General features: G+C 36.5%; 38 protein-coding genes and 2 pseudogenes (1 of these 40 only partly in view). 33 read left to right on the forward strand and 7 right to left on the reverse strand.

The annotated features are described in order from the left end of the window. From HMPREF9186_RS01270 to HMPREF9186_RS01295, 6 genes are all read left to right on the forward strand, one after another. A protein-coding gene (locus tag HMPREF9186_RS01270) for an L-threonylcarbamoyladenylate synthase (RefSeq protein ID WP_009731022.1) crosses the window boundary here: on the forward strand, positions 1 to 92 show its 3' end. Its footprint begins 523 nt before the window's first position; the window shows 92 of its 615 coding nt (coding positions 524-615); the start codon falls outside the window, past its left edge; the stop codon is at positions 90 to 92. A 35-nt stretch (positions 93 to 127) separates the two neighbouring features. Beyond that, positions 128 to 1384: a serine hydroxymethyltransferase gene (glyA, locus tag HMPREF9186_RS01275; protein ID WP_009731023.1), complete on the forward strand. Its 1257-nt coding sequence runs from the start codon at positions 128 to 130 to the stop codon at positions 1382 to 1384. Positions 1385 to 1392: 8 nt separating this feature from the next. Next, the gene (locus HMPREF9186_RS01280) at positions 1393 to 2367 is read left to right on the forward strand and encodes a nucleoid-associated protein (RefSeq protein WP_009731024.1); all 975 of its coding nucleotides are present in this window, start codon (positions 1393 to 1395) and stop codon (positions 2365 to 2367) included. Next, positions 2367 to 2969 carry a lysozyme family protein gene (locus HMPREF9186_RS01285; RefSeq protein ID WP_009731025.1) on the forward strand — a complete coding sequence of 201 codons (603 nt, stop codon included), beginning with the start codon at positions 2367 to 2369 and terminating at the stop codon, positions 2967 to 2969. The genes HMPREF9186_RS01280 and HMPREF9186_RS01285 overlap by 1 nt, the downstream gene beginning before the upstream one ends. A gap of 357 nt (positions 2970 to 3326) precedes the next feature. Then, positions 3327 to 4121 (forward strand): alpha/beta hydrolase, encoded by a 795-nt coding sequence (locus HMPREF9186_RS01290; RefSeq protein WP_442852218.1) that lies wholly within the window; start codon positions 3327 to 3329, stop codon positions 4119 to 4121. Between the two features lie 168 nt (positions 4122 to 4289). Next, entirely contained in the window at positions 4290 to 5300 is a 1011-nt protein-coding gene (locus HMPREF9186_RS01295; protein ID WP_009731027.1) for a DUF1002 domain-containing protein, read from the forward strand. A 172-nt stretch (positions 5301 to 5472) separates the two neighbouring features. On the opposite strand, the pseudogene HMPREF9186_RS01300 reads toward HMPREF9186_RS01295, so the two are convergent. Further along, positions 5473 to 5985: pseudogene (locus HMPREF9186_RS01300) on the reverse strand (GMP synthase (glutamine-hydrolyzing)); the annotation flags it as partial. Between HMPREF9186_RS01300 and HMPREF9186_RS01305 the strand changes: the two are divergent. Further along, a pseudogene (locus HMPREF9186_RS01305) lies at positions 5970 to 6608 on the forward strand (LPXTG cell wall anchor domain-containing protein); the annotation flags it as partial. The pseudogenes HMPREF9186_RS01300 and HMPREF9186_RS01305 sit on opposite strands and share 16 nt — an antisense overlap. A gap of 140 nt (positions 6609 to 6748) precedes the next feature. Here HMPREF9186_RS01305 and HMPREF9186_RS01310 read toward each other — a convergent pair. Both HMPREF9186_RS01310 and guaA read right to left on the reverse strand, forming a co-directional pair. Beyond that, positions 6749 to 6958 (reverse strand): hypothetical protein, encoded by a 210-nt coding sequence (locus HMPREF9186_RS01310; RefSeq protein WP_006148878.1) that lies wholly within the window; start codon positions 6956 to 6958, stop codon positions 6749 to 6751. A gap of 203 nt (positions 6959 to 7161) precedes the next feature. Then, a complete protein-coding gene (gene guaA / locus HMPREF9186_RS01315) occupies positions 7162 to 8727 on the reverse strand; it encodes a glutamine-hydrolyzing GMP synthase (protein ID WP_009731030.1) in 1566 nt (521 codons plus the stop codon). Positions 8728 to 8855: 128 nt separating this feature from the next. Between guaA and HMPREF9186_RS01320 the strand changes: the two genes are divergently transcribed. From HMPREF9186_RS01320 to msr(D), 21 genes are all read left to right on the forward strand, one after another. Next, on the forward strand, positions 8856 to 9554 hold the full coding sequence (locus tag HMPREF9186_RS01320; protein ID WP_009731031.1) for a GntR family transcriptional regulator: 699 nt from the start codon (positions 8856 to 8858) through the stop codon (positions 9552 to 9554). A gap of 234 nt (positions 9555 to 9788) precedes the next feature. Beyond that, positions 9789 to 11066 (forward strand): glycosyltransferase, encoded by a 1278-nt coding sequence (locus tag HMPREF9186_RS01325; RefSeq protein WP_009731032.1) that lies wholly within the window; start codon positions 9789 to 9791, stop codon positions 11064 to 11066. Continuing rightward, entirely contained in the window at positions 11063 to 12040 is a 978-nt protein-coding gene (locus HMPREF9186_RS01330; RefSeq protein ID WP_009731033.1) for an NAD-dependent epimerase/dehydratase family protein, read from the forward strand. Before HMPREF9186_RS01325 ends, HMPREF9186_RS01330 begins: the two co-directional genes overlap by 4 nt. Then, complete coding sequence (locus HMPREF9186_RS01335) at positions 12015 to 12842, forward strand: MBL fold metallo-hydrolase (RefSeq protein ID WP_009731034.1); 828 nt, start codon at positions 12015 to 12017, stop codon at positions 12840 to 12842. Before HMPREF9186_RS01330 ends, HMPREF9186_RS01335 begins: the two co-directional genes overlap by 26 nt. Continuing rightward, a complete protein-coding gene (locus tag HMPREF9186_RS01340) occupies positions 12808 to 14073 on the forward strand; it encodes a F390 synthetase-related protein (RefSeq protein ID WP_009731035.1) in 1266 nt (421 codons plus the stop codon). Before HMPREF9186_RS01335 ends, HMPREF9186_RS01340 begins: the two co-directional genes overlap by 35 nt. Positions 14074 to 14085: 12 nt before the next feature. Continuing rightward, entirely contained in the window at positions 14086 to 15030 is a 945-nt protein-coding gene (locus HMPREF9186_RS01345) for a 3-oxoacyl-[acyl-carrier-protein] synthase III C-terminal domain-containing protein (protein ID WP_009731036.1), read from the forward strand. 79 nt (positions 15031 to 15109) lie between these two features. Beyond that, positions 15110 to 15442 carry a putative DNA-binding protein gene (locus HMPREF9186_RS01350; RefSeq protein WP_037613861.1) on the forward strand — a complete coding sequence of 111 codons (333 nt, stop codon included), beginning with the start codon at positions 15110 to 15112 and terminating at the stop codon, positions 15440 to 15442. 33 nt (positions 15443 to 15475) lie between these two features. Beyond that, a complete protein-coding gene (gene ffh, locus HMPREF9186_RS01355) occupies positions 15476 to 17047 on the forward strand; it encodes a signal recognition particle protein (protein WP_009731038.1) in 1572 nt (523 codons plus the stop codon). A gap of 66 nt (positions 17048 to 17113) precedes the next feature. Continuing rightward, a complete protein-coding gene (locus tag HMPREF9186_RS01360) occupies positions 17114 to 17881 on the forward strand; it encodes an alpha/beta hydrolase (protein ID WP_009731039.1) in 768 nt (255 codons plus the stop codon). A 105-nt stretch (positions 17882 to 17986) separates the two neighbouring features. Then, positions 17987 to 18970 (forward strand): acetylxylan esterase, encoded by a 984-nt coding sequence (locus tag HMPREF9186_RS01365; RefSeq protein WP_009731040.1) that lies wholly within the window; start codon positions 17987 to 17989, stop codon positions 18968 to 18970. A gap of 520 nt (positions 18971 to 19490) precedes the next feature. Next, positions 19491 to 20498: a DUF5677 domain-containing protein gene (locus HMPREF9186_RS01370; protein WP_000763879.1), complete on the forward strand. Its 1008-nt coding sequence runs from the start codon at positions 19491 to 19493 to the stop codon at positions 20496 to 20498. 526 nt (positions 20499 to 21024) lie between these two features. Further along, the gene (locus HMPREF9186_RS01375; RefSeq protein WP_000933618.1) at positions 21025 to 21711 is read left to right on the forward strand and encodes a DUF3800 domain-containing protein; all 687 of its coding nucleotides are present in this window, start codon (positions 21025 to 21027) and stop codon (positions 21709 to 21711) included. Beyond that, a complete protein-coding gene (locus tag HMPREF9186_RS01380; protein ID WP_000097857.1) occupies positions 21701 to 22222 on the forward strand; it encodes a hypothetical protein in 522 nt (173 codons plus the stop codon). Before HMPREF9186_RS01375 ends, HMPREF9186_RS01380 begins: the two co-directional genes overlap by 11 nt. 204 nt (positions 22223 to 22426) lie before the next feature. Next, complete coding sequence (locus HMPREF9186_RS11530; protein ID WP_006151551.1) at positions 22427 to 22567, forward strand: hypothetical protein; 141 nt, start codon at positions 22427 to 22429, stop codon at positions 22565 to 22567. A gap of 661 nt (positions 22568 to 23228) precedes the next feature. Continuing rightward, positions 23229 to 23858, forward strand: coding sequence for a TetR/AcrR family transcriptional regulator (locus HMPREF9186_RS01385; RefSeq protein WP_000113543.1), 630 nt, complete (start codon positions 23229 to 23231; stop codon positions 23856 to 23858). 278 nt (positions 23859 to 24136) lie between these two features. Then, the gene (locus tag HMPREF9186_RS01390; RefSeq protein WP_000949747.1) at positions 24137 to 24877 is read left to right on the forward strand and encodes an ABC transporter permease; all 741 of its coding nucleotides are present in this window, start codon (positions 24137 to 24139) and stop codon (positions 24875 to 24877) included. A gap of 135 nt (positions 24878 to 25012) precedes the next feature. After that, positions 25013 to 25750: an ABC transporter ATP-binding protein gene (locus HMPREF9186_RS01395; protein ID WP_001244586.1), complete on the forward strand. Its 738-nt coding sequence runs from the start codon at positions 25013 to 25015 to the stop codon at positions 25748 to 25750. Positions 25751 to 25752: 2 nt separating this feature from the next. Further along, positions 25753 to 27435, forward strand: a complete 1683-nt coding sequence (locus HMPREF9186_RS01400) for an ABC transporter ATP-binding protein (protein ID WP_009731041.1) — start codon at positions 25753 to 25755, stop codon at positions 27433 to 27435. Between the two features lie 628 nt (positions 27436 to 28063). Beyond that, positions 28064 to 28234, forward strand: a complete 171-nt coding sequence (locus HMPREF9186_RS01405) for a hypothetical protein (RefSeq protein WP_000873143.1) — start codon at positions 28064 to 28066, stop codon at positions 28232 to 28234. Between the two features lie 385 nt (positions 28235 to 28619). Then, the gene (gene mef(A) / locus HMPREF9186_RS01410) at positions 28620 to 29837 is read left to right on the forward strand and encodes a macrolide efflux MFS transporter Mef(A) (protein WP_000417519.1); all 1218 of its coding nucleotides are present in this window, start codon (positions 28620 to 28622) and stop codon (positions 29835 to 29837) included. 119 nt (positions 29838 to 29956) lie between these two features. Beyond that, entirely contained in the window at positions 29957 to 31420 is a 1464-nt protein-coding gene (gene msr(D), locus HMPREF9186_RS01415; protein WP_009730792.1) for an ABC-F type ribosomal protection protein Msr(D), read from the forward strand. 117 nt (positions 31421 to 31537) lie between these two features. Here the strand turns inward: msr(D) and HMPREF9186_RS01420 are convergent, their stop codons facing one another. From HMPREF9186_RS01420 to HMPREF9186_RS01435, 4 genes are read right to left on the reverse strand one after another with little or no spacing between them, the layout of a single operon-like run. Continuing rightward, a complete protein-coding gene (locus HMPREF9186_RS01420; RefSeq protein ID WP_001072467.1) occupies positions 31538 to 31837 on the reverse strand; it encodes a DUF5960 family protein in 300 nt (99 codons plus the stop codon). Further along, entirely contained in the window at positions 31824 to 32192 is a 369-nt protein-coding gene (locus HMPREF9186_RS01425) for a hypothetical protein (RefSeq protein ID WP_000567222.1), read from the reverse strand. Before HMPREF9186_RS01425 ends, HMPREF9186_RS01420 begins: the two co-directional genes overlap by 14 nt. Before the next feature lie 12 nt (positions 32193 to 32204). After that, positions 32205 to 32540 carry a DinB/UmuC family translesion DNA polymerase gene (locus tag HMPREF9186_RS01430; protein WP_000806926.1) on the reverse strand — a complete coding sequence of 112 codons (336 nt, stop codon included), beginning with the start codon at positions 32538 to 32540 and terminating at the stop codon, positions 32205 to 32207. Next, entirely contained in the window at positions 32537 to 32782 is a 246-nt protein-coding gene (locus HMPREF9186_RS01435) for a hypothetical protein (protein ID WP_001813542.1), read from the reverse strand. Before HMPREF9186_RS01435 ends, HMPREF9186_RS01430 begins: the two co-directional genes overlap by 4 nt. 901 nt (positions 32783 to 33683) lie before the next feature. Here HMPREF9186_RS01435 and HMPREF9186_RS01445 point away from each other — a divergent pair. From HMPREF9186_RS01445 to HMPREF9186_RS01465, 5 genes are read left to right on the forward strand one after another with little or no spacing between them, the layout of a single operon-like run. After that, the gene (locus HMPREF9186_RS01445) at positions 33684 to 34952 is read left to right on the forward strand and encodes a site-specific integrase (RefSeq protein WP_009731042.1); all 1269 of its coding nucleotides are present in this window, start codon (positions 33684 to 33686) and stop codon (positions 34950 to 34952) included. Between the two features lie 3 nt (positions 34953 to 34955). Then, a complete protein-coding gene (locus HMPREF9186_RS01450) occupies positions 34956 to 36806 on the forward strand; it encodes a hypothetical protein (RefSeq protein WP_009731043.1) in 1851 nt (616 codons plus the stop codon). Further along, positions 36803 to 38473, forward strand: coding sequence for a hypothetical protein (locus HMPREF9186_RS01455; protein ID WP_009731044.1), 1671 nt, complete (start codon positions 36803 to 36805; stop codon positions 38471 to 38473). The genes HMPREF9186_RS01450 and HMPREF9186_RS01455 overlap by 4 nt, the downstream gene beginning before the upstream one ends. Further along, the gene (locus tag HMPREF9186_RS01460; RefSeq protein WP_009731045.1) at positions 38466 to 39179 is read left to right on the forward strand and encodes a hypothetical protein; all 714 of its coding nucleotides are present in this window, start codon (positions 38466 to 38468) and stop codon (positions 39177 to 39179) included. Before HMPREF9186_RS01455 ends, HMPREF9186_RS01460 begins: the two co-directional genes overlap by 8 nt. 8 nt (positions 39180 to 39187) lie before the next feature. Beyond that, positions 39188 to 41035, forward strand: a complete 1848-nt coding sequence (locus tag HMPREF9186_RS01465; protein ID WP_009731046.1) for a zinc-ribbon domain-containing protein — start codon at positions 39188 to 39190, stop codon at positions 41033 to 41035. The last annotated feature ends 274 nt before the right edge of the window (positions 41036 to 41309 follow it).

The following is a 41309-nucleotide window of genomic DNA, read 5'->3' on the forward strand; positions in this document are numbered from 1 at the left end:
GGATTTTACGACAAGGTTCTATTACGAAAGCTGACTTGCTTGCACAAGTGCCCGAGCTTTCTTTTGAGGAAGATGACCTTCCTCTGTCATAATGTATATAAAAAATTATTTAATAAGGAGTAGACCTATGATTTTTGATAAAGAAGATTACAAAGCCTATGATGCAGACCTATGGAATGCTATTTCCAAAGAAGAGGAACGCCAACAAAATAATATCGAGTTGATTGCTTCTGAAAATGTCGTCTCTAAGGCGGTTATGGCAGCGCAAGGGTCTATTCTGACCAATAAATATGCAGAAGGTTATCCAGGTCGCCGTTACTACGGCGGGACTGATGTCGTAGACATCGTCGAAAGCCTGGCCATCGAACGCGCTAAGGAAATTTTTGGGGCTAAGTTTGCCAATGTTCAACCCCACTCAGGTAGTCAGGCCAATTGTGCTGCCTATATGGCTTTGATTGAGCCTGGAGACACTGTTATGGGAATGGATCTGGCTGCAGGTGGGCATTTGACTCACGGAGCTTCTGTAAGCTTCTCAGGGCAAACTTATAACTTTGTATCTTATAGCGTAGATCCTGAAACAGAGCTCTTAGATTTTAACGCTATCTTAAAACAAGCCCAAGAAGTCAAGCCCAAACTCATCGTTGCTGGTGCCTCAGCCTACTCTCACATCATTGATTTCTCTAAATTCCGTGAGATTGCAGATGCAGTAGGAGCTAAACTCATGGTCGATATGGCCCATATCGCTGGCTTGGTGGCGGCAGGTCTTCATCCAAGCCCAGTTCCTTATGCCCATATCACGACCACGACCACACACAAGACCCTTCGCGGACCTCGTGGAGGTTTGATCTTGACCAATGATGAAGAATTGGCCAAGAAGATCAATTCAGCCATCTTCCCTGGTATCCAAGGTGGACCATTGGAGCATGTCGTTGCAGCCAAAGCCGTTGCTTTCAAAGAAGCTCTTGACCCTGCTTTTAAAGACTATGCAGCTAACGTGATTAAAAACAGCCAGGCTATGGCTGATGTCTTCTTGAAAGATCCAGATTTCCGTGTCATTTCAGGCGGAACTGAGAACCACCTTTTCCTTGTCGATGTAACGAAAGTCGTTGAAAATGGTAAAGTAGCGCAAAACTTACTGGACGAGGTCAACATTACCCTCAACAAGAACTCTATTCCTTATGAAACCTTGTCACCATTCAAGACCAGTGGAATTCGAATTGGGGCAGCAGCCATCACCGCTCGTGGTTTTGGAGTAGAGGAGAGCCGTACTGTTGCTGAACTGATGATCAAAACCTTGAAAAACGCAGATAACCCAGCTGTATTAGAAGAAGTTCGTGGCCAAGTCAAAGCCTTGACGGATGCCTTCCCACTTTACGAGGACTAAACCTTCTTATGGACATTTACGTAAAAAAGGCTATCATTCATCAATTTAGCCCAGATGATACCGACCTTTATTTGGCGGACAAATTCCTCAATATCACACCTAAAATTGAGGAATACTTGCGAAAAAAGATTGAGCGGGTCTATTCCGATGATGCCAAGACCGGTATTTTCGAAGAGGATAACCCTTTTCTTGAGCTAATTTCGGATGATTTACTAGACACTTCAGTTGCAGTAGCGAATCGCTGGAAAGAAGAATTTATCGTCTCTGAGAATCAAAAGACCAACGATTTGGTATTCATCCAATTCTCAAAAGAAGGGGTAGACCATTTTGCCTTCTTGCGGATCACCTTACGGGAGACTTTGACCCATCTAGGGGGAGAAGTCGATAATCCCATCAAACTGACACAAAATAATCTACCTGGTTTTGGAACAGGTGCCGATGAAGCCTTAGTTATCAATCTTCAAAGCCGTAAGTACCACCTGATTGAAAAACGAATCAAGTATAACGGGACCTTCTTGAACTATTTTTCCGAGAATCTCTTGCAAGCACAACCCAAGATTTCTCCTAAAAAATCGATCAAAGCCCTAGAAAAAACGGCCCAACGAATTGCGGAGAGCTTTAACACAGATGATTTCCAATTTCAATCAAAAGTTAAATCAGCTATATTCAACCATATTGAGGAAGAAAATAAACTCTCTCCAGAGAAATTAGCGGATGATCTCTTTGATGACAACCTGACGGCTCGTCTCAGTTTTATTGACCAAGTCAAAGAAGCGATCCCTGAACCTGTAACTTTTGAAGAAATTGATTCAACCCGCCAGTTGAAGAAGTTTGAAAATCAAAAATTGTCATTGTCAAATGGAATCGAACTAATTGTTCCGAATAGCGTCTATGAAGATGCAGAATCTGTTGAATTTATTTTAAATGATAACGGGACCTATTCCATCCTGATCAAGAATATTGAGGATATACAGAGTAAATAATGATTAAACGCATAGTGAAGATCTTCTTTTTCATCTTACTGATATTTGGTGGCTACAAAGCGATTCAGATCCACCATGATGTCAAACAAGTCATGCAGTACCGTACTCTGGTGAGAGAAGTCCTTGCCGAGGAGGATACCACAGCCAATGAAAACCTCATTCTGGCTATGATCTATACTGAAACCAAAGGAAGAGAGGACGATGTCATGCAGGCAAGTGAGAGTGCCAGTGGGGAAACCAATACCATTAGTGATAATAAGGCCAGTATTCGCCAAGGCATTCAGACCCTCTCCGACGAATTAAAAGAAGCTAAGAAAAAAGGGGTCGATAGCTGGACTGCGGTTCAAGCCTATAATTTCGGAAAAGACTACATTGATTATGTCGCTAAAAACGGTGGCACCAACTCGCTAGAGTTGGCACGCGCTTATTCGCGGGATGTGGTAGCTCCGAGTCTTGGCAATGTAACCGGAGAAACTTATCTTTACCTCCACCCTATCTCTCTTTTAAACGGGATGGAACTCTACATTAATGGGGGGAACATTTATTATTCTCGTTTAGTACAGACCAATATGACAATTATGAAGCTATTTTCATGGTTTTAATCAATCAATTCAGAGAGAGTGGGACAGAAATCGGTCATTCGTTAGAATTCGATTTCGTCGTCCCACCTCCGCACAGTTGAGTAGGGCTGTAACAGCTGATGAAATCAGCGTAGTAGAGCCCACTCAACCACTGCGTCTTGCTCGACAATCCAAAAACAATTAAGAGGCTAGGACTTTTGTCCCAGCCTCTCTTATAATCTATAAATCTTTTTGTGTATTTTGGCTCTTTCATTCTCAATATTTTGAAATCATTGAATAGCTATGATAAAATACTAGTTAGTTTTAAAGTATCTTGAGGAGTTACAATTGAACAAAAAATCATTCTACGGGCTGCTTTTGGGGTTGATTCTCCTATGTATCGCTTTTTGGGGGAAGTCTCAACAAAAAACGCAGCTGGACAACACGAATTACCTACAAAATACTCGTCCTACCTTATTTTTTCATGGTTATGGATCGAGTGCCAATGCAGAAAAACACATGACAGATGCGGCAAAAAAAGCAGGGGTGACACAAACCGTTATCATTGCAAACGTGGCTGAAGATGGGCAGGTAAGGCTGACAGGGACCATTCCAAAAAGTGCAGTTAATCCAATTATCAAAGTGGAATACCAAAACAATCGCACGCCCGATCCAAAAGTCATCAGCAATTATGCCTATCAGGTAGTCAAAAAGCTTCAAGATACCTACCATTTTAAAGAGATGAACGTCGTCGCTCATTCTATGGGAAATATGTCCGTCTTATATTATCTTCTGGAACATGGAAATGATGAGAATTTACCAAAAATTATCAAGCAGGTCGCTATTGCAAACCATGTTGCTGGACTCGAAGGGATGAATTTACCCCAGGGGTTGACTCTAGATACGCAAACTGGTAAACCCTCCGCAATGAATGAGCAGTACCAGCATCTTTTAGCTCTTCGGGAAGTCTATCCTGAAAATCAAATCGATGTGCTGAATATCTATGGTGATATCGGTGGAGAGACGGATGGATCGGTTCTCAATGTTTCTTCGAAAGCCCTTCGCTACCTAGTAGTAGAGCGCGCAAAAAGCTACCGTGAAGAAAAGATTGATGGCAAAGGTGCTCAGCACAGCCAACTTCATGAAAATCCAATAGTAGATAAGTTGTTGTTCCAGTTTCTTTGGGGAAAATAAAAATGTCATGCATTCTTAAAAGAAATGTAAGCTTCTTTTAAGAAAGAAACGATATAATAAACATTGAAGTGAATAACTTTTTTATTGACTTCTTTTTTTCATCTCTAGTCAGGTGAAATAGTCAATAAAATATACTCAGCGTGGATATGAGATAGAAAGAAGAGAGAAATGAAATTAAGAAAAATTGCTTTATTTGTAGCGTCGACAGTTGCCCTCTTTAGTGGAATTCCACATGTTTCTGCAGATAGCAATGTCCAGAAAGTCATTGATGAAACTTATGTCAAACCAGACTATGTTTTGGGTTATTCTCTAGACCAAATGCAAATTGAGCAAACCTTGAATTTGCTGAACTACGATAGTTCAAAAGACAAAGAAGAGTGGAAGACCATGACACCAGAGGTTTACTCTTCGATTATGAACGTTGCGAACGATGATAGTCTAGAACTCTATTCCTCCGTTAAAATTCAAAAGTTAGGCAAAAATAAGCCACTAGAAGTGAATATCGTGACACCTCAAAACATCACCAAGGTTACTGCAGATATGTATCGGAATGCGGCTGTTACACTTGGATTAGAGCATGCTCAAATTACTGTAGCTTCACCCATTCAGGTAACTGGGGAAAGTGCTTTGGCTGGTATTTATTACTCATTGGAAAAAAATGGTGCCAAGGTTTCTCAAGAAAGCAAAGATCTGGCTCAAGAAGAATTAACGACCTTGGCTGGGATCAATGAAGAGAATGCTGGCAAGAAAAACTTCGATGCAGATAAGTTAAACGTCGCATTGACTGACATTAAAACAGCAGTAGCCAATGCCAAACAGAACAATCAGGATTTGAGTAAGGATGATATCCGGAAAATCGTCGAAGAAACCCTGAAAAACTACAAGTTAGATACGACTGTGACAGGCGACCAGATTAATTTGATTGTCAATTTCGCAGTGAATCTTTCAAAGAGTAGTGTTATCAGTAGTAAAAGTTTTACCAAGACATTAACGGATTTGAAAAATAGTATCGTAGACAAGGCGGGCGATACCTTTAACAATATCAACATCAATTTTGATACAGATTCTATTTTAAAAGACAGTGGTAATTTCTTTACAAATGTGTGGAATGCCATTGCCGGATTCTTCGGAGCTATCTGGGATATGATTGTCAAATTCTTTAGTAGTTTGGTTGGATAAGTAGAAATAGGAAAGCACTCCTGACAAGACATCAGAGTGCTTTTTGTGTGTGATTTCCCATTTTTAGAACTGCTAAATTCTTATTTAAAGCTCGTGAATCAAGGTCCCCCGGACCTTTAACTCGCTCTATTGTTTTAAAGCTCGTGAAAAAAAGGTCCCCCGGACCTTTTTTTTATTCCCACTCAACAGTTGCAGGTGGTTTACTTGTGATATCGTAGACGATGCGGTTAACGTGGTCAACTTCGTTTACGATACGGACTGAGATTTTTTGGAGAACTTCCCATGGGATTTTGGCAAAGTCAGCTGTCATTCCATCGATAGAAGTGATGGCACGGATGGCAATGGTATAGTCGTAAGTACGACCATCGCCCATAACCCCTACGGAACGAACGCCAGTGTTAACAGTGAAGTATTGCCAGATATCACGGTCAAGACCAGCTTTGGCGATTTCTTCACGGAGGATAGCATCTGATTCGCGGACTGTTTCAAGTTTTTCTTCAGTGATTTCTCCCATGACACGGATGGCAAGTCCTGGACCTGGGAATGGTTGGCGCCATACGATGTGATCTGGCATGCCAAGTTCTGTTCCGAGGGCACGAACTTCATCCTTGTAAAGAGTGTTGAGCGGTTCGATGAGTTCAAACTGCATATCTTTTGGAAGACCACCCACGTTGTGGTGAGACTTATTTTACAACAAATCCAGTTGAACTTGAAAAAGCTTTAGAAAAAATTAAGATTGCACATGGGGGAGATTCTCCTGAAACAGCAACTCCTGCTCTCACAAAGATTGTTTCTACTTATGACTGGTCTAAGTCACCAAAAAATAAAAAGTTTGTGGTGTTGTTAACAGATGCTAGGATGAAAGAAGATCCGTCAATTCCATCTATCGCTGAGACATTAACAACTCTGAAAAAAGCTGGTATTGATAGAATCGTAGCGACAACCTTGTATAATCAACGAAACTATAAAGATTTTGTGTCTGAGGGACGTTTAATGGATATTGATCGTAACTTGGCTGACTCTTTAACTAAGGATGCAGCTTCATGGATTGTGGAAACAGTCAGTGAGGGACGTCAGTACAAGGTAACAAAAGACAGCTACCAATTCTACTTGGAACGTCGTACAACTGTGCCAGTTTTGGAGCAGAAAGAAACTCCTAAACCAGCACCTACTGCTTACAAACCAGAACCGGCTAAACTTCCTGAAACAGGAAGCAATGATTCTAGTAATCAAACTCTTTTGGGTCTAGGTATTATGCTCGCAGGTTTTGGATTGGCTACAAGCGCTAGAAAATCAAAAGAACAGTAAGATAAATTAATAAAAACAAAACACCTGAAGTAGAGCTATATTGGCTTTTATCAGGTGTTTTTTTCTTATAATATGAGAGCTGTTAGAATTAGACTAAAGTAGGTGTGGTTCAAATATTCTGATGGGATTTTTATGTTTCTTTACGATGATTTCCAGAAAAATTTCCTATAAATTTTAGCAATCGTTAAAACGATAACGTAAACGATACCCAAGATGGTTAAAACAAATTTTCCAGGACTCACTTCTGATCCGATAATAAAGATATGAAAGAGAGGAGCGAGGCCAATGCACACGTATATCAGATAAGTAACAAGGTTTAATTCACCAAATCCTGCAAAAAAATCTTTCATTTAAATTCTCCTACAATATATTTTTAATGTCAGTATACTATAAATAAAAGAAAAGAACAAAAGATAAATCAATAAAAATAAAAGACCTGAATTAGAGTTATATAGGCTTTTATCAGGTGTTTTTTGATTATGAGTTTTGGTACTAACATGGAAATAAAAACGCTGAAATCATTGATTTCAAGCGTTTTTTTGAATAACTTACTCTACTCCCACTCAACAGTTGCAGGTGGTTTACTTGTGATATCGTAGACAATACGGTTAACGTGGTCAACTTCGTTTACGATACGGACTGAGATTTTTTGGAGAACTTCCCATGGAATCTTCGCAAAGTCAGCGGTCATTCCATCGATAGAAGTGATAGCACGGATGGCAATGGTATAGTCGTAAGTACGGCCGTCACCCATAACACCTACAGAACGAACGCCTGTGTTAACAGTGAAGTATTGCCAGATATCGCGGTCAAGACCAGCTTTGGCGATTTCTTCACGGAGGATAGCGTCTGATTCACGAACAGTTTCAAGTTTTTCTTCAGTGATTTCTCCCATGACACGGATGGCAAGTCCTGGACCTGGGAATGGTTGGCGCCATACGATGTGGTCTGGCATGCCAAGCTCAGTACCGAGAGCACGAACTTCATCCTTGTAAAGAGTGTTGAACGGCTCGATCAGTTCAAACTGCATATCTTCTGGAAGACCACCCACGTTGTGGTGAGATTTGATGGTTTGAGCAGTATCCGTACCTGACTCGATAACGTCTGTATAGAGTGTTCCTTGAGCCAAGAATTTCACGTCTGTTAGTTTGCTTGCTTCGTCGTCAAAGACATAAACAAACTCGTTACCGATAATCTTACGTTTTTGTTCAGGGTCAGATACACCAGCCAGTTTATCAAGGAAACGTTTAGCAGCATCTGCTTTGACGATATTCAAACCAAACTTACCACCAAGCATCTCCATGACTTGGTCAGCTTCCCCTTTACGAAGAAGACCGTGGTCTACAAAGATACAAATCAATTGATCGCCGATGGCTTTTTGGAGAAGAACACCAACTACAGAAGAGTCAACACCTCCAGAAAGTCCGAGGAGTACACGTTTGTCTCCAACTTTTTCGCGGATTTGTTTGATTTGCATCTCGATGAAGTTATCCATAGTCCAGTCACCTTTGGCACCACAGATATTCAAGGCAAAGTTACGAAGGATATCATAGCCGTGAACAGAGTGACGAACCTCAGGGTGGAATTGGATTCCGTAGATTTTTTTATCAGGATTTTCAATCGACGCAAATGGACAGTCAGCAGAAGTACCAGTGCGGATAAAGTCGGCCGGAATTTCTGTAACAGCATCTCCATGGCTCATCAAGACCAATTGTTTGTCTGGTGTGCCTGCGAAGAGAGCAGAAGACTCCGTCAAGCCAAGCTCAGATTGACCATACTCACGGTTACCAGCGTCCCCTGCGGGTACAACCTTTCCTCCAAGCTTGTGAGTCAATAGCTGCATTCCATAACAGATCCCAAGAATTGGAATTCCAAGTTCAAAAATTTCAGGATCAATATCGAAAGACCCTTCTTCATACACTGAGTTTGGTCCGCCTGAAAGAACGATCCCAACTGGATTGATTTCACGAACTTCAGCTGCAGTAATTTTGTGGCTCTTCAATTCCGAAAAGACACCAATCTCACGAATACGACGTGAAATAAGCTGATTGTACTGGCTACCGTAGTCAAGCACGATGATCTTTTCAACATCATGCAAATCAGTTGATAGGTTTGTCATCTTATCCCCTTCTTATAGAAATTTACTTTCCTCTATTCTAACACAAATGCCTTGTCTTTACCAATCTCTGATTGAAGAATTAGGAATTTTACGCTACAATAGAGGTAACACAGAGAAAGAGCAATGTTATGATTCCAGCTTACATTCAAATCCATGATCAGATTAAATCTGAGATTGATCAAAAAATATGGAAAATTGGAGAACGGCTTCCCAGTGAACGTGATCTAGCTGAAAAATTCCAGGTGAGTCGGATGACTCTTAGGCAGGCCATTACCCTTCTGGTTGAAGAAGGAGTACTTGAAAGACGGGTAGGAAGTGGTACCTTTATCACTAGCACGCGCGTCCAAGAAAAAATGCGAGGCACAACCAGTTTTACTGAGATTATGAAATCTCAAGGTAAGGAACCTTCTAGTCAAGTGATTTCTTACCGTAAAACCATTCCTAGCCTCCAAGAAGTGGATAAATTAGGCATCGATAAGACAGACACCATCATTCGGATGGAACGGGTCCGATATGCCGATGGGATTCCTGTCGTTTATGAAGTGGCTTCCATTCCAGAGAAATTTATTAAGAATTTCAATCGCGAAGAGGTGACCAGTCATTTCTTCCAAACTCTGGAAGAACATGGTTATAAGATTGGAAAATCGCATCAGACTATCTATGCGCGATTAGCTAAAGATAAGATTGCTGACTATTTGCAGATTTCAAAAGGACAGGCTATTTTAGGATTGACACAGGTTTCCTATTTTGAAGACGGGACTGCTTTTGAGTATGTGAAAAGCCAGTATGTAGGCGAACGTTTCGAATTTTATTTGGAAAACAATTAAGCGAACAATGAACAGAAATAGAAAACTCTTCAAATGTCCGACGCAGATTCTCCGGGCATTTGGGAGCTTTTTTAGTGAGAACTCGTTCTTTCTAAGTAGTGATAGTATGGTCAAAATAAAAGATTTAAAAAAAATTTAAAAAAATTTTATTTTTTCTTCAATTTTTGATTTTTTTTACGAATTAATAGATAGAAGCTAGTTTTAGATCTAAAAAAAGATATAAGGCAGGAAAAAATGAAAAAAATTAAAATTGATGTGGTAGCTGTTCCCTTGAGTGGGCATCTGTACCCAACTTTAAATCTCGTCAAACCCTTATTGGATGATCCAAGCATGGAAATCCGGGTTTTCACAGGTCCTCAGAAAAAAGCGGTCACAGAAAGTCTCGGCTTCACGGTCGTTCCGATTCTAGAGGACAAAGTAGAAGAGTTTGAACGTGCGGCTAATAACGATAAAAAACACAATCTATTTTCAGCTTATCGTCAATTGTCCAAGAGTCTCGATTTGATTAATCATGTATCGGATCAATTGTTAGAGGAGTGGCGTGTCAATCGTCCAGATATTGTCATTGCTGATTTTATCACTCTATCAGCTGGCTTTGTGGCAGAACAGTTGGAAATCCCTTGGATTACCACCATGGCAACCCAATTTGCAATCGAAACTCCTTATGGTCCTCCTTGTTTCTTTGGAGGAATGGGCCTTGCTCGTTCCAAAAAGGAAGAGAGAATCCAGCGATTCTGTCGAAAACTCACGCGCGTGGCGAAATACTGTGGAGCATTCCTTCTACGTAATCGCTTAAAACGCTACAATTTTAAGGTATACAATCAAAATGGAGTGGAGACGATCTATTCTCCTTATGCGATCTTTGGAATTGGGATGATGGAGCTGGAGTTGAAAACACATTTCCCTCATCAATATGCTTGGCTTGGTCCTTTGGGGACTTCTCTTGAAAAATCAGAAGATTATCCTTTGGATCTCAGCCTTTATGAAGACAAAAAGAAGGTTCTCGTGACTTGTGGGACTCAGTTGCCGTGGGCAAAAGAAAATTTGCTCCAGCAAACCAAGCAGTTAGCCAAAGAGCATCCAGAATGCCACTTCTTTGTCACCCTAGGAGATGGAGCAAAAGAATTTTCTGAAGAAGAAGTGGCCTCAAATGTGACTCTCGTAACTTATCTCCCTTACAAAGAATACATACCACAAATAGACTATGTGATTCACCATGGAGGGGCTGGAATCTTTTATCAGTGCATCGAATTTAAGAAACCAGCCTTGATCTTGCCACATGATTATGACCAATTTGACTATGCCATTCGAGGAGTAGAAGCAGGGATTGCTTTTCAAGCTCATCGAAATCGCACTGAAGAAATTCAAGCAGGTTTTAACGCACTTTTAGAAAAAGAATCTTGGGAAGAGTTAGCGAGACTTAACAAACTATCAAAAACCTACAAACCGTTGGATACCTTAGAGTTTGAAATTCAACGATTATTAAGACGTGGAACGGATGGGAAACTATGAAAATTCTTGTAACAGGTGCGACTGGCTTCCTTGGAAAATATGTGATTGAGGAGTTATTGGATCACGACTATTCTATTGTAGCCTTTGGCCGAAACGAAAAAGTTGGGAAGGCTCTGGAAAGTGAGCGCGTCCAATTTGTTAAAGGAGATTTGAGCTCTATTGAGGAACTAAGTCAAGCATTTCAGGAAATTGATGCTGTTATTCATGCAGGAGCCTTGTCCACTGCTTGGGGACCTTGGAAGGCTTTCTATCAGGCAAATGTAGTTGGTACTCAAAATGTCCTTGACTTGTGCCGTGAATATGCAGTAAAACGCTTGGTTTATGTGTCTTCTCCCAGCATTTACGCAGCTGGAAAAGACCAATTCGATATCAAGGAAAGTGATGCTCCAAAAGAAAACCACCTCAATAATTACATCAGAAGCAAATTGGCTTCTGAAAAACTATTTCCTGACTATCCAGATGTGCCAAGTATTATCTTGCGTCCGAGAGGATTATTTGGTGTGGGAGATACCAGTATCTTGCCTCGGGTTTTACGCCTCAGTCGAAAAATTGGAATTCCGTTGATTCGAGGGGGAGAGCAGCTCATGGATATGACCTGTGTGGAAAATGTCGCTCTAGCCATTCGTTTGGCTTTGGAAGCAAAAGAAGCACACGGGCAGGTTTATAATATTACAAATGGAGAACCAAAGACCTTTAAGTATTTGATTGAAACAACACTAAAAGGGTTAGGAGAACCTATCCGCTATCGGAAAATTCCAGCAGGTCTAGTAGCAGGTGTGGCGTACAGCCTTGAAGGGCTGTATCGATTATTTCATCTGAAAGCTGAACCCCCCTTGACTCGCTACACTTATTATCTCCTTCGTTATAGCCAAACTCTCGATATTCAAAAGGCCCAAACAGAACTTGGCTACTATCCAAAAATGACCATTGAAGAAGGGATTGACAAGTATGTCCAACATGATCGAGCACATTGATTATTTTCCAGCAGGTTTTTGTAGCAGTCATTCTAGACTCTTATTTAAAGGGATTCCGAATAAAAAAATGCAATTTCCAGCAGGTGTCTTTTTAATTCATCATCGTGAAAAAGGCTATATTTTGTACGATACTGGCTATCATTATGAGATCAAGAAAAAAGCACGGTATTTCTGGTACCGTCTAGCAACGCCTATGCAGATGAAAAAGGAAGACCAGATTGACTACTTATTGCAAGAGCGTGGAATTGATCCAGCAGCCATTTCCTATGTGTTTCTTTCGCATTTGCACCCGGATCATCTCGGCGGAGCAGCACTTTTTCCAAATGCTCATTTCTTTGTAACTCAGGAAGTCTATGAAGTGTACCAGAAGCCGAAATTCAAAGATCTGATTTTTAAAGAGTTTCTTCCAGCTGATTTCAAAGATCGTGTGACTTATCTCAAAGCAGATCAAAGGCATCCTGCTTTCCCTTACCGCCCGACTGCGGACCTATTTGGTGATGGGAGTATTCTCGTATCATCTATCGATGGGCATGCAAGAGGGCAGGGGTGTCTGTATATGGATGAGCTAAAACTCTATATAGGTGCAGATCTATGCTGGGGAGTGGATCTCTTGCCTTACACACGAAAAATGCGTCTCATTCCTTCCTTTGTACAGGACAATAAGAAGGCCTATCTCCAGGGGGCAGATTTGCTAGAGAAACTATTACAAGAGGGCATTCAAGTTGTGGTCAGCCACGACCCGCAAGAACGCATTGAAAGGATTTTAAATGAAAAAAATAGTCTTTCTGAAAACCTTTATTGAAACGAGATGGTGCCATCGATTCCGTTCAAAGGAAACCTTAGAAAAGTACCAAAAAAAGCAATTGGCTCGCTACCATGCTTTTATCACATCTCACTCTCCCTATTTTCAAACCCATTCTCCTGAATCGTTTGGGACTATGGATAAGAATTTCATGATGACGCATTTCAATGAACTTAATACCCTGAGCGTGGATCGAGATCAGGCATTAGAGATGGCCATACGTGGGGAACAAACACGAGATTTTACCGAAATGAATGGAGAAGTAGCAGTAGGCTTGTCCTCTGGAACCTCCGGTCACCGAGGGGTCTTTGTCACCACAGAAAAAGAAAGAAGTATGTGGGCTGCAGCAATTTTAGCTAAGATGTTGCCAAAAGGAAACCTGTTTGGTCATCGCATTGCTTTTTTCTTACGTGCTGATAACGAACTCTATCAAACCATTAATTCGTCCCTTATTCGATTAGAGTATTTTGATATCTTCAAGGATAGTAAGGAGCATTTAGAGCGCCTCAAAAACTATCAGCCAACCATTGTAGTGGCGCCAGCTTCCACCTTGATTGAGTTAGCTAACTATGTCACTAATCAGCAACTTGCTCTTCACCCTGTCAAGGTTGTCTCTGTCGCAGAGATCCTAGAGGATAGAGATGCTCAGTCAATCGCCAGAGCCTTTCAACTAGAAAAGGTTGATCAGGTCTACCAAGCGACAGAAGGGTTTTTAGCTTGTACTTGTTCAGAAGGTAATCTTCACCTCAACGAAGATATTTTGTATGTCGAAAAAGAGTATCTGGATGATAGCCGCTTTTATCCGATTATTACTGATTTTAAACGAACCAGTCAACCCATCTATCGCTACCGACTCAATGATATTTTAGTAGAAGAAAAGCCTCCCTGTCCTTGTGGATCCGTTTTTACTCAAATCGCGAAAATCGAAGGACGATCGGACGATATCTTCTATTTCCAAAAAGTTGATGGAAACAGCCAAACCATCTATCCAGATTTTATTCGCCGGTGCATTTTATTCGTTGAAAATATTCAGGACTATCAAGTGACTCAGCTGACAGATGGATCTATTACCATCGCCTTGAGTAATCGTTCCGACTTTATTGAGAAGGCGATCTTTGCCCAATTTGAACTCTTAGCTCAACAAAAACAATTCATTCTCCCAAGTATTCAATTTATTGATTACCAATGGGACCCAACACGTAAATTAAAACGTGTTCAACGACTTCAATAAAAGGAGAATCCTATGACTACTGTAAAAAGACATCTACAAATCAAAGGCTATGGAACAGCGCTTCCAGCTCATACAGTGAACTTCAAAGACCAGACTCGTTACCGGGTGAAAGAAGGAGAAGAAACACAGATTGATCTAGCAGCGCGTGCAATTAAAGCTGCTTTAAAACATGCAGGGCTTGAAATGACAGATATCGACTGCCTGGTTTCGGCTAGTGCGGTTGGCGTTCAGCCTATTCCTTGTACGGCTGCTTTGATCCATGAGCGCGTGGCCAAGGGACTGACGATTCCAGCCATGGATATTAATACCACCTGTACTAGTTTTGTATCAGCCTTAAGCACCATTTCCTATCTGATTGAAGGTGGTGAGTACAAGCGTGTCCTCATTGTTTCAAGTGAAGTAGGAAGTCTTGGTCTTAATCCTAAACAAAAAGAGAGTTTTGAATTATTCAGCGATGGAGCAGCTGCCTTTATTTTTGAAGCAACAAGCCAAGACAAAGGAATCATTGCCAGCATGCAACGTACCTGGTCTGAGGGAGCACATGATACTGAAATTCGGGGTGGTTTGACAGCTTATCATCCGAAATTGTACTCTGAAGCAACCAAGACTGATTTCATGTTTGACATGAAAGGGAAGAAAATTCTCTTACTTTCTGCTCGTGTTATTCCAGAAATGTTCCAAGAATTCCAAGAGAAATCAGGCATTTCTAAAGATGCTGTAGACTATATTATTCCCCACCAAGCTAGCCGGGCCTTGCCACTCGTCATGGACAAATTGGGAGTTGGCAAAGACAAGTATCTCAATATTGTCAGCGATTATGGCAATATGGTTTCGGTAGCCGTGCCTTTCGGTTTAGCCTATGCGCTTGATCATGGCAATGTGAAGGAAGGTGATACCATCTTCTTGATGGGAACTGCGGCAGGGATGACGGTCAATATGTTGGCACTGAAACTCTGATGATGATTCCTCTCATTTCAACGTAAAAAGCATCAAGTCCCGCTAGTCTTTAGCGGGCTTTTTTGATATAATGAAAGGTATGGAAATTGAGAAAACCAACCGAATGAATGCGCTCTTTGAGTTTTACGCAGCGCTCTTGACAGACAAGCAAATGAATTATATCGAGCTCTATTACGCAGATGACTACAGCTTGGCTGAGATTGCGGAAGAGTTCGGTGTCAGTCGTCAAGCTGTTTATGATAATATCAAGCGGACGGAGAAGATTCTAGAGGATTATGAAATGAAGTTGCACATGTACTCGGACTACATTGTACGCAGCCAGATTTTCGACCAGATCTCTGACAAGTATCCTGATGATGCTTATCTGCAAGAGCAGATCGCTGTCTTATCTAGCATTGATAACCGAGAATAAAAAGATTAAAATACCTGTAATAGGAGAAGTAGTATGGCATTTGAAAGTTTAACCGAACGTTTACAGAACGTCTTTAAAAATCTTCGTAAGAAAGGGAAAATCTCTGAAGCGGATGTCCAAGAGGCAACCAAAGAGATTCGTCTAGCCCTCTTAGAGGCCGACGTTGCCCTTCCTGTTGTAAAAGACTTCATCAAACGCGTCCGGGAGCGGGCCGTAGGGCATGAGGTCATTGAAACCCTCAACCCTGCCCAACAAATCGTGAAGATTGTCGATGAAGAATTGACAGCCATTTTGGGTTCTGAGACAGCAGACATTATCAAATCTCCAAAGATTCCAACCATTATCATGATGGTCGGTCTTCAAGGGGCTGGTAAAACAACTTTTGCTGGTAAATTGGCTAACAAATTGGTCAAGGAAGAAAATGCACGTCCTTTGATGATTGCGGCCGATATCTATCGTCCAGCAGCCATTGACCAGTTGAAGACTCTTGGTCAACAGATCAATGTCCCTGTCTTCTCACTCGGTACAGAAGTCCCTGCAGTCGAGATCGTACGTCAAGGTTTGGAGCAAGCAAGAGCCAACCACAATGACTATGTCTTGATCGATACGGCCGGTCGTCTGCAAATCGATGAAAAACTCATGGGCGAGTTGCGTGATGTCAAAGCCCTTGCTGAGCCGAATGAAATCCTCTTGGTTGTCGATGCCATGATCGGTCAAGAAGCAGCCAATGTGGCGCGTGAGTTTAACGAACAACTCGAAGTGACCGGGGTCATCTTGACCAAGATTGATGGGGATACCCGTGGTGGTGCAGCCCTTTCTGTCCGTCAGATTACTGGGAAGCCAATCAAATTCACTGGTACTGGTGAAAAAATCACTGATATCGAAACCTTCCACCCAGACCGCATGTCTGGTCGGATCCTCGGTATGGGGGATATGCTGACGCTGATTGAGAAGGCTTCACAAGAATACGATGAGAAACGCTCTCTTGAACTCGCTGAAAAGATGCGAGAAAATACCTTTGACTTCAATGACTTTATCGACCAGTTAGACCAGGTTCAAAACATGGGACCAATGGAAGATCTTCTCAAGATGCTTCCAGGTATGGCCAACAATCCAGCTATGAAGAACCTCAAGGTCGATGAACGAGAAATTGCTCGGAAACGCGCGATTGTATCTTCTATGACCCCAGCTGAACGCGAAAATCCAGATTTGTTGAACCCTAGCCGTCGTCGTCGGATTGCTGCTGGTTCAGGAAACAGCTTTGTCGAAGTGAACAAATTCATCAAGGACTTTAACCAAGCCAAACAGATGATGCAAGGGGTCCTATCTGGCGATATGAACAAGATGATGAAACAAATGGGGCTTAATCCAAATAATATGCCGAAGAATATGCCAGGTGGCATGCCTGATATGTCTGCCCTCGAAGGGATGATGGGACAAGGCGGGATGCCTGACTTGTCAGCTCTTGGCGGAGGCGCTGGCATGCCTGACATGAGCCAAATGTTCGGTGGTGGTCTCAAAGGAAAAGCCGGCGAATTCATGATGAAACGGGCGATGAACAAGATGGCCAAACAAATGCGCAAGAATAAGAAAAAACGGAAATAATCTTTTCTAATAAGGGCCTAGAACACACTGTTCTGGGTTCTTTTAGAAACTACTACTAGAGGAAACATGTTAAAAAAACTATTTCAACAAGTCATTCGTTTCTTTGTAAGACTGTTTTCTTCCCACAGAAAGCCCTTTGAATTTCCTAAAGGGTCAAAGAAACCACCGATCAGACCAATCATCTTTGTACCTGGGAGTTCAGCCAGTATCCAGCGATTCAACGGAACCATCCGCATGCTCCATCGCTTTTCTAGAAAAAAACAGAGTCTCTTAAAAATAAAAGTCAACAAAGATGATTCTATAGAGATGGAAGGAAGACTGAATACGAAAGAGCCGAATCCGATGATTGTGATTGGCTTTGAGAACAATCGAGATGGTTACAGCAATATCAAGCAGCAAATCGAATCCCTTAAGATCGCTTTAACCTATCTTCTTGATCACTATTATTTTACAGAGTTCAAGGCAGTCGGACACTCCAATGGTGGACTAGTTTTGACTGGCTTATTGGAAAGTGGTTTTTTAGAAAAGAAAAAGCTGAGCGTAAGGAAGCTCGCTATTATTGGTAGTCCTTACCGATTCAATCAAGAGATGTATGACGATTTTCAGACACGGAAGCATCGCTTAGAAAAAGAAGTAGAGGTCCTTAACTTTGTCGGTAGCTTTGCTGGGAAATCAGACGGGATCGTCCCTCTTTCTAGTGCTCAAGCAGCACAATCAATTTTTGAGAAACAAGCCTATACAGAAGTAAATTTAAAAGGACGCAAGGCTCATCATTCAGCTTTACCCACTAATCCAGATCTAGTGAAACAATTAAGTCTATTTTTGAATCTATAAGCAAATTACATAATTTCGGTTATGTAATTTTTATTTGTCTCTTGCAATCCTTAAGTAAATATAGTACATTTTTGGTAGCGATTACACCTACTTAAAGAGGATTTTATGAAAAATCCCAAATTATTAGAAACAATGAAAGATTACAAGGGACGGGATGGAGTTCTGGAAGATTTTGATGCCTTTTGGGATCGATCCTTAGCAAAGATGACTGAACTGCCTGAATACAAGCTTGAAGAACGAGATTTCAGCATTCCAAATGTTCACTGTTATGAATTAAGCTTTAAAGGAACACGAAATGGTCTTGTTTATGCGCGAGTTGTTTTCCCAAAAACAGATCAAAAGGTTCCAGTTATTTTCCATTTTCATGGTTATATGGGCCGTTGTTGGGATTGGACAGACATGCTGCCTTATACACTAGCTGGCTATGGAGTTGTGTCTATGGACGTAAGAGGTCAATCAGGCTATTCAACAGACGGAGATCGCTCACCACTTGGAAATACGGTTAAAGGACAGATTATCCGCGGAGCTGTGGAAGGTCCAGATGAGCTATTTTATAAGGATGTCTACTTAGATCTTTACCAGTTAATAGAAATTGTAGCTAGCTTTCCTCAAGTTGACAACAGCAAACTCGCCAGCTATGGAGCCTCTCAAGGTGGTGCCCTGGCCCTGGTAGCCGCCGGATTGAATCAAAGAATTCAACGAACAGTAGCCATTTATCCATTCTTATCGGATTTTAGACGTGTATTAGAGATGGGGAACACCAGTGAAGCCTATGACGAGCTTTTCCGTTATTTCAAATTCCATGATCCATTCCATGAAACGGAAAACAAAATCATGGAGACATTAGCCTATATTGATGTGAAAAATTTTGCCCATCGCATTAAAGGACAGGTTCATATGATTACAGGATTAGATGATGATGTCTGTTATCCTGTGACACAGTTTGCCATTTATAATCGATTAGAAGGTCAAAAAGAGCATTTAATCATGCCAGAATATGCCCATGAAGCTATGAACGTCCAAGTCAATGATCGTGTGTACAATTGGCTCTGTGGTAGCAAGATTTCCTTTCGATATGTAGAAAAATAAGATACAGAAGAAAAACAATCAGTAGATCCGTGAGATTTGCTGATTTTATTGTGTTTAAAAGGGATCTAGTATAGAAAGCGATACAAAACAGTCCTATAAAAACTAAAAGTTTATGTACAATTGACTTAACTAGAGCTAAACCATTGATACAACTGAATTAGAAGCATAAAGTACATTCTTTAAAAAGTGTACTTTATTTTTATTTTGTACATTATTCTGGAGTGGTATTTTGTATGTTTTCTAGTTCATAACATCATCTGATTTAAGGGATTATTTTGTACATTTTTTACTCTAATAAGTGCAGAAGAAGTGGTGGTTCAATTGTACATTTTTTTAAAACTTATTTATGTTCCTACTTAACACAAGATATAGATTTTTATTTTGTTGATGGTATAATTAATGATAGATGATGCGCTATTTCTAAACGTAAAATACAAGATTTTCTAATTTATTTTCTTTTAGACTAGAAGATTATTGCAATAAATACTATGTATAAACTATTAAAAAGGTAGGAGCTATAATGGCCGATAAATTTGGACAGTTTTTTAAAGATACACTAAAAGAAATTCTCGTAGAACATGTAAAAGAATTAAAAAATCAATCTGAAATTGATAAATTTTATGAAAAATATGAAAAGGCTGATTTTTCAGGATTATATCTAGAAATGATTAATGACACTTCAAATCAAATGGTAAGAGATGCTAAGATGATAATGCATGAGAATACGTTACTGTTTAGAGGAGAGGAAACAGAAATAATTGCAAGAATAGAGCAAAAGTGGTCTAATGCGTTTGCTACATCTGAGACCATGTATATGATGGTTCTTGAATCTGTAAAAGATTATTCTGATTATGTAAATAAAATTGATAACAAGGAGAGAGAAAAATCTATTCATAAATACACAGCCTTAAAATACATACACGGAAGAGGTCTACAACAATTTTTAGAGATAATCACTTTAATGAAAAATGGATTTGCTGATGGTGCGTATTCTAGATGGCGTTCACTTTACGAATTAAATATTATTGCGTCGTTTATTTCAGAATATGGAGAGGAAGTTGCTGAAGCTTATATTTCATCACATAATACAGAAGATCGTTATGAATGGGCAAGAGCTTGTGGTGAATTTAGTCCTAAAAAGAGATATATAAGTTTTGACGATATCAGAAAAAAATCCAATTTCCCATCAGAATTATGGCAACAACCATATCGAATCTCTAATGAAGTCACACATGCATCATCACAAGGCACATTTAATCGATTAGGTCTAATGGACGGGGAAGAGAAAATAAGTGTAGGGCATACTGATTATGGACTAACAATACCTGGTGAACACTCTGCTATAACAATAGCGCAACTTACGGGGTTGCTTTTGATGGTATATCCATCTGGTGATTCTATAATAGCTGCAAAAATGCTAAATAAGTGGATTGATGTGGTAAGAGAGCAATATTTTAAAACACATGACTATATTTTTCCTGATGAACCCAAATTATGGAATAATGAAAAAAATTTAAGTCTAAGATAGATATTTGATAGAATAAAAAAGTACAAAAAATTAAAATTATTTTTATTAAAGACTCAGCAAAACACAATATATTGTTTTTTTTATTTGTATACATAAAGTTTTCATTGAAAATTACTACATGTTAAAACTAAAAAATTTTGTACTTTTCCCGAGACAGTGGATAAACCCTTGATACAACTGAGTTTAAGGAGTAATGTAGACTATTTGAAAAATGTACTTTATTTTATTATGTAAAATTGAAAAAGCTAGAATAACGTTCATCGTGGTATCTATATTGTAGTCCATTAGGAGATTTTTTAATGTATATTTTAGAAGAAAGTTTGGTGAAGTTGATGAAGAGCAAAAGTACATTTTTAGGTATAGAAAAACAGACACCGAAGTAAGATGTCTGTTCTCCAATCTATTTTAGATTATTGTTCTTAAAAATACATACTAATTCTTGAAGAATAATCCTTTGTAAGTCTTAGTTTTACTGGGGGTTCGTGGTATAATAGAATTATTACTACAAAAATTAGGAGTTATTAAGATGCTCAACTTATATTGTGATGAGTCTTGTCATTTGGAAAATGATGGTGAGAGTGTAATGTTAATAGGAGGGATTTCTTGTCCAGACTATGTAAGGAATATTGTCTATAAGGAGATAAAAGAAATAAAAAGAAAACACGGTATTTCTTCACGTTCTGAAATAAAGTGGAGGAAAGTTTCAAATTCTAAAATTACCTTTTATGAAGATCTTGTAAATTATTTTTTTGATAATGAGCATCTTAATTTTAGAGTAGTTATAATAGACAAAAATAAATTAAACCATAAGAAATATAATCAAACCCACGATGATTTTTACTATAAGCAGTACTTTTATTTAGTAAGAAAATTTCTCTTTGAGGATGATGTTAACGTTTTTATAGATATAAAAGACACAAATAGTATTTTAAAAGTTAACAAGTTAAAGAATATTCTTGAAAACTGGAAGCAGTCACCCAAACATATCAAAAATATTCAACAAATTCGCTCTCATGAAAACTCAATAATGCAATTAGCTGACCTATTGATAGGGGCAGTAGCTTATAAAAATAGGAGCTTTGAAAGTAGTTTAGCTAGAATCAGGCTAAGTAATTTAATCTCTAATAGAGCTAAGCATGAGTTAACAACGAATACAAAGTATAACGCAATAAAATTCAATATTTTTAAAATGGAGTTAAGTGATGAGCAGTAACGTAACAGATTTTTGTCCTATCCTTCCTCCGAAGATAACACTTGATCAATTTAATGGTGACTATGCTCTTTATGATGATTTTTTATATGAGAATGTATTTTTAGAGCAATTGTTCAACTTCAAGATAACTTTTAGAGGGAAATTTGTCGAGTTAAAGTCGTATCCGTATTTTGAAGGTAAAGAAGATAGTTATTTTCATCTTACCTGTAAAAATTTTGATATAGATTCAGAAGAACGAGAACCTGATTTAAGAAGGAGCGAAAGATTATGTTGGTTAAGACCTGCAATAGAAACGGATCATAACAAGATTTGCAAACAAGATTGTTTCTTAATATATGAACGACCGTATAAAAAATCTAATAGAATATTTTTATTAGATCCAGTAGATCGCTATTTTATTGTACTTGAAGAAAGACCTAGTTACTATTTATTGATAACAGCATTTTACATACACTATGATAATGTACTTCGAAAGAAACTGAAAGAATACGATAAATATAAAACTAACTGAGAAAAACAGAAAACGTCCCTATGATTAGGGACGTAATCGCAATCTCCTTCAACAACTTGGTCGATGAGTTAACTATATTATACCAAAACTATAAAATATTGCAAGTATTTAATTAACAGACAGCAATAATTTCAGAGATATTCTCCCAAATGTCCAAATGGATATCTCTATTCCCGCATGAAATTTATTTACAAAGAGTACATTATGGACTTACAAGAACTTTACGACAACCTATCAACTGAGTTAAACACTCTTGGTATTCGGTTAGATAAAAATATTTACCAAGGAATGCAAAAAGAATCGCTAAAAGGATTTCTTAGTGACTTTGAGAAGCCGGTGTATTAGGCACACCTTTGAAGTCAACTCAAGGATGTAGAATCTTTGGATAGCTATCAGAGATTGTTAGATGGGACTGATGACCGCCAATCTGATTATGTTAAGCAATCCATTCAGCGCTTTTACACGGAGTTTGTTGAATCAATCAGGGATGAATTATATTAAAGAACACTGATGACAAAAAGTCTGGCAAATTCCTTGTCAGACTTTAACTATATGATTTTAGTAAAGTATATTCTCACTAAAATTCAGGTTTAATAAATTTCCAGTTTTCACTTTGATAGGGTAGACTTTAGGATATTTTTGTTCCAAAAAAAAACTAAAAGTTTATGTACAATTGATTTAACTAGAGCTAAACCATTGATAAAACTGAATTAGAAGAATAAAGTGCACTCATTAAGTAGTGTACTTTATTTTTGTTTTGTACATTTTTTGTTGATGGCTTAATCAATACTACATCTCTATCAGGCAATTCAGACTCCATTTAGTCCTCTAAAACCCATGTTGAGTGTGTATCTTTGCTGGTAAAAGCTTAGAAACCTTGTAGCGAAGTAATAATGAAAAGCCTTTATTATAAAGGTTTTTCATATTCCAATAAAGAACTTGACATTATTAGTTACTTCCACTACAATAGAATTACATACCATTGGTATGATAGAAAGGGACTGGAATGGCAAGAAATAGAAACTCACATGAAACTAGACAAAAAATACTAGAGGTCTCTAAAAATTTATTTTTAGAAAAAGGATTTGATAATACGTCAATACAAGATATCATAGATGGGTTAGGTGGATTAACAAAAGGTGTTATCTATCATCATTTTGAGTCTAAATACGATATACTGCAAACAATCATTAGCGAAAATAATCAAGAAATTTTAAATTATAATTGGAGAGGAAATACTGGGTTAGAAAAGATACAAAATTCTTTGATGGACTCTTTCTCTAATTTTGAACACCAAAGGCTCGTTTACTCTGCCTCAATCATGCTTAGAAGTCCACGTTTGTTAGGAGAGCAGTATCTAGGTCTATTTTCTGATTTTTTACCCGAAATTAGAGAAAAAGTTTACGAAGGAGTTGAAGATGGGTCTATTAAAACAGAATATCCAGAAGAGCTAGCAGATTTAATTGTTTTAACTCTAAATATTTGGATTGGTTTTCAAATTTCCGTTTTTTCATTAGTAGAATTAAAGCGCAAAATGAATTTCATTAAACTTACTTTTGAAGGTCTAGGGGTACAGTTAATTTCTGATGAAATGATGGAGGTGATTTTCAACTTATTTGATCACTTAAAAAAATAGTAAATAAGTAGTCGCATGACATTCTTGTTAATACTAATTTCTATTTATGTATTATCAATTGAATAAACTATATTACATAATTTATAATTTAAAAATAACACACTTAAAGTGTGTTATTAAAAATCCACTATACATACCGTAGGTATGTTTATTTTTCAGTGTAGCCATACCGATAGTATGTATGGTGTAATTGTCTGAAAAATAAGCTAATTTTTAAATATTTGTTGAGATTAGTTTGAATAGTTTACTCTTTATTTACACTTTGGAGGAAAGAATCTATGTTATCGCTTATTAAAATTGAATTAAATAAAATTTCTAAACCTAAATTATTTTTAGCCTGGTTGTGTACTATTTTTATAGTGTTAGGCATTACAGCAATCATTATTATGGGTTTAGGTACTGACAATAAACTAGGAGAATTCGCTGGTCAGGATTCTAATGTTATTAGAGTTACTGGTAAATGGGAAGGCTGGGCAATTGTAGCTTCATTGTTTTCATCTTTATTTACAAAAGCAGCATTTTTGATTTTCGAATCTTATTTATTATCTACGATTATCATTGATGAATTTAAACGAAGAACAATTTTTCAGTTGTTTTCTTACCCTATTTCTAAAATAAAGTTACTATGGGGAAAAATTCTTTTAGTCATCCTAATATCATTTATTGCCCATTTTTCTGCACATTTAGTTATTCAAATATTCATTAGATTCATGGCTGTTGTAACTGAATCTAGTTGTATCCCTGTAGCTAATCAATTAATTAACTTAGCTGGAATTACGTTTGGAACAGTACTAATAGGGTTATTACCATTTGTTTTAGGTATGATTAAGCATTCAACAGCTATAACAATGCTTACAGGACTTGGTTTAGCAGCATTACTTTCGAATGCCAGTCCAGGAAGTTTATCTAATAATATTGCTGATAACTTATTCTTTTTGATATTTGCAAGTTTCATAAGTTTAATGATTACTTCATTTTCAATTTATAATATTTCAAGACAAGATATTAGTATCAAGTAGCATAGCTGAATTTAATTGAAGGAATGTGATAATTCCTTGATGATTTCTATAAAAAAAGAGGCTGTATAAGTTGGTATTTATGCTCCAGGAGAAAAATTCTTTCATTTAAAGCTGGATATAGAAAGAGAGATAGAAATGAGAAATATTGTTGAAATAAAAGAAGTTTTTAAAACAATTGATAAAGAAGAAATTTTAAGTGGTATCAACCTTCAAATTGCTGAAGGAGAAATCTATGGTTTTTTAGGACCGAACGGTGCTGGAAAAACAACGTTAATGAAATGTATGTTAACCTTATCAACAATTACATCAGGTAGTATTGAAATTTTTGGGAAAAATCTACAAGAACACAGAGAAGAAATCCTAAGTCAGATTGGAAGTATTATTGAATCACCAATTTTTTATGATAATTGCACTGCAAAAGAAATTTTGGAAATTCACGCTCAATATATGGGGAAAAATATTATTGAATCAGATATAAAAAAAGCCTTAAGAATGGTCGGCTTAAAAAATACGACTAAAAAAGTAAAAGATTTTTCGTTAGGAATGAGGCAAAGGCTTGGTTTAGCTCGTGCCTTTCTAACAAAACCTAAATTGTTAATTTTAGATGAGCCAATCAATGGTTTAGATCCAATAGGGATTCAAGAAATTCGAAATCTTTTGTTGTCGCTTTCTAAGGAGCATGGAATTACTATTCTAATATCGAGTCATATATTATCGGAAATTTCACAGATAGCAGATAAAATTGGCTTTATCAAAAATGGAGAAATTGTAGAACAGGTTTCTATGAAAGAGATTAGGAGAGAGAATATTGACTTAGAAGAATATTTTATGTCACATTTTCTAAATGAAATTAAGAATTATGAGGTAGATTAAGGATGAAACAATTGATAAAGAACCATCAGAAGGCTTTTTATGCTTTCATGATATTTAATATACTGGTCCCTTTAACTAATATTGCTTTTGCTTATTCTATTAAAGGTATTATTGATAGTGGCATGTCCCAAAATAAAGAAGCCTTAACTCAAGCGGTACTAGTAGGAGCTACTGTTATTTTCATCTATGCAGCACTCAACTTTATATCTCTTCGATTGAGAAATAAACTTGTTAGGCAAATCATGTCAAGATACAAAAACAAGGTGTTCCAATCTATTTTAGATAGGGATTATAGAGACTTTTCTAAAGAAAAATCAGGGAAATTTATTTCCGTATTAACCGAAAATATGAAGAAAATTGAGCAAGATTATCTATACCAGTATTTTAATATTTCAAAAAACCTTTCCTTAATGATTTTTTCACTTCTAACTATGTTTATAGGTAATTGGTTTTTGACCTTATTAGTTATCATTGCTAGCATCATTCCGATGATGATTTCAGGATTTATTGGACAAAAATCAGCCTCTTTACAAAATAGAGCTATGGTTGCCGATCAGAAGTATTTAGCTAAGGTTAAAGATATTTTAGCAGGATTTCTTGTTATTAAAAGTTTTAATGTGAAAGATGCTATCTGTGAGGATTATAGTCATGAAAGTGAAAAATTTGATGAAATAAATTTTATAAAAGGGAAATTTGACGTTTTAACTAATGTTATTTCACAGCTTTCAGGGATGATTGTTTTTTTGGTAGCCTTTGGTGGAGGGATGTATCTCGTATTTAATAGCTCTACCACAATTGGGAGTGTAACAGCTATTGTTCAACTGGTCAATTTTGTAGTAATGCCACTGAATGAAGTTGGAATGGGAATAAGTAAATTTCGTGAAGGTCAGGCAACACTAGATGCATTTGAGGTAAAAGATGTAACTGAGCTTCAGACTGGTGAAACAAAAGAATATTTCGATGATGTTATTTCTTTTTCAAATATAGACTTTTCTTACCCTAATACTAAAGAAAAAATTTTTAACCATTTATCTTTGAAGATTCAAAAAGGAGAAAAAATTGCAATTGTTGGAATGTCAGGGAGTGGGAAATCAACTTTGCTCAATCTATTACTGCGTTTTTACGATGTAACAAGTGGGCACATCTCCATTGATAATATAGATTTGCAAGCTATTTCAGCAGAGAGCCTTTATAACTTAATGACAATTGTTCAACAAGACGTTTATATCTTTGATGATACTTTAAGAGCAAATATTACTCTTAATCAATCCTTCACTGATGAGGAAATAAAGCAAGCTGTACAGCAGTCGGGTTTAGAAAGTTATGTTTTAGAAAATGAATCTGGTCTACAAACTTTATGTGGAGAGAATGGCTCAAATCTATCTGGCGGACAAAAACAAAGAGTTAGTATTGCGCGTGCCTTGATTCGAAAAACACCAATCTTATTATTGGATGAGGCTACTTCATCTTTGGATAATCAAGTAACTACTGAAATTGAAAGTTCAATCTTGGATATTCAAAATTTGACTGCACTTGTAGTAACCCACAAGTTGAATGAGAACATTTTGAAAAAATACGATAGAATTCTCTTTATGAAAGATGGCGTTATTGTTGAAGATGGTTCTTTCAGTGATTTGATGGATAGGAGAGGTGAGTTTTATAAGTTGTTTGAGTTGAGTGTGTAATTCTCTTTCATTTTATAGTATAATTTTATAAAACACTCTATCCTTTTCGTTCTATAATATATAAGCTTGCTAGCACCACATGTTGAGGCGGTAAGTTTGCTAGTCAAGGAGTAAAACGACGAAGATTAGCATTTACTTCCGCCCATGCGATAGCTGTCCGTGATTGACAAGTGCTAGCACGCAGACAGAACGGAGATAGCGAACCGCTGAGTGTGTCGCTCTGCTCGTAAAAGCTTAGAAACCTTTGAACGAAAGGGATAATGAAAGCCTTGATTGCAAGGCTTTTTGCTTTATGGTGGGTAAGTATCAGAGTGAGAAAATTTTTGGAATGAGTAGAAGTGATAGCTAGAAATTATCAGTTTCTATTTCCATTTACCCTGTGGGTACGTGTTTGTTTCCATTGACAAGGAGTTTGTGGGAATAGAAATGTACCCACCTTGTTTGAATCAAGTGAAGTGTAGTTGAAGGAAATCTGTTGAAAGCAATACTTCATTTTACCGAATAAGTAATAATTTAGGCAACTTCAAATCGATTAAAAAAAACTATTTTAAAGGTTAAGAGTAGACAAAAATTGTCCACTCTTTTTTGCAAACTCAATTTATCAATAAATGAAATGAGGGAATGTAAAATGAAATATTTTGAGGTTGAGTTAGAAAATCCTGATGAATTTTTAAAACTACAAACAGAAGATTTTGTGAAAGCTAATCGCTTGCTACTAAGGAAGATAATCCAGAGCGTTACAGTCTATGAAGAAAACTTCGTCATATCCTTTAAATCTGGCATCGAATTGGAAGTATGAGTCTCATTCCATAACTTTTATATTGAACATATCATCTTGTTGTGTTATACTGTAAATTGATATAAACAAAGATGTAGGAGGAACCGAAACTATGACAGCCTCAATGCGTTTAAGATAAGCTGGCAATAAAAAAAGCAGAATCTATACCCGATGATAGGCTTTTTTGTTGTGCTTATTTATACGATATTGAGCATTCATTAGTTACGGTGAGGATATTGGTTATTTAACTATACCTTTATTTAACTATGTCTTTAATATGAATGTTTCCAAATTGTATGTATGCAGACCAAAAGCCACATTGTGGGGTTTGGCCTGCATTTTTTATTGCCTAGAATGCTATTCAAAATAGAAATTCAAGCAAAATAATATGCAGGAGATAATATAAATGGAAAAATACAACAATTGGAAACGAAAATTTTATGCAATATGGGCAGGGCAAGCAGTATCATTAATCACTAGTGCCATCCTGCAAATGGCGATTATTTTTTACCTTACAGAAAAAACAGGATCTGCGATGGTCTTGTCTATGGCTTCATTAGTAGGTTTTTTACCCTATGCGATTTTGGGACCTGCCATTGGTGTGCTAGTGGATCGTCATGATAGGAAGAAGATAATGATTGGTGCCGATTTAATTATCGCAGCAGCTGGTGCAGTGCTTGCTATTGTTGCATTCTGTATGGAGCTACCTGTCTGGATGATTATGATAGTATTGTTTATCCGTAGCATTGGAACAGCTTTTCATACCCCAGCACTCAATGCGGTTACACCACTTTTAGTACCAGAAGAACAGCTAACGAAATGCGCAGGCTATAGTCAGTCTTTGCAGTCTATAAGCTATATTGTTAGTCCGGCAGTTGCAGCACTCTTATACTCCGTTTGGGATTTAAATGCTATTATTGCCATCGACGTATTGGGTGCTGTGATTGCATCTATTACGGTAGCAATTGTACGTATACCTAAGCTGGGTAATCAAGTGCAAAGTTTAGAACCAAATTTCATAAGGGAGATGAAAGAAGGAGTTGTGGTTCTGAGACAAAACAAAGGATTGTTTGCCTTATTACTCTTAGGAACACTATATACTTTTGTTTATATGCCAATCAATGCACTATTTCCTTTAATAAGCATGGAACACTTTAATGGAACGCCTGTGCATATTTCTATTACGGAAATTTCCTTTGCATTTGGGATGCTAGCAGGAGGCTTATTATTAGGAAGATTAGGGGGCTTCGAAAAGCATGTATTACTAATAACAAGTTCATTTTTTATAATGGGGACCAGTTTAGCCGTTTCGGGAATACTTCCTCCAAATGGATTTGTAATATTCGTAGTTTGCTGTGCAATAATGGGGCTTTCGGTGCCATTTTATAGCGGTGTGCAAACAGCTCTTTTTCAGGAGAAAATTAAGCCTGAATATTTAGGACGTGTATTTTCTTTGATCGGAAGTATCATGTCACTTGCTATGCCAATTGGGTTAATTCTTTCTGGATTCTTTGCTGATAAAATCGGTGTAAATCATTGGTTTTTACTATCAGGTATTTTAATTATTGGCATTGCTATAGTTTGCCAAATGATAACTGAGGTTAGAAAATTAGATTTAAAATAAACAATATTGGAGGAATATTTATGTATCTTATTTTCATGTAACTCTTCCTGCTAAAATCGCAGGGTTTTCCCTGCATACAAGCAAATGAAAGCATGCGATTATAGACAGGAGGAAATGTTATGGAATTAATAATAAAAGCAAAAGACATTCGTGTGGAATTCAAAGGACGCGATGTTTTAGATATAAATGAATTAGAAGTATATGATTATGACCGTATTGGTTTAGTAGGAGCAAATGGTGCTGGAAAAAGCACTTTACTCAGGGTACTTTTAGGAGAATTAACTCCCCCAGGATGTAAAATGAATCGTCTGGGTGAACTTGCCTATATTCCCCAGTTGGACGAAGTAACTCTGCAGGAGGAAAAAGATTTTGCACTTGTAGGCAAGCTAGGTGTTGAGCAATTAAATATACAGACTATGAGCGGTGGTGAAGAAACAAGGCTTAAAATAGCACAGGCCTTATCGGCACAGGTTCATGGTATTTTAGCGGATGAACCTACGAGCCATTTAGACCGTGAAGGAATTGATTTTCTAATAGGACAGCTAAAATATTTTACAGGTGCACTGTTAGTTATTAGCCATGACCGCTATTTTCTTGATGAAATAGTAGATAAAATATGGGAACTGAAAGATGGCAAAATCACTGAGTATTGGGGAAACTATTCTGATTATCTTCGTCAGAAAGAGGAAGAACGTAAGAGCCAAGCTGCAGAATACGAACAATTTATTGCGGAACGTGCCCGATTGGAAAGGGCTGCGGAGGAAAAGCGAAAACAGGCTCGTAAAATAGAACAGAAGGCAAAAGGTTCTTCAAAGAAAAAAAGTACTGAAGACGGAGGGCGTTTAGCTCATCAAAAATCAATAGGAAGTAAGGAAAAAAAGATGTATAATGCTGCTAAAACCCTAGAGCACAGGATTGCGGCCTTAGGAAAAGTAGAAGCTCCGGAAGGCATTCGCAGAATTCGTTTCAGGCAAAGTAAAGCATTGGAGCTCCATAATCCATACCCTATAGTCGGTGCAGAAATTAATAAAGTATTTGGGGATAAGGCTCTGTTTGAAAATGCATCTTTTCAAATTCCGTTAGGAGCAAAAGTGGCGTTAACTGGTGGTAATGGAATCGGAAAAACAACTTTAATCCAAATGATCTTAAACCATGAAGAAGGAATTTCTATTTCGCCTAAGGCAAAAATAGGTTACTTTGCACAGAATGGTTACAAGTACAACAGTAATCAGAATGTTATGGAGTTTATGCAGAAGGATTGTGACTACAATATATCAGAAATTCGTTCAGTGCTAGCATCTATGGGGTTCAAACAGAACGATATTGGAAAAAGTTTATCTGTTTTAAGCGGTGGAGAAATTATAAAATTGTTGCTTGCTAAAATGCTCATGGGTAGATATAACATCCTAATAATGGATGAACCCAGTAACTTCCTTGACATACCAAGTTTAGAGGCTTTGGAAATACTAATGAAGGAGTACACCGGAACTATCGTGTTTATCACCCACGATAAACGATTACTCGAAAATGTAGCAGATGTAGTTTATGAAATTAGAGATAAGAAAATAAATCTGAAACATTAAATTTAAGGTAGTCGCTGGTCAGTATAGTCTGTTCTGGTTGGCGACTCCATTGTTAAAGAGTATAAAGACTTTAGATTTTATGAATATTAAAAATAGGAACAGTCAATTGAACTGCTCCTATTTTTCTGCTAAATATATTGTAGTTTTCTTATATGTATAATGATAGATTAGCGGATTCTCATCTACGGTACTTACTTCAAATATGAAGAAGTGATCGCGGTTATCTCTGGACTTTTCCTTATTGAGGACAAAGTAATTCTTACGTGAAGTCGCCATTGTTTTTAGGATATCATCAGTTAGGAAGGTCAATGGAATATTCATGTTAGAGTAGCGGTAGAAGTCACGTTCAAAATCTTGGTAGCTCTCGCTATAATAGTCCATTTGTAGGTGATTACGCTGAAACTCAAGCTGATTCATAGAGCACCTCCTCGACAAGTTCAATACTAATAATGTCTTTTAATTTCAAATTGATGTGACCTGTTGTAGTTTTTATCAAAATGAAATCTTTGGTCAGACTTGGTATTGTTCCAGTGTAGGAAACACGCTTGTTTTTTTCAATCACTTGAATGCGTGTGCGTAGCTGCCCGGCGTATACTTGACTGAGGAGTAATAATTTCTTCTCTAGTGATAAGTCAGACATGTACGTTACTTTGTTTGTATCATCAGAGAGTGCTGATGCATGTTCAGATAGGAAAAAGCCCATCCATTTTTGCATCTTTGTATCCTGGTACTCTCTTGCTGATTGAAATGGTAAATATGAACGGTCAATCATATCAAATCCTTTCTATGCAGAGGCAAGGGTATTTTTATCAAATTGAATCGTAAAACCTTGAATTCCCCCACCTGTGTAACATTCTTTAAAGCGATTGATTACCTCAGTATAGATTATCACAGATGAGCTTGTTGGCTTAATGCTAAATGTAAATTCCAATGGTAATCGGTTTTCAGATTTAGCATGTACTAGTCGTATCGATATTTCAGTTGTTTTGAGTTTTCTCTGACGAAGTTTTGAAGTTGCTGTTTCAACGATTCCATGTAAAAATCTTTCAAGCATTTCAATATCATTACATCCTTTGCTACGGATTTCTGAAAATTGTACTGTATTTTTTTCTTGTTTCATTTTAATCCCTCCAATCCACCCGCGGAATGACCACCGATAAGTTTACTGCGTTCAATATTTCTGGAACCTTCAGTTAGGACGGTTCCTTTTTGTATGGCTAAAAAACCAAACTGTTCTCTGACAACATCAATAGCTGTCTGAAGTCTATTATCTTTTTCAATTTGTTCTACATCATCAAAGAGTGATAGTAGAGTATAGCTTTCATCTACGAAGCCACTATAAGATACACCAATTTGTCTCACTGCACCAGAGGTGTATTTTTTCGGAATAATACAAGTACATGACTCACCATTGTTTTGGGGAGATTTGCGGGTTCAATTTTATTCTGAGCATTTATAGATTTTTTCATCTCAGTCCTAGAATAGCCAATATGAATAGAAACGACAGTAGTCAATACTAGGGCTACTGTTCCGTTCCACAGTATCATTTAAAAATCATTTTCACACCCTTTCGTCTATTAGTATAGAAGAAAGCTCTCAGCACATGAGGAGAAATCATGAGGGATATTCTCAGTTGAATAAGTAAGAGTATAATCTACATCTCCAAAGTAGGAGTGGCCAGTTCCAGCAGAAAGACCTTCATAGGTTTTATAACTGAATAGATCGACTTACTTTGTTGTCGAATTTTTCCTGTTCTTCAAGTAATTCTGAGGAATAGACGACAACTTTAAAATCAAATAAGCTAAAAACGCTCTAAAATCATTAAATTGATATTAAAGTGTTTTTTATTGTCAAAATATACAATTGAAAAAATTTCCAGCTTTTTTAAAATCACTATCTCAGATGACAATTTAATCAAAATATGATATAATACAGAAAAAGTAAAAATAACAAAAGTAACTTACAAAAGTAAAAGAAAAAAAGTAAATAGATAGCCACGGCGGATATTCCTTTCATCGTTTAGAAGGAGTTGCTGTGGTTATCGTTGTTGCTGAGCTAATTAATTGCTCTTATTACTTTGATGAAGTTACTTTTATTATTGAATTAATTTAAATAATAATAACGATCAATGAAAGTACTCATCGATATTCCCTTTATGCAGTTTAGAGCACAAAGGAAAATGGTACTGATTTGATCGTTTTTTTGTGTATTGACATCCTAAACCCCAGTCAGAACCTTCAGTCATATTAAACAAGGAGATAACATGAGATTTGTTGTATATAAACATTCACTGGTTTTAGGTGATAACAACATCGTGACAAAGCAATTTATCGTTCTGAAACACGATGACGGCAACTTACAATTTACTGATTTTCATCGTTATGTTAAATCTACTTCAAGAATCAAGTCGATTTCAGATGATGGGAATAAACGCTTTTCTTACGTTGTTAAGTTTCTTAATTTCATATTTGGTACTCTTGGACTTAAAAGTGTAGATCAACTTACACTTGAGATGGTCAGAGAGTTTTTTACGCTTTATGGATTATCTCAGTTACCTGAAGATAGCGGGAAAAGAAAGAAAAGCACTGTTGAAAAATGCGTAAATGCAATTCTCTACTTCTTAACTCTTTATTTAAGTGAGCGAGAGGGAAAGGCTAAGTTAAAAGCAGAAGAATTGTATACTACGACAACTTTTACGAATAGTAGAGGACGGGTTATAAAGCGTAAAGAACCAAATTTTGAAATCTACGTGGATGATAGCAACACTGAGAAAGCTATTTTTCGCGATATGCCAAATAGTGCTTTTGAGATGTTGTTTTCTCACATTGCACACTATCATAAGGATTTACTCATGGTTGTGGCCTTGGGGGCCTTTGTTGGCTTAAGACCATCAGAAGCATGTAACGTAAGACGTGAAGATAGTCCTCTAGGACCAGGTATTTTATTTCACCAAAGTGATGGTCAAGTATTTAAGATTGAGATCGATCTACGAAAAGAAATACCTCTTAGAAGCGATTTAAAGCCGACTGGACGGATTAAAAAGGAAAGACTTCAAGCAGTACCTTATATCTTCTTGGAGGTCTTTTTAGACACTTATAACGACTATATGAGTTATCTGGAAGGTAAGAAGTATGAGAAGGACTATGGGCCATTAAATCTTAACAGACGAGGAAAAGCATTATCATACGATGTATACTATCAACGTTTTCGTAAGATTATTCGTGAAGAGATGATCCCAATCTTCTTAAAGTCCGATGATGCAGAGGTTGTTTTCTTCGGTCAACTTTTACAGGAACATAATATTTCCCCACATATTTTCAGACACTGGTACACGACACAGTTAGTCTTATCTGGGGTTTCTGAGATTAGTGAACTCATGTCTGCAAGAGGTGATAAATCTCCTGAGAGTGCTTGGGTTTACCTGCAAAATAAAGGTGAAATCGCAAAACAATATGGTCAAGTTAACAATGGCGTTTTTGACTATATGAATTGGCAAGCAAATGAACTTTTTGGTGATAAGTTAGAAAGGTAATGTATGACTTATTCAATTAAATCTTTGATTGAAAATCTGTTAAGTGAACTCGGAAAAAACGATATACAGTATAAAGGCAAAATTAGTAAGTTTTTAGTTGATAACAATTGGTTTAACATAGAAATTGATTTGGATAACTATTCTATCTCAGATAAAGAGGCTCAATTATTAATAGAAAAAATAACCAATTATCTTCTTGGACCAACTGGTTTAGCAGGAATTCAGCCTATATTTAAACAAAAATTCCCATTAACTTACAAATATTTTCAGCAATACTCAGAAGATAGCAACTTATCTAAAGAAAACATCTTTTATGTTCAAGATTTTCTTGCTTATTATCTAAAAAGAGATTTATTCCTCTGTAATGATAATGAAATTGAATTGTTGGTTGAAGAAGCAGTATATGCACTTGAAAAGCAAAAAGGCGAAGTTTTTATTGATTTTTTAAAGTGGTTAATGAATAAAACGAGATGTAACTATCACAAAAGATATGAATTTACACCTCGATACACATTAGAACAGGAGACTAACGCTTATGAGTTAGACGAATATTTAGAATTACTGTATTTTCTTTTTAATGACGATTACATTAGAAAAGAAGATATGCTTTATAAAGCAGCAATCTCAAAAGACTACGCAGATACATGGCTATTTCTAGCACTTCATTTTATATGTGCGCTACGTGGAACAGATTTAGAACAACTTGGGCATCCACAACTTCCTAGAACACCAAAAGAAGTTCTAAAATCAGTTAGAAGTGGGGATTGGAGTAGCAGTGAGGCAAGAAGAACTCTTTTAAGTATTACAACTCGTTTAACTTATTTAAATATTACTCCAAACAAAACAAAGGGAACTAAAAATATTAGTCAGATTAAATTTCAGGTCCCTGAGAGCTGTCAAGTATTGATTGGAACGTTGTTGGCTATCTGTGAAGCTCATTATCAGTTGAATAAAGATAATAATAATGAACCTTTAATTCGACAAATAAAAGAATATAAACGAATTAGCCGATATATGGGGAAAGAAATTGGAGACTTATTTCTTGAAAGGAATTTTAGTTCTAGATCTGCAAATAAATCCTATCTTCAAACTGTTGCCATGTTAGCAGATGATGTTTTGCAAGAAAAATCTGAGTTAAATATTAAAGGCTATTTTTTAGCTGCATTAGCCCGTAGCCATAAAGGTTCATTCGATGAATTTGCTCAAACCACAACAACGTACCTAAAAGATGCCCAACTAAGTCAGCTTAAACCAGAAATGGTTGCGAGAGAACTATTTGAACGAGGTGTTTTATCTATGATTCCATCAATGCTCCTGACGATTGTTACTAGAGGAAAGTATAAAGAATTAAGTCCTAGTCAACAAACTCAGATGATTAAACAGTTAGATTTGACACCAAATGAGATCGAAAAAACATTGGCTTTAAGTATTCAGGCAGAAGTGAAATCGCAAAAGGCATTAAAGATTTTGGTAGAAGAAGAAGCAGAGCCTAATCAACTTCTTACTATTTGTCATCGTATAGGAAACGGTGAAGCCTTCTCAAAACAGGGTGAAAGCATGTGTCTTTTGTCTGCACTTGGAAAGATTTGTCCATATGACGATAGACAACATTGCATAGGTTGTCATTATGAACTACAAACTAAATCTACTTTATTGTTATTAGTAGGAGAATTCAATCGTTTGAACAAACAATACTCTAGAGTTCGAACTGATTTAGAAAAAGGTAAAATTCGGAGTATTTTAGAAGAACAAATAAAACCTTGTTTAACTGAAATGTTGCAAGCTTTATGCGAGCAATATGGGGATGACGTGTTGCATGATTACGAAGAAATAATAAAGGAGTTAATAAATTGAACAATCAAGCTAAACTTTTTAAAACTGAAAATTATTTTGAACCATTTAACTGTGATTGTGTTCTGCGAGCAAAAGAAGTTTTCGATGATTATTTTGAAAAAGGAATTATTCTAAGTTACGATTTTGATCATAAGAAATGGGAAACTACAAATGAATATGCCAATATTAGCCTGTTTTTTAACATTCCTGAGTTTCAATATAGGAGATTTTATCAATCAATTTTTCAGTTGCCTTATAAGGAATTTATCGATTACTTAAAAAGTTTTATTGTTTTCTCAATGAAACAACATGTTTTAGAAACTTTACAGCTATTTCTAAGAGATATTAAACGTATTATCAAAAATACAACCAAAGATACGTTTTTAGATTTAGAAAATATCTCTGTAATATTTCCTGGTTTATGTATTGACTTTTTCTCAAATCTTCCCTGTTCAGATGATATTCAACTAAGTCAACTATTGGAGCAATTGGATAATAAATTAACTCTCAACCTTCAAAAAAGGCAGAAGTCAAAACAGCAAAGACAATTAGCGCAATTTCAATCCTATTTTACTTTTAATGACATTTTAAATGATTATTGGTCTCAAACATTATCTAAGAAAGAACGTCTATTTTATTATCCATTGTATCTCTGGTGGCAGATTACAGCAATTTTACCTTTAAGGCCAAGAGAATTTCTTTTAATACAAAGAAACTGTTTAACCGAGAAAGATGGAAAATATTTTCTTACATTAAGGAGAAATATAATCAAAGGAAGGGATCGACTTGTTGCACATAAAATTTCTGAAGATTATACTTTGAATACTTATGAAATTACTAATTCATTAGCTTCTGAAATAAAGACTTACCTCAAACTTACGGAAAATGATAATTCTACTAAATTAGATACATTATTTGTGACTGATCCTCATTATAACCGTTGGGGTCGTCGAACAGGTGTTAATAACCGATTTTTAACTTACACTAATCTCAATACTATTTTGAGGTATTTTTTTAATGAGATTATTTCTCAAAAATACGGTTATCAAGTTAATTATTTTAGTTTTCCAGCTAGATTAGATGAAAACGAGATTAATTTGATTCATATTGGGGATACGAGACACATTGCAATGATCAATTTAATTGCAGAAGGGGCTAGTCCTGTTACAGCTATGCTTTTAGCTGGTCATGAAGATGTGACAACTTCATCTCACTATTTTTCAAATTTAAGCCAATTTATTGAATGTCGTAGTTATCAAATGTATCGTAAACTAACGAGTAAGAATACGAATTACACCATAAGTAAGAGACAGCCATTTTATACAGCACAAGGACAATACATCACTTTAGAAAATAAAGGACGGTGTTACTCACCCCGCTTTGCGAAAGGTGATTATTCAGATTGTCTGAAAGTTATTAGTGAGCATGCAGAACTAGGTGCTTGTACGAGCTGCCCTTTTTACCGTAAAGCAGGTAAAGATTATTTTTCAATGGATAAAACATTTAAAAAGTCAGTTGATGAAAAAGCTATGGTTGTAGATGAAGCGATTAGAAAAGTTAGGCAAGGGAAAGGTCATATTGAAGATATTGGAGAAGCTTTGTTGAAATTAAAAACAGTTAGCAATACCTATCAAGATTACTTAAATGCTAAACAACTATCTTTAGAGGAGAATAAGTCTAATGGCTAGAAAGAAATCAATTTCTGATGATGAATTGATTCATTTGTTTGAACAGTATTTAATTTCCCAGTGTTCCTGTGATTTAAGCTTGGTAAAAATCCCTCGGTTTGGTGACTATGTTAGGAATCATGGCTATCAAAATGTTGCGGATACAACCATTAGACGTAATAAAAGATTCAGGGATTTTTTAAAAGAAAGTGAAATTAAATACCAAGATGAAAATTATGAAGCTGTAATTACTTATAAGACCATAGATCCTGACAATTTTATGGCAAAAAATCGTGCTCCAGGTGCTATGAAAAGAGCATTGGTGGAAATTAGCCAATACTACAAGAAAATAGCAAACATTGCGGCCAGCTATAAACAAGAAGCAGATAAGTTACGTAGTTTAAATTCTGAACTACAGTCAACTAATGAAGATTTAAAACAGAAGCTACAAAGAGAAAATGAGTTAAGTGATGAGAATCAAAAACTATTACAAATAATCAAAACAAGTGTCTATCCAGAAATTGCGAATGAGCTTTTAAAAGAAGAAGGATTGTTAAAATATTCTCAAAAGGTTATCAGTGAGGATTTCCTAGCAGACAATATCATCACCGCTGATTCAGAAATAGATTTTCATTCTGGTGGTCTTATTGAACAAGAAAATCCTCAAAAATCAACTAAAGTGGTTTCTATTAAAAACTTACTAGACAGCAAAACTAATTATAAATGAGGAAAGAAATGAACAAGAAAGTTAAAGATAATCCAGCTATTTACATGTACTGGGATCAAAAACGAAATGTTCTTGACCCCAAAAAATTATCGTCAAATAGTTTAAAATATGCCTATTGGTCTTGCCCTTATTGTCAACACCATTGGGAAGCGAAAATCATTGATGTGCAGCTTGACAGTTATGAATATCTTAGGTGTTGCCCCCATTGTGGATTAGGTGAACGTTCCATTGATGAAAATGAGAGCGTCCTTCAGGTTTATCCCGATTTCAGAAATTATATAAACTACAGCATTGAGCAAGATGAAGAATTAGATGAGAAACTTCTTACCTTGCCGTTCAATAGTAAAAGAAAATTCAATTTTAAATGTCCGACGTGTCAATTAAGTTGGAAAGATTCTGCGACAAATAAGAGGTTATTTCAACTAACAAGTGGGGATTTATTTCATTTTGGCTGCAATGAAACTTCCTATCATTGCGATTACAAATCAATTTATCCAAATTTAGCTAAAATCTATAGCGAACATTTAAACAAATTTAAATTTAACGAACTGAAGCTGAGTTACAATATAACAGTACCTATCCATTGGGAATGTGATAAGTGTCATTGCAAATTTGAATTATCTATTGATAGATTATTGAACCGAATTAAAAGAAGTGGTCATTACTGTTTGGAGTGTCATTCTTCATTTGAAGAGTTATTGGATAAAGATTTTGATGTTTCTCCTCTATCTTTTTTAAATTCTTCCATGCTCAAGGAGTGGTCTAAAAGGAACAATAATACACCTAATCAAGTTGATGTATTATCTAATGTTCATGTGTTATGGGAATGTACGAATTGTCACGGAGAGTATTCATGCTCACTATTTGAAAAAACAGATAGGTCTTGTCCATTTTGTTCAAATAGAGAAAAACTTCAGGATTTTAATACACTAAATGAAACACATCCCTATTTGAGGGAATTTTGGGACCTCAGTAATGAAAGGGATTTTTCCGAATATTGGTTTAAGTCAAATAATGTAGTTAGTTGGGTTTGTCCTTGTTGTAAAATCAACTTTCAATGTAGCCCAGCCGAAATGATCAGTCGAACCGATTTAGAAAATCAAAACTTTCAAACATGTCCCAATCAATGTGACTGGAGGACTGAGGTATTTAAAAATAATATTTTCCTTAAAGAACCAAAACTCATCAAAGAATGGAGCGATAAAAATAAAATTCCTATTCATTTATCTCAGACAACAATAGAAACGAAAAAATATTGGTGGGATTGTTCAAAGTGTAATGGGACATATTTATGTTCTATCCCAATTCGAAGAGAAGTTTCTCAGTGTTGTCCTTTCTGTAACAACGATAAGCCTCTGAATGGGTATAATACATTTGATTATTTATACCCTGAACTAGCAAAATTGTGGGCACCAAATAATAAAGTCTCAATAGATAGTTTTGTTCCATTATTAACTGAAAAAAGGTTTTATTTATGGCGCTGCAGAGAATGTAACTTCGAATTTCATGAGCGCTTCAGCATTATATTAAATAAGTATTTAAATTCCGAGACAAAAGATCTTAAAGAAATGTGTCCATTTTGTGCAGAATTAAAAGAAAGACAAGATAATATCTCATTTGAAGATTTGATGAACGAGTGGGACTATCTTAACAATCTTATTCTAGGGGATCCAGAAAGAATCCCAAATAATACGCAATTAAGATTTTGGTGGATTTGTAAGAATAATCCAGAGCATCGTTATAGAATGGCTATTGTAGATAAGATTGCAAATGTAAAACGATCTATCGAGCCATGCATGTTTTGTAAAGGGCGTAGACGAAAAAGAGAACATTTTGTCCCTTATAGGAAAATTTAAAAACAAGTTCAAATTTGAACTTGTTTTTTTATCATAGATTTTTATAAAGTACATTATTTTAAAAGATTGTATTTTTAGTTTTCAAGTAGATAATGTACAGAATTTAAGTATGCGAAAGATTTAGTTTTCGCGGGAATAAAGTACATTTTTTGCTCAAAAAAAAATTTTTGTTAACTAAAAAAAACTAAAAGTTTATGTACAATTGACTTAACTAGAGCTAAACCATTGATACAACTGAATTAGAAGCATAAAGTACATTCTTTAAAAAGTGTAC

The sequence above is a fragment of the Streptococcus sp. F0442 genome, from assembly GCF_000314795.2.
Classification (GTDB): Bacteria; Bacillota; Bacilli; order Lactobacillales; family Streptococcaceae; genus Streptococcus.

What these genes read in the sequence shown, in the direction of transcription:
- HMPREF9186_RS01325 (WP_009731032.1), top strand. Translation starts at nt 9,789, where the DNA reads ATGAAAAAAATTAAAATTGATGTGGTAGCTGTTCCCTTGAGTGGGCAT.
- HMPREF9186_RS01350 (WP_037613861.1), top strand. Translation starts at nt 15,110, where the DNA reads ATGGAAATTGAGAAAACCAACCGAATGAATGCGCTCTTTGAGTTTTAC.
- HMPREF9186_RS01460 (WP_009731045.1), top strand. Translation starts at nt 38,466, where the DNA reads ATGGCTAGAAAGAAATCAATTTCTGATGATGAATTGATTCATTTGTTT.
- HMPREF9186_RS01420 (WP_001072467.1), bottom strand. Translation starts at nt 31,837, where the DNA reads ATGAATCAGCTTGAGTTTCAGCGTAATCACCTACAAATGGACTATTAT.
- HMPREF9186_RS01335 (WP_009731034.1), top strand. Translation starts at nt 12,015, where the DNA reads ATGTCCAACATGATCGAGCACATTGATTATTTTCCAGCAGGTTTTTGT.
- HMPREF9186_RS01295 (WP_009731027.1), top strand. Translation starts at nt 4,290, where the DNA reads ATGAAATTAAGAAAAATTGCTTTATTTGTAGCGTCGACAGTTGCCCTC.
- HMPREF9186_RS01280 (WP_009731024.1), top strand. Translation starts at nt 1,393, where the DNA reads ATGGACATTTACGTAAAAAAGGCTATCATTCATCAATTTAGCCCAGAT.
- HMPREF9186_RS01360 (WP_009731039.1), top strand. Translation starts at nt 17,114, where the DNA reads ATGTTAAAAAAACTATTTCAACAAGTCATTCGTTTCTTTGTAAGACTG.
- HMPREF9186_RS01345 (WP_009731036.1), top strand. Translation starts at nt 14,086, where the DNA reads ATGACTACTGTAAAAAGACATCTACAAATCAAAGGCTATGGAACAGCG.
- HMPREF9186_RS01390 (WP_000949747.1), top strand. Translation starts at nt 24,137, where the DNA reads ATGTTATCGCTTATTAAAATTGAATTAAATAAAATTTCTAAACCTAAA.
- HMPREF9186_RS01385 (WP_000113543.1), top strand. Translation starts at nt 23,229, where the DNA reads ATGGCAAGAAATAGAAACTCACATGAAACTAGACAAAAAATACTAGAG.
- HMPREF9186_RS01430 (WP_000806926.1), bottom strand. Translation starts at nt 32,540, where the DNA reads ATGAAACAAGAAAAAAATACAGTACAATTTTCAGAAATCCGTAGCAAA.
- glyA (WP_009731023.1), top strand. Translation starts at nt 128, where the DNA reads ATGATTTTTGATAAAGAAGATTACAAAGCCTATGATGCAGACCTATGG.
- ffh (WP_009731038.1), top strand. Translation starts at nt 15,476, where the DNA reads ATGGCATTTGAAAGTTTAACCGAACGTTTACAGAACGTCTTTAAAAAT.
- HMPREF9186_RS01425 (WP_000567222.1), bottom strand. Translation starts at nt 32,192, where the DNA reads ATGATTGACCGTTCATATTTACCATTTCAATCAGCAAGAGAGTACCAG.
- HMPREF9186_RS01285 (WP_009731025.1), top strand. Translation starts at nt 2,367, where the DNA reads ATGATTAAACGCATAGTGAAGATCTTCTTTTTCATCTTACTGATATTT.
- HMPREF9186_RS01465 (WP_009731046.1), top strand. Translation starts at nt 39,188, where the DNA reads ATGAACAAGAAAGTTAAAGATAATCCAGCTATTTACATGTACTGGGAT.
- HMPREF9186_RS01375 (WP_000933618.1), top strand. Translation starts at nt 21,025, where the DNA reads ATGCTCAACTTATATTGTGATGAGTCTTGTCATTTGGAAAATGATGGT.
- HMPREF9186_RS01380 (WP_000097857.1), top strand. Translation starts at nt 21,701, where the DNA reads ATGAGCAGTAACGTAACAGATTTTTGTCCTATCCTTCCTCCGAAGATA.
- HMPREF9186_RS11530 (WP_006151551.1), top strand. Translation starts at nt 22,427, where the DNA reads ATGGACTTACAAGAACTTTACGACAACCTATCAACTGAGTTAAACACT.
- HMPREF9186_RS01395 (WP_001244586.1), top strand. Translation starts at nt 25,013, where the DNA reads ATGAGAAATATTGTTGAAATAAAAGAAGTTTTTAAAACAATTGATAAA.
- HMPREF9186_RS01320 (WP_009731031.1), top strand. Translation starts at nt 8,856, where the DNA reads ATGATTCCAGCTTACATTCAAATCCATGATCAGATTAAATCTGAGATT.
- HMPREF9186_RS01330 (WP_009731033.1), top strand. Translation starts at nt 11,063, where the DNA reads ATGAAAATTCTTGTAACAGGTGCGACTGGCTTCCTTGGAAAATATGTG.
- HMPREF9186_RS01365 (WP_009731040.1), top strand. Translation starts at nt 17,987, where the DNA reads ATGAAAAATCCCAAATTATTAGAAACAATGAAAGATTACAAGGGACGG.
- HMPREF9186_RS01445 (WP_009731042.1), top strand. Translation starts at nt 33,684, where the DNA reads ATGAGATTTGTTGTATATAAACATTCACTGGTTTTAGGTGATAACAAC.
- HMPREF9186_RS01310 (WP_006148878.1), bottom strand. Translation starts at nt 6,958, where the DNA reads ATGAAAGATTTTTTTGCAGGATTTGGTGAATTAAACCTTGTTACTTAT.
- HMPREF9186_RS01450 (WP_009731043.1), top strand. Translation starts at nt 34,956, where the DNA reads ATGACTTATTCAATTAAATCTTTGATTGAAAATCTGTTAAGTGAACTC.
- HMPREF9186_RS01400 (WP_009731041.1), top strand. Translation starts at nt 25,753, where the DNA reads ATGAAACAATTGATAAAGAACCATCAGAAGGCTTTTTATGCTTTCATG.
- HMPREF9186_RS01370 (WP_000763879.1), top strand. Translation starts at nt 19,491, where the DNA reads ATGGCCGATAAATTTGGACAGTTTTTTAAAGATACACTAAAAGAAATT.
- HMPREF9186_RS01340 (WP_009731035.1), top strand. Translation starts at nt 12,808, where the DNA reads ATGAAAAAAATAGTCTTTCTGAAAACCTTTATTGAAACGAGATGGTGC.
- guaA (WP_009731030.1), bottom strand. Translation starts at nt 8,727, where the DNA reads ATGACAAACCTATCAACTGATTTGCATGATGTTGAAAAGATCATCGTG.
- HMPREF9186_RS01405 (WP_000873143.1), top strand. Translation starts at nt 28,064, where the DNA reads ATGAAATATTTTGAGGTTGAGTTAGAAAATCCTGATGAATTTTTAAAA.